This window comes from Clostridium aestuarii, from assembly GCF_026735135.1.
Lineage (GTDB): Bacteria > Bacillota > Clostridia > Clostridiales > Clostridiaceae > Clostridium_H > Clostridium_H aestuarii.
On record NZ_JAPQER010000009.1, the window covers coordinates 1 to 40,767 of the forward strand.

Sequence of the window (40,767 nt, forward strand, 5' to 3'; positions counted from 1 at the left end):
TTATGAATAATGTTCAATTAGCTTCATTAGCAGTAAGCTTAGGAGATACTGAAACATTAATTCAACATCCAGCATCAATGACTCATTCACCATATACTGCAGAAGAAAGAGCAGCAGCAGGAATAAGTGATGGATTAGTTAGATTATCAGTTGGTCTTGAAACTGCAGAAGATATAATTGCTGATTTAAAACAAGCTTTAGATTTAATAGTAAAATAGAAGTTAAAGTATAATTTTAAATTAATTATTAAACAGTATTTATTTAAATTGAATTTCAGAATCAATTGTAAGAAAAAATAGTTCTTACAATTGATTCTATATAAAAATAAAAAACATTTGAATATAGTATTATATGTTTTTGGAGTATATGTTTGTTTTTGGAATATATGTAAACCTTTTCGGGTAGTTTTTATTAAGTATGTAATATATAATTACTTTACAATGGAATTATAAATAAAAAATTTTAATTTATTTAAGGAGGAATTATTCATGGGTGATAACTCAAAAAAGCCAATAGCTAATGGAATGGCACTGATACCATTTGTAGTTTTCGTAGCAATTTATCTTGGAAGTGGACTTATACTACAATCTAAAGGTGTAGAATTAGCATTCTATCAGTTTCCAGCACCTGTAGCATGTTTTATTGGTGTTATTGCAGCGTTTGTAATATTAAAAGGAACAATAAATGAAAAGTTTGACTCTTTTATAAAGGGATGCGGTAATCAAGATATAATTATAATGTGTACAATTTATTTATTAGCTGGAGCTTTTGCAGCTGTATCTAAAGCTATGGGAGGCGTAGATTCAACTGTAAACTTAGGATTAACTTATATACCAGCAAATTATATAATGGTAGGGTTGTTTGTTATAGCAGGATTTATTTCAATATCAACAGGTACATCAGTTGGAGCGATAGCAGCTATTACTCCGATTGCTATAGGACTTGCTGATAAATCAGGACTTTCTCTTCCTCTTACATTAGCAGCTGTATGTGGTGGAGCAATGTTTGGAGATAACCTATCAGTAATATCAGATACTACAATTGCAGCAACTAGGACGCAAGGATGTGAAATGAGAGACAAGTTTAAAGTAAATATATTTATTGCGGCACCAGCAGCAATTATAACAATGGTTTTACTTTTCATCTTTGGTCGTCCAGATACTATACCAGCAATGCAAACTTATGATTTTAATATAATAAAAGTTATACCATATATATTTGTATTAGTTGTAGCTTTAATTGGTGTTAACGTTTTCGTTGTACTTACAGGTGGAATATTCCTTTCAGGTATAATAGGATTAGTATATGGTGATTTGACAGTTTTAACTTTTTCACAAAATGTATTTACTGGATTTACAAATATGATAGAAATATTCCTTCTATCAATGCTGACTGGTGGACTTGCTCATATGGTTACAGAAGCAGGCGGAATACAATTCTTGCTAGAGAAGATACAACTTATGATAAAAGGAAAAAAATCAGCAGAATTTGGTATTGGAGCACTTGTTTCTTTAACAGATGCTGCAGTTGCTAATAATACAGTTGCTATCATAATAAATGGACCTATTGCTAAGGAACTTTGTCATACTTATAAAGTAGATCCTCGTAGAAGTGCAGCTATATTGGATACTTTCTCATGTATATTCCAAGGACTTATTCCTTATGGTGCTCAACTTCTAATATTAACAGGATTCACAAAAGGAGCAATTTCTCCTTTCCAAGTAATACCACTACTATGGTATCAACAACTTCTAGCAGTATCGGTTATAGCTTCAATGTTTATACCTTTTGCAGATGGTTTAATAAGGAAACAGCCTTGGAAATGGGATGATGAGAGTGCATCTGCATAAGTTAAATAAAACAATAGTTGATAATTATATTTAATAATTATATAAATAAAGCCCCAATTTGTATAACCCTCAATAAATTCAGGAGTAAGTTAGATAGCAGGTATCTGACTTACTCCTAATTTATATTTAAAAATGTATTTAGAGAAAAACAGATAAAAGTAGGTGAAAAAATGTTTGTTGATTCACATACTCATTTAGATCATTACCAATGTAATGAGATAGAAAGAGCAATTAATCAAATCAATAAGGAAAAAATAATTACTATAAATAATTCTATGGATGTACCTTCATACATTAAAAATTTAAAAATTAGTAAGAACAGCAAATATATTATACCAACATTTGGGATACATCCATGGAATGCACCTAAGTATGTAGATAAATTACAAGAAATAAAAAAATTCATAGATAAAACATCTATAATAGGTGAAATAGGATTAGACTTTTGTTGGGTACAAGATAAAAATGAATATGAAGCTCAAAGAAAAATTTTAAGATTTTTCTTAGAAAAAGCTAAGCAACAGAATAAAATAATTAATCTTCATACTAAGGGTGCAGAAAAAGAGATTTTAGAGCTATTGAATAAATATGAAATAGAAAAGGCTATAATTCATTGGTATTCAGGGTCAATAGATATTTTGAATAGCATGATTGAAAGAAATTTTTATTTTACTATAGGTGTAGAAGTGACATATTCAGATAAAATAAAAAAAATTGCAGAAAAAATTCCATTAGATAGATTACTTACAGAAACTGATGGACCAGGAGCAGAAGAGTGGCTAACACATAAGAGAGGAATGCCTATATTAATAAAAAACGTTATAAAGGATTTAGCGGATATAAAAAAAATACCTTTAGAAAGTATGAACAACATAGTTATAGAAAATTTTAAAAGAATAATACCAAAGAATATTTTAAATGGTTTATAATATATAGTGAAATAAACTTAGAATATGAAAAAAATTGACATATATATTTTTATTATATAAGATATAAATGTATGTAAAAATTATAATGAAAAGGGGGAGCCAATGTTATTGGTTGAGAGGAAATTTAAAATTTCGACCCTTATAACCTGAACTGGATAATGCCAGCGGAGGGAAGATATCAATCTATATTTGAAATATTTATGATATTAAGTAGATATATCTCTTCATCCAGTTTAAGGATGGAGAGATTTTTTTATTTAAAAATATAATAGAGGGAAAGGAAGTTGTTAAAATGAAAAATGTTAATGTTAGTCTTCAGGTTTTACCTGTAGTAGAAGAAGAAAGAATCTACCCTGTAGTTGATAGAGTTATAGAGTATATTGATTCTTGTGGAGTAAAATATGAAGTTGGTCCTATGGAAACTACTATGGAAGGTGACTTAGATGAGCTTTTAGAAATAGTAAAAAAAGCTCAAGACATATGTGTTAAAGAAGGAGCAGCAAGAGTTGTTTCTGTTATAAAAATAGATTATAAACCTGAAGGCGTGACAATGAATGAAAAAACGTATAAATATAAAAAATAAGGTTATACCAATATTGTTTCAAATAATTTTATTGTTTATATGGCAGTTGGTTGTAGATAGAGGTGTTATTGAAAGATATATCCTTCCATCACCTATAGATGTCATATCAGCATTAATTGATATATTACCCAACATAAAGGTCCATATTTACATTACTCTTAAGGAAGCTATGCTGGGATTTATTATATCTATTATTTTAGCGGTAATATTAGCACTGCTTATGGATAATGTAAAAATTATAAGAAGAAGTATTTATCCTATATTGGTTATATCACAAACAATACCTATTATTGTATTGGCTCCATTGTTTGCAATGTGGTTTGGGTTTGGTATGCAACCTAAGATTATAATTGTAGTTTTAGTATGTTTTTTTCCTATAGTTATAAGCCTCATGGATGGATTAAATTCTGTAGATAAGGATATGATTAATCTTTTAAAATCTATGGGAGCAAATAAACTTCAGATTTTTAAAATTGTAAAATTCCCAGCATCAATAGTTAACTTTTTTTCTGGGCTCAGAATTGCGGCAACCTACAGCATAATGGGAGCGGTAATTGGAGAATGGGTAGGAGCGGATAAAGGTCTTGGTTTCTATATGATAAGAGTTAAGCATTCTTTTGCTATAGATAAGGTTTTTGCTGTTGTTCTAATTATCATAGCTTTAAGTATGGTATTGTTTGGAATATTATATTTGATTCAATATATATTAATGCCTTGGAATAGAAATTCTAATATTGATTCCTAAAATATAATTATGGAGGTAATGAAATGAAAAAGAAGATTATATCATTAATTGCAATGGTTACACTTGCTACTGCGGTATTTGTAGGATGTGGCAACAATGCAGCCGATAAAAAGGATGTAACTAAAAAAACTGAAGAGTTAAAAAAGATAACGGTTGTATTGGACTGGGTTCCTAATACTAATCATACTGGATTATATGTAGCTAAAGATAAAGGGTATTATGCAGAAGAAGGATTAGACGTAAATATAATTCAACCTTCAGAGGGTGGATCAGCAGATTTAATTGCAGCTAAAAAAGGTGAGTTCGGAATAAGTTATCAAGAACAAGTAACGTATGCAAGAACAGCAGAAAATCCATTACCTATTAAAGCTATTGCAGCTGTTATACAACATAATACATCAGGATTTGCTTCGCCAAAAGAAAAAAATATAATTTCACCAAAAGATTTTGAAGGAAAAACTTATGGTGGTTGGGGTTCACCTTCAGAAGAAAAGATATTAAAAGCTATAATGGAAAATAACGGAGCAGATTTTTCTAAACTTAAAATGATAAATTTAGGTTCGGATGATTTCTTTACAGTTACTAAAAAGAATGTAGATTTTGAATGGATTTTTTACGGATGGACAGGAATTGAATCAGAACTTAAAGGTTTCCCAATTAATTATATAGAATTACGTAAATTAGATAAAAGAATGGATTACTATACTCCAGTTATAATAGCAAATGAGGATACACTTAAAAATAATCCAGAATTAGTAAAGAAATTCTTAAAGGCTACAACAAAAGGATATGAATACTGCATGGAAAAGCCAGAAGAAGCAGCTAAAATTTTAGTTAAATCTGTACCTGAAATAGATGAAAAGCTTGCTGTTGCAAGCCAAAAATATTTAGCTGATAAATATAAAGCAGATGCTAACAAATGGGGAGAAATGAAAGAAGAGGTTTGGAATAATTATACTAAATTCCTTTATGAAAAAGGCTTAATTCCTAAAGATATGGATGGAAAAGAGGCTTTTACTAATGAGTATTTACCAGAATAAAAAGTTGAAACAAAAACTTAAGGTAGAAAATATAAAAAAACGTTTTGAGACTGTACAAATAATAGAAGATATAAGTTTTTGTGTAAATCAAAATGAATTTGTAAGTTTACTTGGACCAAGTGGTAGTGGTAAAAGTACTATATTTAATATAGTTTCAGGACTTCTAGAAGCTGATAGTGGAGAGGTTATAATAGATGGCGAAAAGTGTACTGGCAAAACAGGACGTGTAAGTTATATGTATCAAAAGGATTTACTTCTTCCTTGGAAAAAAATAATCGATAATACAGCTATGCCTCTTGTTTTGAAAGGGGAAAAGCTTAGTTTTGCGAGAAAAGAAGCAGCAAAATATTTTAAAACTTTTGGACTTGAAGGTTTTGAAGAAAAATATCCTCATCAATTATCAGGTGGTATGAGACAAAGAGCAGCGCTCCTTAGAACCTATATGTTTTCTAAGGATATAATGCTCCTTGATGAGCCGTTTGGTGCTTTAGATGCTATAACAAGAGGTAAAATGCACTTTTGGCTTTTGAATGTAATGGAAAATTTAAATTCTACAGTAGTATTTATTACTCATGATATCGAAGAAGCTATTTTTTTATCAGATAGGATATATATTTTATCTGATAAACCCGCAAAGATAAAGGAAGAAATAAAAGTTGACCTTCCAAATAGAAAAAGTAAGGATATTGTTACTTCAGAGGCGTTTAATATTATAAAAAGAAAAATATTAAATGCATTATAAAAACATCCTATAGGGTAGAAATTTTTAGCTTCTACCCTATAGGATGAATTTTATTTTATATTTTGAAATAATTTTTTAGCTTACTCCTTTAGTATTGAAAAAATCTTTATATTGAAAATCAGTTTTTAATATATGCTGTTGTATCCATTTCTCAATAAATGTAAGCATATCTAATATAGAGTGTTTTTGTTCAAAATCAATATTTTCCTCGTCGTATTCATTGATTTTATTTATAAATGATTTATGCTCTAATCTATGTAATTTAAATTCTAAAGAATTATACTCATGTTTATTTAATAGTTGCTCTTCACTTTCAAAATGATAAGAGGTGTATTCTTTAAGTTCATCAAGAATAGTCATTATTTCATCATAATGATCATAATCATCATCTAATTGTACAATTTCATATAATTTTCTACCTAAAGCAAACAATTTTTTATGTTGTTTGTTGATTTCTTCAACTCCAACAGAATATTCATCTTTCCATTTAAACATTTTGTATCAGCTCCTTGTTTTTTTATAAATATGATTAATAACATATAATAACCTTTTATATTATTTTCGTTTTTTATATTTAAAAATTAATAACAATGTGATTATTGCTAATGAAAATATAAATAATTTATTATTTACAGTTTTATTAATTATATTTTGGTTTTTAGAAATTTCAAAGACTAAATTTTCTTTTGGAAGTTTTTTAAATTGTCCTTCATAAATATTTTCCTCAGCATTTTTTAGGTCTAATGTACTGTTAGTAAGAGTAAAATCTTTTGGAACTTTAATTGTAATATTTAAATCATTAAAATCTTTCCAATATGATGCTGGTTCTAAAAAATAGTAGTAAATATACTTATTATAAACATGAGGATCACCAGATTCATATCTATCTCTACCACCTTCTTGATAATAGGATACTTTTAGTTTATGCTCTGTATTTGGCTGTAATGTAAGGTTAAATAATATCAATTCTACAATTTCATTATTGTTATCATTTTTTTCATAATCTTTTATGTTAAAATCTGAATTATTCAAAGACTTGTCCATTTCTGCAAGAATATCTTTAAAGGATAAATTACCGCAAGTGTTACTATCAATTTTTTTATACAATCCCTTGCCTTCAAATCCATCGGTACTATCAAAGCTAAGAGTATCTATTTTTTTTATGGTTTTTTCAATTTTATTTCCATCAAAGGTCACAATAATATTTTGAGATTGTTTATCTTTTTCCCATGTATTAAGATGCCCCCCTACAAAGGGAAAAGCTACAGGAATATTTTGAATTTGATTAGTTACATTTTTCATATTATAAATAGCGGTAACTTTAGCTGTGCTATATCTATCTGTATTAATATCGTATATAAGTTTTTCACTTAAGATTTCAATTGAATTACTCTTAAGTGGAACAGCATTAAAACCAGGTGCAGGTTCTTCACGCCAAGGACCGCTATTAGCAAATACAGGAGTACATAAAATACAAAGAAGTGAACAAAGCAATAGTATTAATTTTTTCATTTTGGTTCTCCTTTTAGTGATGAAAAATATTTTTAAATTAAGTATATTTTATCATATAAACCGTATTTTGTAATAGAATCTAAATTTAATAATATTGCTTTGTAATATTATTGGTATATCTTTGTTAGATCGATATTTTTGTAATAGGTATTTAGTATATTTTTAAAATTTTCACCATGTCGACCTAGATACATCGCACCATATTGGCTCATACCTACACCGTGTCCAAAACCGCCTCCATATATGTTGAAAGTATTGTTGACTTTTTCTATTGAAAAGAAGGAAGAAGGTAGAGTAGACCAATTTTCTAAAGTTTTTTCATTTAAGAGTATTATTTTTGATATTTGGTTATTTATATCAGGTGAATTTTTAAAACAGCGTCTAACGAAGGTATCTTTTTTTACATTTATAATAACATTTTCAAATATAAAAGATATTTCTAAAATATTTCCACCAGCACTTCTATTTATAATTTTTATATCTTGTAAATTCTTAAATTCTTTAGGTAAACGTTTGAGTTTTTTAGGATGATTATTATTTTTAAATATAGTTATATATTTTGCTGAGGATTTATATATATTTCTTAAATTTATGTTTAGATTTTTTTCAAGAGAAGTTTTATTAAAATAAACCTTCCATCTAAAATAAGAAGAATTATTATCATAAGTATCTAAAGTTGTATTTTTATAAAATTCAAGCCATTCTTTTTCGTTGGATGGTGTATGTTTAGTATTTATAAGGTAATTATTAGTTTTTAAATAAGGCTTGTTATCACTAGAACCATCACTGTTGAACCAGATGTTTTTATAATTCACACCCATACCACAGGAGGTAGAGTAATATTTTGCATCAATAGGTTTATTATTATAGGTCATTATAAGTCCAGAAGTAGCTTTAACAGCTTTAGTTGAAGCTTCTTGAGAAGGTATATTATTATAAACTTGACTCCTAGTGCTGTCATCTACATAAAAGCCTAAATTTGCAAAACGACTATTCATCATATCGGAAATAGCATAAGTTCTAGCTGCTACTGATTGACATTTTAAAGCTTCAAGGCCACCCCATATTGGCATTTCAGAAGGAACTACCTTACATAAATAATCTTCTAAGTTTATTTCGTTTATTATTGTCATTCCTTTTTTAGTTGGATAAACTTCAACAATTCCACTATAAGTTGGATTAAATACTGGATAACCTCTTGTTATATTAGTTAAGGTTAAAGAATCACCTTTGATGTATAATCTAGTATGAAAGCTTTTGCTAACAGCATTATATGACAATTTTATAGTGTCTTCTTCAAAATTAATCATCAATTTTGAGTTTTTAGGAAGGTTTAACGAAAAATTTTCATCTATGCTATAAATCTTTGTGGGACATTTACACGCTATTTCTATATTTTTATGATATACTGATGCAAAATTAGAAGTAGATATGGCAACTCTGGTGGTAGAATAATCTATAGGATAAATAAAAAACGTTCGTAGCTTGTTATTATATACAAAAGATTTAACATTATTTTTTCCAACTATTATATCTCTGTTTGTTCCTAAACTTATATTGTTGTTTTCATCTATTTTATAAAAAGTAGCTTTTGAGAATAATTTTTTTGAACCTACTTTCTCAAGTTCATAGCAATTATTTTCTTTTATTATTATTCTATTTGATAAAGATTCAGCTAGTTTAAAATCAAAAACATTGAAAGCATTATATTTAAAGCAAATTACACTATATTTAGGGAAAGATAAGTTGGAAACTTTGATTTCTTTTAATTTACCGTTGATATACATAATAGAATAATCAGGGGTGCTTTCAATAAGTACACCATGAATTATCTTTCTAGGAAAAAACAATGTTAAAATAATGGTTATAGAAAAAATAATTAAAATTACTGAACTTTTTTTCATAATAAATTACCTCATTTATAATATAGTGTTATAGTAAAAACATATCCAATTAGTAAAGATTTTATTACTTGTAAATTAACAAAACTATATATTAGTATATAATATATAGTAAAAGGAATTTACATAAGTTCCTTTATTTGCTATAGTTATATTTGGGAAAGAATAATAAAAGATAAAATGAAGAGTTACATAAAATTAATTATATGATATAAATAAATGTTTAAAAGAGTTTAAATTAAGGGAATATAACTTAAAGAAAAAGATAAAAATATTGTTAGTTATAGATTCCATAACTTTTATTATTTTTCAGAAATTATTTAGATAAATAAAACAAACTAAAAATTATAGTAGTTTGTAGGCAATACTAGGAGGAAGAAATGCAGGATGTATATCAAGAAAATATAACTTGTAAAATTAAAGAAGTTACTAAAATAGGAACATTATCACTTACAATACCTGCTGTAAGTATGATATATCCTAAATTAAATCAGCTTACAGGTGAGGAACAAGTTATAACAACTTTTATAGATGATATTATACCTTTTAATAAATATTTTGTACTCCCATATATATCATGGTATGCATATGTAGCCTTTTTTTTGTTTTCATTATGCATATTAGATAAAGAAAGATATTTCAAGTTGTTGATAAGTTTAAATGTGGGGATGATAATTTGCTATGGCATATATTATTTTTATCCAACTTATGTACCAAGACCTTTCGTAGAAGAAGAGGATATATTTGATAAACTAGTTTTGTGGGTATATAAAAGAGATAATCCGTATAATTGTATGCCAAGTATTCATGTGTTAAATTCATTATTAGTTGTTTTGTATGTAGGTTTTTCAAATAAAGTCAAAATGATATCACTAAAAGTAATTTGTATTATAATCGGGTTACTTATAATTTTATCTACTATGTTTATGAAACAACACCATTTTATAGATGTTATTACAGCAATAGCTTTATCTGTAGGATTATATTTTTTCATTAATAAATTATGGAATATAAGAAAAAAACATTAACAAATAATTTGTTAATGTTTTTTATATTTCTCTCAAATCAAAATCAGGTATAAAGCTTTCAGAAGCTGTTCCAAATTCTTGTATAAATGCTTTGGTTATACCTAATTTCATACAATAATTTATCAATGAATCATAGTGTTTAGGGTTAATTTTTTTATTTATTTCAGGATATTTATAGGAATTGTACATTGGAGTATATTGATTCATTAAGCTAATGTATACTGAATTCCCAAAAGTATTATATATATAATCTATTACCTTTTTTGAGTCAAACAAAAGTCCAGGAAGCATAAGATGACGAATAATCATTCCTTTTATCATTAATCCATCTTTATTAAATTTAGGTCTACCAACCTGAGAAAACATTTCAGATATTACCATAGATGCTATTTTAAAGTAATTTGCAGAACTAGAATATTTAATAGAATATTTATCACTAAAATATTTAAAATCTGGTAAGTATATATCTATATATTTATTTAATAATTTTATAGTTTCGATGTTTTCATAACCATTAGAATTATAAACTATAGGAATTATTAGTCCATTATTTTTTGCTATTTTTAAAGCAGAGATTATTTGAGGTACAAAATGAGTAGGAGTAACTAAATTTATGTTATGTGCACCTTTTTGTTGTTGTTCTAAAAAAATATCACTTAATCTTTTTATAGAAATTTCTTTGCCGATTCCACCGTTACTTATAATATGATTTTGACAAAAAACACATTTAAGATTGCAGTTAGAAAAAAATATTGTCCCAGAACCATTAGTTCCAGATATACAAGGTTCTTCCCAAGTGTGAAGTGACACTCTTGCAATTTTTATGTTTTTACCTGAATTGCAAAATCCAACATCTCCTTTTAGTCTATTAATACTGCAGTTGCGTGGGCATAAAGTGCAACTTTTGAGTATGTTCATCAAGTTAAATTTTTTATTCAATTATTTCACGTCCTTTATTTGTCCACTTTTCAAAATTAACTGTAAAGTGTAAATCTATAAATGTCAATCATATTTAATGTGAAAAATTAAAGGTTAATACAGTTAGCTAACTTTTTTTAGGCTTTTTCTGTGTTTAAAATAAAAAACTAGACACTGTATTATAAAAACAAGGCTTATAGCACCAAATGCAGGATAAATATAACTTATTAAGTTTACAAAACCAAATTGTGATATAGGTATTGCTATTAGTAAAACAATAATTACTGAGGATTTGTATGGTATTTTAAATACATGTTCTAATGTTTTACTTATACTATATATATCAGAAACTTCGGTTGAAAACATTTCCATCCACATAATACATAAAAGCATTAATTGAATTAAAAAACCAAAACGATTGGCTACATAAAGCAAAGGTATGTCGTATTTAAATATATTTGGTATATTCATTAACAACATGAAATTTATCATAAAGGATAATGCAGTTAAGATTAATGAGCCTATTGCTACTCCAGATAATAGTTGCTTTTTAGATTTGATTTCAGAGCTTAATGGTACTAAGACTCCACTACATGATATAATATTGAATCCTGCATATAATAAACTAGAGATAAGCCAATTATTACTATAACTTGGAATGCTTTTTATATAAGATACACTAACTATTTCTTTTGATAGTGATATAAATAGTATAAAAATTGTAGTGATTATAGTGATTAAACAAGGAACAATAAACGAATTTATTTCTATAAGACCTTCAGTACCCTTAAGAAGTACAAATAAAGAAACAATAGCCATTAAGATTATTCCAAACCATTTAGAAATATGAAAATATTGAGATAATAAAGCACCACTTCCAGCTAAGATTATTGATGCTCCACTAATTAGAAAGATTCCTGTAAGAAAATCAGTTACTTGACCTAAAAAACCTGGACTTACCATTTTTATAAATTCATTATAAGATTTTAAATTATATTTAATACTTATATGTACAATAATAAAGCCCATAGATATATAAATTATTAAACATATTAATATTCCTATAAAACTTTTGTATCCACATCTAGAAAAAAATAAAGTAATTTCTTCGCCCGAGGCTAGTCCAGCTCCTACAATTGTTCCTATGAAGACTGCAGCTAGTTGAAAGGTTAAAGTTAAATTTTTTTTCAAAATATTCCCTCCATATAAAATTTATAATGGTTTTCTTTATAAATATATAAATATTAATAAAAATAATGATAATAATATAAATTAAATTTTTATTTTAGTGGAAAAATAGATTTATACTTTATATAAAGATAGGTGAGATAAAATATGAAAAAGTTTTTAAGTTATACCTTGGTGGGTCTAATGTTTTTTACTTTAGTAGGGTGTAGTAAGAAAAAAGAGGTTGAGGATGTTAAAAAGAAAGATGATTTTGAGATAAAAATGGCTATTAATACTATAGATAAGTATATGGATAGTATTGAAAAAGAAAAATATGAAGAACTAAATAAACTTTTAACTGAAGACGTAAAAAGTAGCGAAAAGGATTTAAAAATAAATGAGCTAAAAATTAGAGGATATAAATTGGATGAAATTACGGAAACAGATAGAGAAGGAATTTTCAAGATAAATGTTATAAAATCTAATATTAATAAACCAGAAACTTTATTAATTGAAAGTATAATAAACGTTGTAAAAGATGGAACAGATTATAAAATAAGTAAAATTTCAAATTCCATGAAAAAAGAGGTGTTTTATTTATATGGAGAGCTGAGAATTAGAAATGAAAATAAAGTTGATACAAATTTAGTTATAAATATGGAAGGTGTACCTAAATATGCTTATAGCAAGGATGATAAAGCTAAAATGGAGATGCAGTTAGTTCCTAAAAAAAATTTTGGAGCAATAGATTTTAGCTATGAGGGAGATAAATTGGCATTTACAACAGTTGATAATGATGTGTTTATAGCAATTTTAACATTGGATGAAACTATGCAAACGCAAGGGGAAAGTCAAGGGAAAGAAGCTAAAGATGAAAAAGAAGGAAAACTTATAAGAGAAAAACCTATAGGTAAACAAATAGTAGCTTGTGATTTTTTAAGAAATTGTAAAATAGAAGGAATGTTTTTTTCAGAAGATGAACGGTATCTAATAGTACAGTATAAAACAACTGATAATAAAATGTGTATAAGAATTTATAATTGTGATAGTGGAGAACTTGTACCTATAAAATTTGAAGAAGAATATCCTTTAAACAAAGTTGGGGTTAAATTTTTAAAATTAAAAAAAGATAAAATGATATATCAAGTTAATCCTGTAAAGCAAGAATATAAAGATAATGAATATATAGGCATGTGGGAACTGGATTTTAAGGAATTTAAGCCAAAGAGAATTGAAAAGTGATTTTAAGCAAAGGTGTCTTTAGTGTATAATTGCTATGGACACCATTTGGTAAGTGGAAAATTTTAAAAGCGTATAATATTTATATTATAAAAGGGAGAAAAGTATGAGAAAAAAATGGGGAGAAAAAAGATATTATAATTTAAATTATTTTTTGAGAAATAAATTTGGAGAGAAAGTATTTAAAATATCTTTAGATGCAGGATTTTCTTGTCCTAATCGAGATGGTACTATAAGTAGCGGGGGATGTGTTTACTGTAGTGAAAGGGGATCTGGTGATTTTTCAGGTGATAGAAACTTTTCTATAACTCATCAGTTTGAAGATATTAAAAGTATGATGAATAGAAAGTGGAAAACTGGAAAATATATTGCATATTTTCAAGCGTATACAAATACTTATGCTAATGTAGAAGAACTAAGAAAAAAATATGAAGAAGCTGTATCCCAAGAAGGGGTTGTAGCATTGGCTATTGCTACAAGGCCTGATTGTTTGTCAAAAGAGGTTATAAATTTAATAAATGAGTATAATGATAGATTGTATACATGGGTAGAGCTAGGTCTTCAAACAATAAATGAACAAACCGCTAAACTCATAAATAGAGGATATTCTCTTGAAATTTTTGAAGATGCAGTAACGAGACTTAGAGAAAAAAAAATTGATGTTGTAGTGCATACTATTTTTGGATTACCTAGTGAAAGTGGAGAAGATATGCTTAATACTATAAAATACCTTGCACATAAGGATATTCAAGGTATAAAAATACATTTATTGCACCTGCTTAAGGGAACTCCATTAGTTAAATTATATGAACAAGGACAACTACGTTTTTTAGAACAAGATGAATACATAGATTTAATTTGTAAAGCGGTTACTCTAATACCTCAAAATATTGTTATTCATAGATTAACAGGTGATGGACCTCGAAATCTAATGATTGGACCTATGTGGAGTTTGAAAAAATGGGAAGTATTGAATGCTATAGATAGGAAACTAGAGTTGGAGGATTTGTATCAAGGTAAAAAAATTGAATAGTATAAAGAAAAAATATTATTTAGTTTAGATGCTTATGCTAAATTTAGTTGATGATGAACCTAAATGTTTTGTCTGAGTTAAAGAAGTTGAGAGCGGACATGCTCTGAGAGTAAGATAATATAGTATGTCCATTCTCAACTTTTAAACTGTTTTAGCGTGGCGAGAGTATCTAAAATATAAAAAATGTTTTCTGTTTTTTCAATGGTGGTGAAAATATTTATACAACTTCTTCTATAAGCTCTGAATATGTATGTATATATTTATCGGCAATTTTTAATATATCATTTTTTTGATATTCTGAATACTCATCATGTATACCTACTACTTTCATGCCGGCTGCTTTAGCACCTTTTACAGCAGGGAGAATATCTTCAAAAACAATACAGTTGTTAGGAGCGACTCCTAATCGTTTAGCGGTTAACAAATAAATATCTGGGAAATGTTTTCCTCTAGATACTTCGTCAGTTGTAGCAATTACATCAAAATATTCATATATTCCGTTTGCTCTAAGAGCTGTTTCGAGTAGTAAGGAAGTGTTACTAGTAGCTAGTCCTATTTTTATATTCATGGATTTTAATATATCTAAGTAGAGTTTAACACCATTTTTAAGATGTACGTTGTTTTTATATTCTTGGAAAGCCATAGTGTTCCATTCATCCATTATATCTTCTATGCTTTCATTTAAGTTAAATGTTTTTTTAAAATATAGAGCCACTTCTTCAAAACTAAGATGTTCAATCTGAGATTTTAAATTTTTAGGGCAATCTATGTTCCTTTTTTTTAAGAAGTCTATATCGATTTCACTCCAAATCCACATAGAATCAACTAAAGTTCCATCCATATCAAATATTGCACCTTTAATATTAGTTAGCATATATGTCACCTCTTTATATGATAATTAGTTTTATTTTTATATTAAATAAGATAATAGACTGATACAGAAGTAATGGTTCCTAAAAAAGTTCCTGCTAAAACATCAGTAGGGTAGTGTACTCCGAAATACATTCTTGAAATACCAACACAACAAGCTAAGAATATACTTCCTTGAGTCATACTTGGATAAAACAATGAAGTTGTGACAGCCATTGAAAAGGCTGCTGTAGTATGACCAGAAGGAAAAGAATAGTTATCAATTTCTATTTTGTTTATTTTAAGATTACTTATTTTTAAAAAAGGACGAATTCTATTCACAGAAGTTTTAATTAATCTAACTACAGCTGAACTACATACTAATGATATACAAGAATTTATTCCTAGTGAATGTATTGTTTTATTAGGAGTTAAGATAGTAATAATACAAAACAATACTGAAAATAATATAGAACCTAAATAAGTTATAGGAAACATGATATAATCTAATATTTTACAATGAAGAGAAGAATTTATAATTTTTAATAGAGCGATGTCTTTATTTTCAATTTGTTTTAATATATTCAAAATGCACCTCCTAATTGATATCAATACTACTATTTTAGCATATTTTAATTTTATATTATATATATAAAATTATTATAGCTATCTTGATTTTACAATATATTTGTTAATAATATATTCTAGAAAGTTTAAAATTATATTAAAATATTACAAAGTAACCTTATTTATAAGTATTAGGAAATAGAAGTTTTGGTATAGAAACAATCATAAGATTTTACTTTAGAAATGTTTTTGCAAAAAATGAAAAAGAGTTATTTTATAAATAACTCTTTGGTCGGGGTGGCAGGTCTCGAACCCGCGGCCTCATGGTCCCAAACCATGCGCGCTACCATCTGCGCTACACCCCGTCAACAAACAATATTATATAACGTTATTAAAGAAAAGTCAATAAAAAAATTAAATTATTTATTATTCGATGTTTTTTTATTAGAAATAGTGTAAACATTACTACTGTTTATAGAAGTGGAATTAAAGTAGGTTTCCTTTGTTGTAGAAAGATACATAGCGTAGTTTATCCCGTTATCACCATCTTTTAATCCTTTGATTTCGATTTTACCTTTCGTTGGTATTTTTAAAACTTTAGGTTTATGAGTAAGCTCAATTGTATTAGATACAGGTTTATTATCAACTAAAACTTGTATACAATCACTGTCTTCATTAGCATAATCCCATATGAAAATATTCATTTCAGAATCTTTTGTGTTTAATTCTATTTTATAGTTTTTGGCAGAAAGTTGCTGATCAGTTTTTAACATTGGTGTACCTGGAGTAATGTTTTTAACAATACCTTTGTTTACAGCAGCTATACCACTAGGGGGAGTTGTTAATAATAAATAAATATTTAAGCCTATATTAGAAACCCAAGTGATAGAAAAAACTAAGCAAAATATTGAAGTAAGTTTGGTTAGTTTTTTGAGTTTGAATACTTTTATAGCTAAGAATAATAGAAATGTAATGATTGTTCCTGATATACTTATTCCAAATAATATATTTAGTATGGTGTTGATCATGTCTTTGTTAAACATTTACAATTCTCCTTGTTATGATTTTTTATAAATAATTATAAAATAATTTTTAATATGGTTTAATTAGATTATAATTATGATTTAATAACAAAAAAGTAGTTATATATTAAATTATATACCATAAAATAGTACAGCAGTAAATAATTTTGAAAAATAATTAGTATTTCTATATAAAAAAAGAACCTATTATATATTTAGGTTCATTTATCTTTGTCAGTAATTCCTCTTGTTGGAACTATAGATATAGTAAATCCAACTAGTAGTGACACTAAAGCAGGAGCTATTATATTTAAATATACTATAAAACGAGTTTTATAAAGTACAAGAGCAGTAAGTGATGTTATTAATACAGATGCTATAAATATGTATATAACAAATTTTCCAAAAGAACTTAAGTATTTTTCATATATTTTATGTCTAGTAGGTCCACTTATTACAGTTTTAAATAGATAGTATGAAGTTAATATTAGAATAATATCTACTGAACTAGAAATTAAAAAATTTTTCATTAGGACACCTCCTAAAAATATGATATATATATTTTCCCCTATTTAGTTATTTTTATGTTTCAATTTATATAATAAAAAATTTATTTTATGTTTTAAATAGGTATTGTTTGACAAAAATTACAAATGAATATATAATCATAAATAAAATTGCAAATGATATGCATTTTTAATTAGAAAGATATCTATTCATTATAAAAATAAAAGGAGAGTTCTATGAGTAACATAATTGAAATAATTAAGGCTAGTGTTTATTATGATGATGTTTGTGCACTAAAAAATATTAATTTACAAGTTAAAAATAAGGAGTTTTTAGCGGTTTTAGGACCTAACGGAGGGGGAAAAAGTACATTACTAAAAGTTATATTAGGACTTGAAAAACTTAATCAGGGTGAAATAAAAATTTTAGGACAATCTCCTAAAAAAACTAGAAATTCAATTGGATATGTTCCCCAATTTTCTAAGTTTGACAGGAAATTTCCTGTAAGTGTTATTGATGTAGTTTTAATGGGGAAACTAGGTGAAAAAATTAAACCCTTTTATAAATATAATAAAGAAAATGAAGAAAAAATTTTTGAAATAATGAACAAATTAAACATATATCATTTAAAGAATAGACAAATTGGTCAATTGTCTGGAGGTCAACTTCAAAAAGTATTAATCGCGAGAGCACTTGTTATGCAGCCACAAATATTACTTTTGGATGAACCAACGGCTAGTCTTGATGCAAAAACAAAAACTCAAATATACCAAATTTTAAAGAAACTTAATAAAGAAATGACAATTATAATTGTGACACATGATATTGGCGTGATTTCAGCATATGTTAATAGCATAGCTTGTGTAAATAAAGAATTATATTACCATGGAAAAGCAGAATTAAGTAATGAGGTTGTTAAAAAGATTTATGGATGTCCTGTTGATTTGATAACTCATGGAACTATTCCACACCGTGTTTTAAAAACTCATGTGGAGGGATTATATGATTAGAGCGTTTATGGAGTATGCATTTATGAGGCATGCCGTATTTAGTGTAATATTGGCAAGTATTGTGTGTGGCATTATAGGAACTATTATTGTAGAAAAAAAATTAGTAATGATGAGTGGTGGAATTGCACACACTGCTTTTGGTGGTATTGGAATGGGATATTTTTTAGGGATAGAACCTATTATAGGTGCGTTGATATTTGCAGTAATGTCTTCTCTTGGAATAGCAAAGATTAATAGGAGCACTAATACTAATTCAGATACTCTAATAGGCATGTTTTGGTCACTTGGAATGGCATTAGGAATCTTATTTATAGCTTTTACTCCGGGTTATCCACCAGATATGACTTCATACCTTTTTGGTAATATTTTAAGAGTTTCAAAAATGGATATAAAAGTTATGATTGTATTAGATATGATTGTAGTATTCCTAGTTATTATGTTATTTAATTATTTTAAAGCTTACTTATTTGATGCAGAATTTACAAGTATATTAGGAATTAATACAGTTTTTTTAGAGTACTTAATTTATGTTTTAATAGCATGTACTATTGTTGTATTAATTAGGGTAGTGGGTATAATTTTGATTATAGCATTACTTACTGTACCACCAGCTATTGCAAAACAATTTACTTATAATCTTAGTAAAATAATGATTACGTCATCACTACTAGGGGTTATGTTTGGATTTGTTGGCCTTGTGATTTCTTATTATTTCAATATAGCTTCAGGAGCTTCAATAATAATAGTGTCAGTAATAGGATATATGATTATATCTGGAATAAAAAAATACTTCATAAAATAAGAAAAGTGCGATGCACTTTTCTTATTTTATGAAGCGGTATTATTTAAAAACATTTCTCCAACTTTGTATATATCTCCAGCACCAACCGTTAGTAAGACATCGCCTTCTTTTAATTCAGTTCTTAAAAAGTTAGTTATATCATTAAAGGTGTGAAGATTTTTACAGTAAATTCCGTTATCTCTAATTTTATTCCCTAATGTATCAGAACTTACAATACCTGTATCTTTTTCTCTTGCAGCATAAATATCAGCTAGAACCAAAATGTCTGTATTAAAGAATGAGTTTGAGAAATCATCAAATAAGCTTATTGTTCTAGAATAAGTATGGGGTTGAAACACACAAAAAATTCTATTGTGTGGAAAATTTTTAACGGCATTTAAAGTAGCCTTTATTTCAGTAGGATGATGTGCGTAATCATCAATAACTGTTATTCCATGAGTTTTACCTTTTATTTCAAATCTTCTATGAGTTCCGAAAAAACTAGAAAGACCTTTAATGATAGAATCATTTCCTATATTTAAAGCTAAAGCAGCACTTATACTTGCTAGAGAGTTAAGAATATTATGTTCACCAGGAACATTAAGTGATATGGAGAATAATTTTTTCTCATTATTATACACATCAAATGAAGGACAACCATTTGCATTAAATATTATATTCTTTGCTTTTATATCTCCGTTTTTTAATCCAAATGTAATCACATTACAATTAACTTTTTTTGATATGTTTAGTGCTCTGTTATCATCTCCATTAGCTATTAAATATCCATTGCTTGGAATGAGATTTGCGAATTTTAAAAAGGTACTTTCAATATCATTTATGTCTTTATAAAAGTCTAAATGATCTGCTTCTACATTAAGTATAATGCCTATATAAGGGAAAAATTTTAGAAAAGATGCTTTATATTCACAAGCTTCTGTAATAAAATACTCACTGTTTCCTACATGGACATTTCCATTAATTATATCTAAATTTCCGCCAACTAATATAGTAGGGTCTAAGTTAGAGCTTAAAGCTATATGAGAAAACATAGAAGTTGTTGTTGTTTTTCCATGAGTACCTGAAATAGCTACATTATATTTGTGATCTTTCATAATACTTCCGAGAAATTCTGCTCTGTCTAAAGTAGGTATATTTAGTTCCTGAGCTTTTGTAAGCTCGGGGTTATCTTTGGATATTGCAGCTGTATATACTATTAAATCTACTTCGTTTATATTACTAGGATTGTGTCCTATGTAAATTTCAGCGCCTTTTTTAGAAAGTCTTTCTGTAATAGAAGATTCAGATTTATCAGAACCTGAAACTTTATATCCTCTGTATAAAAGTATTTCAGCAAGAGCGCTCATGCTTATACCACCAATACCGATAAAATGTATTTTTTTATTAGTATCTTCTAAAAAATCAAATGCCATATAATCAACTCCTTAAAGTAAATAAAAATAATCCTATTAAATCATTATATACAAAATTACAGAAAAACAACACATCATATTGATAATAAATTTAAAATTTGTATAAAATATATTTTAATAAGGATAATAAATTATTTAAATTATTATTGATAATATAAGATTTTTAGAATAAAATATGAATAATAAGAAGTTTTTTTATAAAAAAATTCGTAAATTTAAGTAGAGGAGATATGTATGCAAAAATTTAATAGAAATCAAAGAATTATGGCTATAACAAAAATACTTATGGAAAATCCAAATAAAATTATTAATTTAAATAAATTCACAGGAATGTTTAATGCAGCAAAATCCACAATAAGTGAAGATATTGTCGTAGTAAGACAAACTCTAAATAGATTATCTATGGGAACTATAGAGACAATTTCAGGAGCTGCTGGTGGAATTAAATATACTTGTGGTATTTCAGATGAAAAAATTAAAGAATTTGCAGAAGAATTATGTATAATTTTACAAGATAAGCAAAGAATAGTACCAGGAGAGTTTATGTATATAAGTGATGTAATGTATAATCCTCAAATAGTATATAAAGCAGCTATTGTTTTAGCTTCTCAATTTAAAGGGTCAAAAATTAATTATATTGTTACAGTACAAACGAAAGGGATTCCATTGGCATATGAAGTAGCTAAAATATTAGGTGTTAACTTAGTTATCGTTAGAAGAGATAGTAAAGTTACAGAAGGACCTACAGTTTCTATTAATTATGTTTCTGGTTCTAACAGAAGAATACAGACAATGTCACTTTCAAAACAAGCCATTAATAAGGGGAGTAAGTGTATATTTATTGATGATTTTATGAAAGCAGGGGGAACTGCTTTGGGTATAATTAATTTGCTAAGAGAATTTGAAAGTGAACTTGTGGGTATCGGTGTACTTATAGACAATATTAATACTGAAAAAAAACTAGTGGATGATTATGTATCTATTGTAAAATTTAGTGGTGTTGATGAAAATCAAAGTCCAATAGTATATCCGGGAATAATTAAATAATGCCCGAATATAATTAAAAAATAAAATTTTCTAAAAATTTATTCAAATAAAGAAGGAAAAATATAAATTATGCAGAATTATAATAATAACATGAATAACATGTAAAGCATCGTGGAGGTGGAGTTGAATGCAAATTACTGATGTAAGAATTAGAAAAATTACTGCTGAAGGAAAGATGAAGGCTATTGTATCAGTGACTTTTGACAATGAATTTGTAGTTCATGATATAAAAGTTATTGAAGGACAAAATGGTCTCTTCATAGCTATGCCTAGCAGAAAAACTCCTACTGGAGAGTTTAAAGATATAGCTCATCCAATTAATACTGAAACAAGACAAAAGATACAAAAAGCAATTTTAGGTGAGTATGAAACAGCAAAAAATGAATCAGATAATGGGGAAGAAATAGCTGTAGAAAGCGAATAATAAAAAGGAGTAAAAACTCCTTTTTATTTTTTTTTGTATTTTTTGTAGTTTTCTGTGTATGTAAATGGTTACAAGGTTGAAAAAAAACATTATATAAAATATAATGTAATAGGTGCTAATACCAAAAGTATAAAATATATTCAAATAAAGTGTTTTTTACCATATAAAGAGGTGTTGAATTTGTATAAATGTGCATTGATCCTTGCTGCAGGAAAAGGTAAAAGGATGAAGTCTAGATTACCTAAAGTTTTGCACAAGGTTTGTGGAAAAGAAATGGTCAATCATGTTATAGACACTTTGAAGAGTTGCGATATGAATGAGATCAATTTAGTAATAGGAAATGGTGCTGAAGAAGTAAAAAAGGCAACGGAAAGTAGAAATATCAGTTATTCTATTCAAAAAGAGCAATTAGGTACAGGGCATGCGCTTATGTGTGCAAAACAATTTTTGCAAGATAAAAATGGATTGATAACTGTATTTACAGGAGATGCGCCCCTAATAACAGAGGAAACTGTAAAAAAACTTATTAATTTTCATATTAATGGACAATATAAAGCAACTATACTTACAGCAATAGTTAAAGATGCAACAGGATATGGAAGGATAATAAGAGATAAATTATCAGAAGTAGAAAAAATTGTTGAACACAAGGATTGTACAGAAGAAGAGTTAACTGTTAAAGAAATAAATTCAGGAATGTATTGCTTTGATATAAAAGAATTAATAGATAATTTAGATGAATTAAGCAACAATAATTCTCAAGGAGAATATTATTTAACAGATGTAATAGAAATTTTAAAAAATAAAGGATGTAAAATAGGGGCAATTGATGTTGATTCTAATGAAATTAGAGGAGTAAATTCAAGAATTCAACTTGCTGAGGTAGAAGAGACATTAAGACAAAAAATAAGCAAAAAACATATGAATAATGGTGTTACAATTATAGATTTTAAAAATACATATATTGGAATTGATGTGAAAATTGAAAGAGATACAATTATATATCCTGGGAATGTGATAGAAGGTAAAACTATTATTAAAGAGGGATGTATGCTTTATCCTAACTCTAGAATTAAAGATAGTATAATTGAAAATAATGTAACAATTCAGAATTCAGTTATATTAGAAAGTCATATAGGTAATAATACTACGGTTGGACCATTTGCTTATATAAGACCACAAAGCGAGATAGGAAATGATGCTAGAGTTGGTGACTTTGTAGAAATAAAAAAATCTAAAATAGGTAACAACACAAAAATTTCTCATCTAACTTATATAGGAGATGCTGAAGTTGGTAGTGGATGTAATTTTGGATGTGGAACTGTTGTAGTTAATTATGATGGTAAAAGTAAAAACAAGACAATTATTGGAGATAATGCATTTATAGGATGTAATGCTAATTTAGTAGCACCAATAGAAATTGAGAGTAATACATATATAGCGGCTGGATCTACTATTACAAAAAAAGTACCAAGTGGTGCTCTAGCAGTTTCTAGAGCAAAGCAAATGAATAAAGAAGGTTGGGTAGATAGAAAAGGCTTAAAAAAATAGCAAGTAATAATTTTGATATGATAATAAATCAAGGAGGTTTACATATGATAACCCATGGTAAAAATATTAAAATCTTTACAGGAAATTCACATCCTGCTTTAGCTAAAGACATTGCTGATACTTTAGGTGTAGAAGTAGGTGATTCAAAAGTAGCAAAATTCAGTGATGGAGAAATATCTGTAACTACTAATGAAACTGTTAGAGGAACAGACGTGTTTGTTATTCAACCTACAAATGCTCCAGTAAATGATAATTTAATGGAACTTTTAATTATGATAGATGCATTTAAAAGAGCATCAGCTGGAAGAATAACAGCAGTAATACCTTATTATGGATATGCAAGACAGGATAGGAAGGCAAAGGCTAGAGATCCAATTACAGCTAAATTAGTAGCAGATTTAATAACTACTGCAGGAGCAGATAGAGTTCTTACTATGGACTTACATGCTGCACAAATTCAAGGGTATTTTAATATACCAGTTGATAATCTAATGGGAGCTCCACTGCTTGCAAAATATTTCATAGAAAATGGCTTTAAAGATAGAAATGATGTTGTTGTTGTATCTCCGGACCTTGGAAGTGTAACAAGAGCTAGAAATTTTGCAGATAGATTAAATTGTCCAATAGCTATAATTGATAAAAGAAGACCTAAAGCTAATGTATGTGAAGTAATGAACATAATAGGAGATATAAAAGATAAAACAGTTATATTAATAGATGATATGATAGATACTGCAGGAACAATTACAAATGGTGCAAATGCATTAGTTGAAAGAGGAGCAAAAGAAGTGTATGCTTGTTGTTCTCATGGAGTTTTATCAGGTCCAGCTTTTGAAAGAATAGAAAATAGTGCTATAAAGAAACTAGTAGTGCTTAATACTATTGATTTACCAAAAGAAAATATAACTGATAAATTTGAAATATTATCAATAGCACCACTATTTGCAGAAGGAATAAAGAGAATATATGAAGACACTTCTATAAGTAAGTTATTCGTATAAAAATTAATATATATTGAGAATATAAAGCATATGAGATTGTATAATCTTATATGCTTTTTTATGATGTTCTAGTTTATGTATAACTTGTATTGTATAAGATATATTATGTTAAATTATACAAAGTAGATTTAGAACTATTTAATGGGTTGAAATGTATTTTTGATATTACATGTTTTTAGTTTTTTATAAATTAATTAATAGTATAAGAAGAGTAGGTAACAATATTTTTAAATTGTTACATTTTATTTAAATTTATATTTTGCGTATAAAAAAAAACTAAAAATATGATAGAGTATAACTATAAGGATAGGGGGTAGTATTATGAATGGAATGTTAGGAAAAATACTAATTGTAGATGATGATGAAAATATATGTGAAGTAATAAAAATGTATTTAGAAAATGCAGGATATGATACAAAGGTTTGCTATGATGGGAAAATGGTGCATGGAGTTTTTATGGAATATATACCTGATTTAGTTTTACTTGATATTATGCTTCCACATATAGATGGAATAGATGTTTTAAAATGTATAAGAAAAGAGCATGAAACTCCTGTTATTATGTTGACTGCTAAAGGAGAAACTTTTGACAAGGTATTGGCTTTAGAATTAGGAGCTGATGATTATATTGTAAAACCATTCGAACCAAAGGAGCTAATAGCTAGAGTTAAAGCTGTACTTAGAAGATATAATGTTGAAAATGAAGAAAAAGAAATTTTAAAATTTCAAGATCTTTTAATAAATATAAATTCTTATAATGCAGTATATGAAGAAAAAGAAATTAAAATGCCGCCTAAAGAATTCGAACTCTTATATTATCTTGCAAATAATAAAAATAAAGTTTTTACAAGAGAACAGTTGCTTTGTGAGGTATGGGGGTATGATTACCCAGGTGATTCTAGAACTGTAGATGTTCACATAAAAAGACTAAGGGAAAAACTTAAAGGAGGCCCTAATTGGCAGATAGAGACTGTCTGGGGGGTTGGATATAAGTTTGAGGTGAAATAGATGCAAAAAAAAAGTCTGTTTTCAAAAATGATGGCAACTTATACTTTGATAATTATAATAAGTTTTGTTATAGTAGCAGCAGTGTTATCTTTTTGGTTTCAAGGATATAATTTTAGGCAGAGGGAAACTCAACTTTCTAGTGTGTCCAATATAGTTGCTAATGGAGCAGTACAATATTTTCACGGAGATCTTTCAGTGGGTAATATAAGTAAAATTTTAGAACATGTGTCTGAATACTCATCCTCGGATATATTATTATTTGATAATTATGGATATGTATGTGCTGTATCAAAAAAAGAACACAAGGATTTTATAGGTTATCAGTTATTAACTAAGGATTTAGAAAATTTAAGATTAGGAAACAGTATAGAAAAAAAGGAGTTTCAAGAAAAAATTTTTGATATACCTGTATATTCTTATATAGTGCCTATATTTAATAGAGGAATGTTTCAAGGAGCTATTTTATTTAATACAGCTATGTATGAAATAAAGGAACCATTAAAAGAAGTGTATCAAATTATTTGGATATCAGCAGTTTTAGCTATGGTTCTTTCCAGTATAGTTATCTATTATTTTTCACAAAAAATAATAGTGAGACCTCTATCTAAAATAAATAATGTATCAGATAAGATAGCCAAAGGAGATGTAGGTAAAAGGGTAGATATTAATTCTAATGATGAGATTGGCGAATTAGCTAAAGCTTTTAATTCTATGGCAGATTCATTGGAACAGGTTGAAAATAATAGAAGAACTTTTATATCGAATGTTTCCCATGAGTTAAGATCACCTATTACATCTATAAAAGGGTTTATAGGTGGAATAATAGATGGGATTATTCCTAAAGAAAAAGAAAATTATTATTTATCTATTGCGTATGAGGAAATTCAAAGACTTACAAGGCTTATAAACGATCTTTTAGATTTGTCTGCCATTGAAGCGGGTAAATTTACCCTAAACATACAAAAATATGATATTAATGAGATTATACGACTTTCAGTGATAAAGTTTGAAACAAAAATAAAATCTAAAAAACTGAATGTAAATGTTTGGTTAGATGACAAGAGTGTATATGTATTGGTTGATAGAGATAAAATAATACAAGTTATAACTAATCTTATAGATAATGCTGTAAAATATGTTGAGTTTGGAGGGAATATAGAAATAAGGACTAAAGTTAGAGGGCAGAAAGTGTTTGTTTCAATATATAATGATGGACAATGTATTCCTGAAGAAGATGCAAAGTATTTATGGGAAAGATTTTATAAGAGTGATAAATCAAGGACTTCAAAAGTTAGCACAGGGCTTGGACTTGCTATAGTAAGAAGTATAATTGTTCAACATGGAGAAGAAATTTGGTTTAAAAACAAGCAAAGTAAAGGTGTTGAATTTATTTTTACATTAAAAAGAAATATTAAATAATTTATTAAAAACTAATAAAAAGTTCATAGATAGTTAAAAACTTTTTATTATAATTTATTATATGAAATATATTATAGGAATTGGAGGTGATATATTATGTATGGAAATAATGAGGATATACAGGATGCAATGTGGGAAAGCGTAAAGGATAAAGAACATGGGGAGATAAACTTCAGAAAACAAAAAAATAAGATTAAAATTTTTTTTAGAATATTTATATTTATTTTAGTAGCTGTAATAGCTGGAACGGTATCTTCACTTTATATAGTAAACAAAAAATATTACGAAATATGTAAAATGAAAGATGATTTTTTAAATAGCCAAATTCCTAATAAAAATTCAATAGTAGAAATTTATGATGATTCAATATCTACAGCAGCAGATGTGGTTGGACCTTCCATTGTAGGAATAACTAACAAAACACAAAAAGAATTAGATTTTACTAGTGAAAGCAGTGCTTCAGGAATAATATTTGATTCAGGCGGGTATATAGTTACTAATTATCATGTGATTAAAGGAGCTAATGAAATTATTGTAAAATTATCCAATAATGGTAAAAGCTTAAAAGCTAAGCTTGTTGGTTCAGATATTCAATCGGATTTAGCAATAATAAAGATAGATGCAAAAAATCTTCCTGTAGCAAAATTTGGAAATTCAAATAAAGTTAAAGTAGGAGAGACGGCAATTGCGATAGGAAACTCTTTAGGTAAAGAATCTACAATAATTATTACAACGGGAAGAATCAGTGCTATAAATAGAAAAATACAATATGATAATTCTACATATAAGGTTATTCAAACTGATGCTGCTATAAATTCGAGTAATAGCGGTGGAGCTTTATGTAATATAGAAGGAGAAATTATAGGAATAAATAATTTAAAAATAGGGGAATTACAAGGGCGAAATACAGAAGGAATAGGATTTGCTATACCAGCAAATGAAGTTAGTACTATAGTAGATCAAATAATGAAATTTGGAAGAGTTAAAAGACTTGACTTGGGTATATATGGGAAAGATGCAGTTTCAGCGAAAGGTGCAGATGTTAAAGGAATATATGTTCAAGATGTTATACAAGGGAGTGGTGCAGCAGCGGCAGGTATTAAACCAACAGATATTATAATAGGACTAGATAATAAGAATATTTCAAAATTTAATGAGTTATCTCAAATTATAGAAGAGCATAAAGTAGGAGATACTATAAAGTGTAAGATTTGGAGAAAAGGTACAATAATTGAAATTGATATTGTTCTTTTAGAGGGAAAAGAAAATGAATAAAAATATAAGGATAAGAATAAAAAATTGAACCTGTGGGAAAGTATTCTCATGGGTTTAATGGTTTACAATGCTTTATAAAATATATTTTTTGATGTATTATATTTTTATGCACTAAAGCTAAAATTAAATATGGAGGTAAGACAGAATGTTTTTAATAGTGGGATTAGGTAACCCTGGTAAACAATATGATCATACAAGACATAATGTTGGGTTTGATGTAATAGATTTATTATCTAAAAGGTATAATATTGACATGAACAGGAAACAATTTAAAGGTATGTATGGAAGTGGTAATATAGCAGGGAAAAAAGTAGTTTTTTTAAAACCTTTAACTTATATGAACTTAAGTGGAGAAAGTGTTAAAGAAGTTATAGATTTTTATAAAATTCCTAATGATAATATTTTAATTATGTACGATGATATAAGCTTAGATATAGGAAGAATAAGAATTAGAAAAAAAGGAAGTGCAGGAGGGCATAATGGAATTAAAAATATTATTGCTCATTTGGGAAGTGATGTGTTTCCAAGGGTTAAAATTGGAGTTGGACAGCCTATTACAGAAAACTTAGTTTCTCATGTTTTAGGAAAATTTTCACAAGAAGATAGACAAAAATTAGACCAAACCTTTGAAGTGCTAGAAAAAACAGTTGAGACGGTTATAGAAGAAGGGGTTGATGAAGCCATGAATAGATTTAATGGTTTCAAGGCAGAGTAATATGAGAGGTGTATATTTATGAGGTTAAAGGGATTAGTACAACCCTTAATAGAAAATGTTCAATTTAAAAATATAATTAATACAATAAAACAAAATAAATTTCCGATAGAAATTGTAGGAATTTCTGATTCAGCAAGAAGTTATTTAATTAGTAGTTTATATGAAAAAAAGGATAATGATTTTCTAATATTTACCAATAGTGACATTGAAGCAAAAATTCTTTACGAAGATTTATCTTTATATTTACCTAATGTACATTATTTTCCTACTAAAGAAGTAGCTTTCTATAATATATATGCTATTTCAGGAGATTTAAGGTGGGAAAGATTAAAAGTAATTAGAGAAATGTTAATAAATAAAAAGAAAATAATAGTTACATCTATTGAATCTTTAGCTATAAAATATATTTCCCCGGAATTATATAAAAAGTATACATTTAATTTTTCAGTAGGAGATGTGGTTAGTTTAGAAAAATTAAGTGAAAAACTTATACAAAGCGGATATGAAAGAGTTAAAATCGTAGAAGGTAAAGGCGAATTCTCAATAAGAGGAGGAATATTGGATATTTATTCTCCTATTTCCTTAAATGCTTATAGAATTGAACTTTTTGGAGATGAAGTAGATTCTATTAGAAATTTTAATATTGAATCACAAAGAAGTATTGAAAAAATAGATTCAATAGAAATTTTCCCTGCTAAAGAGATGATTCTTGCTAAAGAAAATATTGATAAAGGTTATGAAAATATAAAAAAGGATTTACAAGACTCAAATAAAAGTTCAAAGAAGGATAAAGAAATAAAAGAAAAATTACAGAACAGTGTAATGGCAAATTTAGAATTATTAAAAGAAAATTGGAGTTTTGAAAATATAAATAGTTATTTACCGTATTTTTATGATGATACTTCAAATATTTTAAATTATATGGAAGATGCCTTTGTTATCATAACTGATGTTCAAAGGTGTGTAGGAAAATTGGAAAGTGTTTATTTTGAATTTGAAGATAAATATAAGGATTTTCTTGAAAAAGGTAATGTGCTTTTAAAGCAAGTAGAACTTTTATTAAATAAGAATGAAATTTATGAAAAACTTGAAGAAAGTAAAGTTATAACAATGAATATCATTTCTAAGACAACCGATATTTTTTGTCCAAAGATTAAGGAAACTTTTTCACAGGTTAATCTTAGTGGGTATAATGGAAATTTAGAATTATTAATTGATGACATAAAAGATAAAAAGGCTAAGGGGTATAAAACACTTATACTTTGCGGAACTAAACCAAGAGGTGAAAGACTAGTAAAAACTTTACAAGAAAGAGAAATTGAAAGTGTATATAAGGATATTGTAGATGATATACACTTTGGTGAAGTTGTTATAACTTTTGGAAATCAAATAAAAGGATTTGAATACCCTGATTTAAAATTATGTGTTATATCAGACAAAGAAGTGTTTGGTAAATCAAAAAGAAAAAGTAAAAGAGTTAATAAAAAAGGTATAGGCAAAATAAAGAGTTTTGCTGAATTAAAACCTGGAGATTATGTAGTTCATACAAATCATGGTATTGGTGTGTACAAGGGAATAAAGCAACTTGAAGTTCAAGGACATAAAAAAGATTATTTAGAACTTACTTATAATTCAGGAGATAAATTATATGTTCCAGTTGAACAGTTAGATTTAGTTCAAAAATATATAGGAGCAGAAGGTAAAATACCTAAGGTAACTAAACTTGGTGGAAGCGAATGGACAAAGGCTAAGAAAAAAGTAAGAAAAGCTATAAATGAGATAGCAGAGGATTTAGTTAAATTATATGCAATAAGATCTAAATTAAGAGGATATAAATTTTCAAATGATACTGTTTGGCAAAAACAGTTTGAAGATGAATTTCCTTATGAAGAGACTGTAGATCAAATTTCAGCAATTGAAGAAATAAAGAATGATATGGAATCTGATAAAGTTATGGATAGATTGCTTTGTGGAGACGTTGGATATGGAAAAACAGAAGTTGCTGTAAGAGCTGCTTTTAAAGCAGTAATGGAGGGTAAACAGGTAGCTATATTAGTACCAACTACAGTGCTTGCAGAACAACATTATAATAATTTAAAACAAAGATTTTCTGATTTTCCTATAAAAATAGATATGGTAAGTAGATTTAGAACATCAGCACAGCAAAAAACAACGTTAAAAGAAGTGAAGAATGGAAATATAGAAATACTTATAGGAACTCATAGAATTCTTCAAAAAGATGTAGAGTTTAAAGAGTTAGGTTTACTTGTGGTAGATGAAGAACAGCGATTTGGAGTTAGACATAAAGAGAAAATAAAAAATTTAAAAAAGAATGTAGATGTGTTAACATTAACAGCTACACCTATTCCTAGAACATTACATATGTCACTTACTGGAATCAGAGATATAAGTGTTATTGAAACTCCGCCAGAAGAAAGATACCCTGTTCAAACCTATGTTATAGAATATAATGACCAGCTTATTGCTGATGCAATAATGAGAGAAATAAATCGTGGTGGGCAGGTATATTTTGTATATAACAGAGTAGGCTCAATAAAAGAAATGGCATCATATATTACAAAACTAATTCCAGAGGCTAAAGTTGCTATAGCAAATGGTCAAATGCCTGAAAGAGAACTTGAAAAAGTAATGCTTGATTTTATGAATAATGAATATAACATATTAGTTTGTACTACAATCATAGAAACAGGATTGGATATACAAAATGCTAATACTATCATAATATATGATGCAGATAAATTTGGGTTATCACAGTTATATCAACTTAGAGGAAGAGTGGGGCGAACAAATAGGATTGCATATGCGTATTTAACTTATAGAAAAGATAAAATATTAACAGAAGTTGCAGAAAAAAGATTAAAAGCTATAAAAGATTTTACTGAATTAGGATCGGGTTTTAAAATTGCTATGAGAGATTTAGAAATAAGAGGAGCAGGAAATATAATAGGGTCAGCTCAACATGGTCATATGTCTTCTGTTGGATATGATTTGTACTGCAGGATGTTAGAAGATACTATAAAAATGGTAAAAGGTGAAATAGATAAGGAACCTATAGAAACTACAGTGGAACTTAAGGTGGATGCATATATACCAGATAAATATATATATGATGAAGTTCAAAAAATTGAAGTGTATAAGAAAATTGCTAATATTGATTCTAAAGAAAGTATGATGGATATTCAGGAAGAACTAGAAGATAGATTCTCTAATATACCACTATCAGTTGATAATCTTATAAATATAGCTTATATAAAAAGTGTTGCTAATAAAATAGGAATAGAGGGAATTAAAGAGAAAAATTCAGAAATAGTAATAAATTTTGAAAATAGTTATTCGATGAATCAAAAGTTGATAAAAGCTATAATGAATAAGTATAATAGAAAAATTATATTTAAAATGGGTGAGGAACCTGCAATAGGTTATCAGTTAACAAATGTGAAAAAAGATGATAAAATAAATAATTTAAAAGAACTTGTAGAATATATTAGAACCACAGTTGAAACAAATTAATTTTATGATAAAATTAATTTATTACAAAATAAATATACGAAAAGAGAGGTAATAAGTGTGAAAAAGATAACAAAAATTGTTACAGTGGTATTAATATCCATGTTTGCAATGTCTATAAGTGGATGTAGTATGATAGAAAAAACACCAGAAGCTATAGCTAAAGAAGTAGTTGCTAAAGTAAATGGGAAAAAGATAACAAGAAAAGAGTTTAACGAAGAATGGGATAGAGAAAAGAAAGCAAATTATCAAATAATGAGTATCGTTAAACAAATGGAATCTAATTATGGAGAAAATTATGAACAAAATGAACAAGTAAAACCATATTTAAAACAATTAAAAATTAGTGTGTTAAATAATATGGCATTTGAGCAAGCTATTTTGCAAGAGGCTGAAAAATTAAAGTTAGTGCCTAATGAGGAAGAATTGAATAAGGAAGTTGATAATAAAATAACTGATTTTAGAAAAGAACAAAAACTTGAAGACGATAAAAAATATGAAGAAACTTTAAAGTCAGAAGGATTTACAAAAGAAGAATATAAAGAAGCTATAAGAAATAATACAATTATAGAAAAGTTTAGAGATGAAATAATAAAAGATGTAAAGGTTGAGGACAATCAAATAAAAGAGTATTATGACAAATTTAAAGATAAATATCCAATTAAAGAAGAGGAATCAACAAAATTACAGTTAGCACATATTTTAGTTAAAGATGAAGCTGTAGCAAAAGATATAAAAGGAAAACTTGATAAAGGTGAAGATTTTGCAAAACTTGCAAAAGAATATGGAACAGATGGTACTAAAGATAAAGGCGGAGATTTAGGAACAGTTACTGTTGTGAATTCTGGCTTTGATCAAGAGTTTATGAATGGTGCTATGCAGCTTAAAAATGGAGAAATATCAGAACCGGTAAAAACTCAATTTGGATATCATATAATAAAATGCATAAAAAGAGAAGAAAAACCTGTAAAATCATTTGAAGCAGTAAAAGAGCAAATAAAATCTGATTTATTAAATAAAAATAAAAATGATGCTTGGAGTAATAAATTAAATGAAATAAAAGAAGGGTCAAAAATAAAAGTATATGAAGAAGAAATAGTTTAATTTTCAAAAAAAAGATGATACATAGTGTATCATCTTTTTTTAGTATTAGAATTAAAGCTATACATTTGTGCATAAAATTTCATATTTGGACAGATAATAATATTGAAAATAGATTTTCTTATAAATGAGGAGGTTAAATACGATGAAAGCAACAGGCATTGTTAGACGTATAGACGACTTAGGAAGAGTAGTAATTCCAAAAGAAATCAGAAGAACTTTAAGAATTAGAGAAGGAGATCCACTAGAAATTTTTACTGATAGAGAGGGTGGAGTAATACTTAAAAAATATTCACCTATAGAAGAATTGGGTAATTTCTCAAAAGAATATGCTGATTCATTACAAAATACAATTGGCAACATAGTACTTATTTGTGATAAAGATAATATAATATCGGTAAGTGGATGTCCTAAAAAAGGATATATGGATAAAAAAATTAACACAGAAATAGAGAAAATTATGGAAGAAAGAAGAAGCGTTATTTTAGGAGAAGGAACTAATGCTCCTGTTCCTTTAATTGATGACGAAGATATAGAGGGAGTATATTCTGCACAAGTTATTTCACCTATAATTGCAGAAGGAGATGCAATTGGGGCTGTAATGATAATTTCTAAAGAAGCGGGAAGCAAATTTGGAGAAGTTGAAGCAAAACTATCCGAAACAGCAGCTTCATTTTTAGGAAAACAAATGGAATAGTAAAATGGCAGCATGTCTGCCATTTGATTTTTCAGTAATAATATCTCTATTTATTAAATATAAATATTTATACAAAACAAGCAATTTTGGAGGTATTATTTTGAAAAAACAATCTCTAGTAAAAGGTACTTTTATTTTAGGATTTGCAGGGATATTTTCAAAAGCTATTGGAATTTTTTTTAGAATACCATTAGCTATTCTTATTGGAGATGAAGGATTAGGATATTATCAAATGGCATATCCACTTTATATGTTATTTATAGCAAGTGCATCAGGAGTTCCTCTTGCTATGTCAAAAATGATATCCGAAAAAAATGTACAAGGTGATCAAAAAGGTGTAATACAAGTGCTGAAACAAGCACTGTTTTTAATGGGAATACTAGGGATAGGAACTAGTATGTTTATGATTATATTTGCAAAATGGCTTATACAGCTTTTTAGATGGGATAACAGTGCTTATTACTCTTTACTAGCACTTGGGGTTGCACCGGTGTTTATATCACTTATGAGTGCTTTAAGAGGCTTCTTTCAAGGGCTTCAAAATATGACGCCTACAGCGGTATCTCAAATATTAGAGCAGATAGGTAGAATAGTAATTGGAATTGGACTTGCTATTATGTTTCTACCAAAGGGAATAGAATATGCAGCTGGTGGAGCTACTTTAGGAGCAGCAGCAGGTGGAATTCTAGGAGGAACTTATTTATTAAGTAAATATAGAAAGATAAGAAAAGAATTTAATGTTAGTAATATAAAATTAGAGCCTAGAGTTATGGATAATTTGCTTAGGATATCTATACCAATTTCTTTAGGTGCAGCAGTAGGTACTATAATGAATGTAATAGACTCCATAATAGTGCCTCAAGGGCTTCTAGATGTAGGATTTACATCTAGACAAGCAGCAATATTATATGGGCAACTAACAGGAAAAGCTGCTGTGCTTGTAAATGTTCCGCTTACTATATCTGTAGCTTTATGTGCTTCAATTGTACCTATTATTTCTGAAACATATACGTTAAATAAAAAAGGTATGATGAATAAAAATATTATATCTGCAATGAAGATATCTGCAATTATAGCTTTACCATCTATGTGTGGATTATATTTTTTAGCTTCTCCTATTTTAAATTTAGTTTTTAGAGGAAATGTAGAAGGGTATTTAATATTGAAATATTCTTCAATAGAGATTCCTTTTATTATACTGACACAAACTACTACAGTTATACTGCAATCAACTACTTCAAAAAAAATGCCTATATTTCATTTGTTAATAGGATGCATTGTTAAAATAATTATGACTAATTTTTTCATTTCTATACCTGAAATAAATGTTTATGGTGCTGTTATAGGAACTATATCAGCTTATATTACGGTAGTAATATTAAACATGATACTTTTAAAAATAAAATTAGGTATAACTCCAAACTTATATCAAATATTTATAAAACCTGCCTATGCATCAACGATAATGACAATATGTGTTGTGTTTATTTATACAAAGATGTATGATAATACAATAAATCAATCAATTTCTTGTTTAGTAGCTATAGTTATAGGTATAATTATGTATATAATACTAATTTTGGTATTCAAGATAGTAGACTATCAAAAAGTCAAAAATAAAGTTATCAAAAAATAGTTATGTAAAAGGAGAATGGGAATGATTAGGGTTATAGGGTTAGGACCAGGAAGTAAACAAGCTCTTACATTGGGTGCTGTAGATTTATTAAAAAACAGTGAAAACATTTACTTTAGAACTGAAAATTATCCTAATGTAGAATATTTAAAGAGTTTAGGGGTTAAATTTAAATCATATGATTATTTATACCAAAGACTGAATAATTTAGATGAAATAAGTGAAAATATAGCTAAGGATTTGGTTGATAAACATTCAGAGTTTAAAGAAATTATTTATGTAGTACCAGGACACCCTCTTGAAGGGGATAAAACAGTAAAAATTTTAATTGATTCTTGCAAAGAAAAAAATATTGATATTGAAATACTCCCAACTATAAGTTTTATAGATACTTTAGTAAAAAATTTAAAAATAGATGTTTCATATGGAATTAAAATAATAGATTCATTTGATGTGAAAGATTCAATGTTGGACAAGAAAATTGAGACAATAATAGTAGGATTATATAATAAAGACATAATATCTGTAATAAAGACTAAATTATGTGGATATTATAATGATAATACTGATATATATTTTATAAAAATTTCAGATGAAAAAAAACTAGAAAAAGTAAAGAGTTCTATTGGTGAAATAGATAAACAACAAGATGATAAGTATATATCAGTAATTTATATACCTAGATGCGTAGATACTATAAATGATTTTCAAGATTTATTAGATATAATGAATACTTTAAGATCAGAAAATGGATGTCCTTGGGATAGAGAGCAAACTCATAAGTCATTAAAAAGATGTCTAATTGAAGAGTGTTATGAAGTTTTAGAAGCTATAGATGAAATGAATTATGATAAGATAACAGAAGAATTAGGAGATGTATTACTTCAGGTCGTTTTTCATGCTCAAATAGGTAAAGAAGAAAACCATTTTAATATAAATGATGTTATTAAAAGAATTTGTAATAAGCTCATAGAAAGACATCCACATGTTTTTGCAAAAATGAATGTAAGTAATGCGAAAGAGGTTTTAGTTAATTGGGATAAAATAAAGAAAAAAGAAAAAGGATTTAAGACATATACTGACGAATTAAAACATGTGGCTAAAAATTTACCAGCTTTGATAAGAGCAGATAAAGTTCAAAATAAAGCTGCTAAGGTAGGATTTGATTGGGATGATGTTATGCCGGCAATAAATAAAGTGCTTGAAGAGGCAGACGAAGTTAAAGAGGTATATAAATCCCAAAACAAGGAAAAAATAATAGAAGAAGTGGGGGATTTAATATTTAGTACAGTAAATATAGCAAGATTGCTTGACATTGACCCTGAGCATGCATTAAATTATACTATAGATAAGTTTATTAGACGTTTTCAATACATAGAAAGAAAAGGTAGTGAAAAAGGTAAAAATCTTAAACAAATGTCTTTAAAAGAAATGGATGAACTATGGGAAAAGTCTAAATTACAATAGTTTTTAGTTTTAAAATTAAAAGTTCTTATAAAAGAGGATTTTTAATATAAATGAAGAATAAATTTTTATATCATTTTATTGATAATAATATTAAGGAGGTAACAAAAGTGAATAAAGCAGAATTAATCGCAAGTATGGCAGAAAAAAGTCAATTAACAAAAAAAGAAACAGAGGTAGCTTTAAAATCATTTATAGAAAGTGTTGAAGAAGCTTTAGAAACAGGTGATAAAGTTCAATTAATAGGATTTGGTACTTTTGAAACTCGTGCAAGAGCAGAAAGAAAAGGAAGAAATCCAAGAACTAAAGAAGAAATAACTATACCTGCATCAACAGTTCCAGTATTTAAAGCTGGTAAAGAATTCAAAGAGAGAGTTAATAAATAATTTAATATAAAAAACCTGGGTGTAAATCTAGGTTTTTTATTTTTTAAGAAAAATATATCTAATAAGTTTTTCGTTTTTGGGGACTCAACGAAGCACACAGACTAAGTGCTAGTGCCTAAACTAAACAAAGTGGTTAAATTCAGTGTAAGCGACTAAAATATAATAACATTGTTTAGCAATATTATTATATTAAGTGATAGGAGGGATACTATGAGATTAGATAAATATCTTAAAGTATCAAGAATAATAAAAAGAAGAACTGTAGCTAAAGAAGCTTGTTCTAGTGGTAGAGTGTTTATTAATGAAAAAGTTGCAAAACCGAGTACAGAAGTTAATGAAGGTGATATCATAGAGGTTAAATTTGCTAAAGGTTCATTAAAAGCTAAAATAGTTAATATATCTCATCATGTTTCAAAAGCAGATGCAAAGCTTATGTATGAAATAATAAATGCAGCTGAAGAAGACGAAGAGTAAATAAGTTGTTATAATTTACAAAGTGTCTTCTCCCTACAGAGTGAATATTGATAATAAAATTGGCATATATATTTACAAGTAGGGAGGGGTATTTATGGAAGTTAAAAAAGAGAATGTACAAAATAAAGAAAGTAATTTAAAAATTGAAAATAGAAAAAAATTAATTTTAACAGGAGTAGTTGAAGTAATATCTTTTGATGATACAAATATTGTGCTTGATACGACACTAGGAAAACTAACAATCAAAGGAAAAGAACTTAAAATGAATAAATTAGATGTACAAAATGGTGATGTTATAATATTAGGTCAGGTAGATTCTTGCATATATACTACTATTGAAAGCAAAAAAGATAGAGAAAGCATTATAGCTAAGTTATTTAGGTAATTAGAGATGATTATACCAATAAATACTCAAATTAATTTAATATTTTATAGTATAGTAGCAGGAATACTGACAGGAATATTATTTGATATTTATAGAATTATTAGAGGATTTGAAAATCCTGATGTAATTATAACATTTATTGAAGATATACTATTTTGGATTTTTTCAGGTATTTTAGTTTTTATTTTTTTACTTTATAATGGTTATGCATATATAGGATTTTATTTGTACTTGTATATTACTATAGGTTTATACAGTTATTTTAGATTATTGAGCAAACAGTTTTTAAAATTTCAATTTAAAGTTATAAAAATTATATCTAAATTTTTTAGAATAGTGAAAAATTTACTAGTTTATCCTATTCAATTAATGATTTATAATATATTTAATAAAAATAAATAAAAATTACTTGAATAAAGGATGAAACAAAACTAAAATATAGTTATAATTTAAATTTTTTGAGGTAAATATAATATGAAGAAAAAATCAAAGTTCAAAAATTTAATTATAGCTTTTATAGGACTCTATGTTTGCTACATATTGGTAAGTCAACAAATAACTATAAGAAATAAAAGAGTACAATTAGAACAATGTAAAAAAGAACTACAAGAAGTAAATGAAAATCAACAAAAGTTATTAGATGAAACAGAGATGTCTAAGACTTACAGATATGTGGAAAAATTGGCAAGAGAAAGACTAGGCTTTATAAAGCAAGGAGAAAATGTAGTAGTACAGAAACAGGACAAATAGTTTTAATTAATTAGGTTGGTAAATTAATTAACATATAAACATATCAAGGAGGAATTTTATTAACATGGCCTTAAATTTAGGAACTATCTTAGAAGGTACAGTGGTAAACATTACAAAATTTGGAGTATTCGTAGAAGTGGAGGGAAAAACAGGATTAGTACACATATCTGAAGTAGCAGATACATATGTGAAAGATATAAGAGATTACTTAAAAGAAAAAGATAAAGTTAAAGTTAAAGTAATTTCTATTGATGATAATGGAAAAATGAGTTTGTCTATCAAACAAGCTGGAATCCCCAAAAAATCATCAAAACCTGTAGAAATTGATTGGGAAAAGGAAAAAAGCAAGACTAAGAAAAATAACATTAATTTTGAAGATGCAATGTCTAAATTTTTGAAAGAAAGCGAAGAAAGATTTCAAACATTAAAAAAACATCAAAACACAAGAGGCAATAGATGTGTTAAAAAAGGTTAATTAAGAGATAAAAGGACTATAAATTTAGTCCTTTTAATTTTTAAAAATAGTTTTAAAAAAAATGTTGACAACTATAGGTTATTAATATATAATAATCATTGTTCTCAAAAAAACAAGTCGAGAATAAGAATGATAAATAAAAGAAATGCCGAAGTGGCGGAATTGGCAGACGCACAGGACTTAAAATCCTGCGAAGCTAACACTTCGTACCGGTTCAAGTCCGGTCTTCGGCACCAAATAACGCGGAGTGGAGCAGTTGGCAGCTCGTCGGGCTCATAACCCGAAGGTCGTAGGTTCAAGTCCTGCCTCCGCAACCATTATTTTTTATGTGGCGGGATAGCTCAGTTGGCTAGAGCATTCGGTTCATACCCGAAGTGTCGGAGGTTCAAGTCCTCTTTCCGCTACCATTTTAAAAAATAAAATTTTAATATTAAATAAGTGATTATAATATGCCGAAGTGGCGGAATTGGCAGACGCACAGGACTTAAAATCCTGCGAAGCTAACACTTCGTACCGGTTCAAGTCCGGTCTTCGGCACCAAATAACGCGGAGTGGAGCAGTTGGCAGCTCGTCGGGCT

General features: G+C 27.5%; 41 protein-coding genes, 5 tRNA genes and 1 riboswitch. Of the genes, 35 read left to right on the plus strand and 11 right to left on the minus strand.

All coding sequences use genetic code 11. From position 1 onward, the window contains the following. From OW763_RS15215 to OW763_RS15245, 7 genes are all read left to right on the plus strand, one after another. Nucleotides 1-218, plus strand: a 218-nt coding sequence (locus OW763_RS15215) for a PLP-dependent transferase (RefSeq protein WP_268042221.1), incomplete at its 5' end; no start/stop codon positions are given. A gap of 270 nt (nt 219-488) precedes the next feature. Then, nucleotides 489-1,850, plus strand: coding sequence for a Na+/H+ antiporter NhaC family protein (locus OW763_RS15220; protein ID WP_268042223.1), 1,362 nt, complete (start codon nt 489-491; stop codon nt 1,848-1,850). Between the two features lie 170 nt (nt 1,851-2,020). Continuing rightward, on the plus strand, nt 2,021-2,779 hold the full coding sequence (locus OW763_RS15225; protein ID WP_268042224.1) for a TatD family hydrolase: 759 nt from the start codon (nt 2,021-2,023) through the stop codon (nt 2,777-2,779). 82 nt (nt 2,780-2,861) lie between these two features. Further along, a riboswitch (TPP riboswitch) is annotated at nt 2,862-2,971 on the plus strand. 100 nt (nt 2,972-3,071) lie between these two features. Further along, the gene (locus tag OW763_RS15230; protein WP_268042226.1) at nt 3,072-3,362 is read left to right on the plus strand and encodes a thiamine-binding protein; all 291 of its coding nucleotides are present in this window, start codon (nt 3,072-3,074) and stop codon (nt 3,360-3,362) included. Next, a complete protein-coding gene (locus tag OW763_RS15235) occupies nt 3,334-4,107 on the plus strand; it encodes an ABC transporter permease (RefSeq protein WP_268042227.1) in 774 nt (257 codons plus the stop codon). Before OW763_RS15230 ends, OW763_RS15235 begins: the two co-directional genes overlap by 29 nt. Before the next feature lie 23 nt (nt 4,108-4,130). Next, nucleotides 4,131-5,147, plus strand: coding sequence for an ABC transporter substrate-binding protein (locus tag OW763_RS15240; protein ID WP_268042229.1), 1,017 nt, complete (start codon nt 4,131-4,133; stop codon nt 5,145-5,147). Then, complete coding sequence (locus OW763_RS15245; RefSeq protein ID WP_268042230.1) at nt 5,128-5,889, plus strand: ABC transporter ATP-binding protein; 762 nt, start codon at nt 5,128-5,130, stop codon at nt 5,887-5,889. The genes OW763_RS15240 and OW763_RS15245 overlap by 20 nt, the downstream gene beginning before the upstream one ends. Nucleotides 5,890-5,964: 75 nt before the next feature. Here OW763_RS15245 and OW763_RS15250 read toward each other — a convergent pair whose 3' ends face one another. From OW763_RS15250 to OW763_RS15260, 3 genes are all read right to left on the minus strand, one after another. Beyond that, nucleotides 5,965-6,384 (minus strand): bacteriohemerythrin, encoded by a 420-nt coding sequence (locus OW763_RS15250; protein WP_268042231.1) that lies wholly within the window; start codon nt 6,382-6,384, stop codon nt 5,965-5,967. Nucleotides 6,385-6,444: 60 nt separating this feature from the next. Then, nucleotides 6,445-7,401 (minus strand): hypothetical protein, encoded by a 957-nt coding sequence (locus OW763_RS15255; RefSeq protein WP_268042232.1) that lies wholly within the window; start codon nt 7,399-7,401, stop codon nt 6,445-6,447. A gap of 107 nt (nt 7,402-7,508) precedes the next feature. Further along, a complete protein-coding gene (locus tag OW763_RS15260) occupies nt 7,509-9,305 on the minus strand; it encodes a SpoIID/LytB domain-containing protein (protein ID WP_268042234.1) in 1,797 nt (598 codons plus the stop codon). 377 nt (nt 9,306-9,682) lie between these two features. Between OW763_RS15260 and OW763_RS15265 the strand changes: the two genes are divergently transcribed. Then, complete coding sequence (locus tag OW763_RS15265) at nt 9,683-10,330, plus strand: phosphatase PAP2 family protein (protein ID WP_268042235.1); 648 nt, start codon at nt 9,683-9,685, stop codon at nt 10,328-10,330. A 21-nt stretch (nt 10,331-10,351) separates the two neighbouring features. Here OW763_RS15265 and OW763_RS15270 read toward each other — a convergent pair whose 3' ends face one another. Next, nucleotides 10,352-11,248 (minus strand): radical SAM protein, encoded by an 897-nt coding sequence (locus OW763_RS15270; RefSeq protein ID WP_268042329.1) that lies wholly within the window; start codon nt 11,246-11,248, stop codon nt 10,352-10,354. A 123-nt stretch (nt 11,249-11,371) separates the two neighbouring features. Next, a complete protein-coding gene (locus tag OW763_RS15275; protein WP_418921805.1) occupies nt 11,372-12,442 on the minus strand; it encodes a YkvI family membrane protein in 1,071 nt (356 codons plus the stop codon). Between the two features lie 141 nt (nt 12,443-12,583). On the opposite strand from OW763_RS15275, the gene OW763_RS15280 reads away from it, so the two are divergent. Next, nucleotides 12,584-13,657 carry a hypothetical protein gene (locus OW763_RS15280; protein WP_268042239.1) on the plus strand — a complete coding sequence of 358 codons (1,074 nt, stop codon included), beginning with the start codon at nt 12,584-12,586 and terminating at the stop codon, nt 13,655-13,657. Nucleotides 13,658-13,760: 103 nt separating this feature from the next. After that, nucleotides 13,761-14,687 carry a tRNA modification radical SAM protein MnmL/YtqA gene (gene mnmL, locus OW763_RS15285; RefSeq protein ID WP_268042241.1) on the plus strand — a complete coding sequence of 309 codons (927 nt, stop codon included), beginning with the start codon at nt 13,761-13,763 and terminating at the stop codon, nt 14,685-14,687. A 217-nt stretch (nt 14,688-14,904) separates the two neighbouring features. Here mnmL and OW763_RS15290 read toward each other — a convergent pair whose 3' ends face one another. The 5 genes from OW763_RS15290 to OW763_RS15310 all read right to left on the minus strand — a co-directional run bounded on the left by OW763_RS15290 (nt 14,905) and on the right by OW763_RS15310 (nt 17,655). Continuing rightward, on the minus strand, nt 14,905-15,561 hold the full coding sequence (locus OW763_RS15290) for an HAD family hydrolase (protein ID WP_268042243.1): 657 nt from the start codon (nt 15,559-15,561) through the stop codon (nt 14,905-14,907). A 41-nt stretch (nt 15,562-15,602) separates the two neighbouring features. Then, nucleotides 15,603-16,124, minus strand: a complete 522-nt coding sequence (locus OW763_RS15295; protein WP_268042245.1) for a phosphatase PAP2 family protein — start codon at nt 16,122-16,124, stop codon at nt 15,603-15,605. A gap of 268 nt (nt 16,125-16,392) precedes the next feature. Beyond that, a tRNA-Pro gene (locus OW763_RS15300) sits at nt 16,393-16,468 on the minus strand. Between the two features lie 54 nt (nt 16,469-16,522). Then, complete coding sequence (locus OW763_RS15305; protein ID WP_268042247.1) at nt 16,523-17,146, minus strand: hypothetical protein; 624 nt, start codon at nt 17,144-17,146, stop codon at nt 16,523-16,525. 200 nt (nt 17,147-17,346) lie between these two features. Next, the gene (locus OW763_RS15310; protein ID WP_268042249.1) at nt 17,347-17,655 is read right to left on the minus strand and encodes a hypothetical protein; all 309 of its coding nucleotides are present in this window, start codon (nt 17,653-17,655) and stop codon (nt 17,347-17,349) included. Between the two features lie 213 nt (nt 17,656-17,868). Here OW763_RS15310 and OW763_RS15315 point away from each other — a divergent pair, with 213 nt between their 5' ends. Both OW763_RS15315 and OW763_RS15320 read left to right on the plus strand, forming a co-directional pair. Beyond that, a complete protein-coding gene (locus tag OW763_RS15315) occupies nt 17,869-18,642 on the plus strand; it encodes a metal ABC transporter ATP-binding protein (protein WP_268042251.1) in 774 nt (257 codons plus the stop codon). Further along, nucleotides 18,635-19,444, plus strand: a complete 810-nt coding sequence (locus tag OW763_RS15320) for a metal ABC transporter permease (protein ID WP_268042253.1) — start codon at nt 18,635-18,637, stop codon at nt 19,442-19,444. Before OW763_RS15315 ends, OW763_RS15320 begins: the two co-directional genes overlap by 8 nt. 26 nt (nt 19,445-19,470) lie before the next feature. On the opposite strand, the gene murC is transcribed toward OW763_RS15320, so the two are convergent. Continuing rightward, a complete protein-coding gene (gene murC / locus OW763_RS15325) occupies nt 19,471-20,856 on the minus strand; it encodes a UDP-N-acetylmuramate--L-alanine ligase (protein WP_268042255.1) in 1,386 nt (461 codons plus the stop codon). Between the two features lie 234 nt (nt 20,857-21,090). Between murC and purR the strand changes: the two genes are divergently transcribed. From purR to OW763_RS15440, 23 genes are all read left to right on the plus strand, one after another. Then, nucleotides 21,091-21,903 carry a pur operon repressor gene (gene purR / locus OW763_RS15330; protein ID WP_268042257.1) on the plus strand — a complete coding sequence of 271 codons (813 nt, stop codon included), beginning with the start codon at nt 21,091-21,093 and terminating at the stop codon, nt 21,901-21,903. 127 nt (nt 21,904-22,030) lie between these two features. Next, nucleotides 22,031-22,327, plus strand: coding sequence for a septation regulator SpoVG (gene spoVG / locus OW763_RS15335; protein WP_268042259.1), 297 nt, complete (start codon nt 22,031-22,033; stop codon nt 22,325-22,327). Nucleotides 22,328-22,507: 180 nt separating this feature from the next. Beyond that, a complete protein-coding gene (glmU, locus tag OW763_RS15340; protein ID WP_268042261.1) occupies nt 22,508-23,878 on the plus strand; it encodes a bifunctional UDP-N-acetylglucosamine diphosphorylase/glucosamine-1-phosphate N-acetyltransferase GlmU in 1,371 nt (456 codons plus the stop codon). A gap of 44 nt (nt 23,879-23,922) precedes the next feature. Beyond that, nucleotides 23,923-24,879 (plus strand): ribose-phosphate diphosphokinase, encoded by a 957-nt coding sequence (locus OW763_RS15345; RefSeq protein WP_268042263.1) that lies wholly within the window; start codon nt 23,923-23,925, stop codon nt 24,877-24,879. Between the two features lie 321 nt (nt 24,880-25,200). Continuing rightward, nucleotides 25,201-25,887: a response regulator transcription factor gene (locus tag OW763_RS15350; protein ID WP_268042265.1), complete on the plus strand. Its 687-nt coding sequence runs from the start codon at nt 25,201-25,203 to the stop codon at nt 25,885-25,887. Next, nucleotides 25,888-27,306 (plus strand): HAMP domain-containing sensor histidine kinase, encoded by a 1,419-nt coding sequence (locus OW763_RS15355; protein ID WP_268042267.1) that lies wholly within the window; start codon nt 25,888-25,890, stop codon nt 27,304-27,306. 96 nt (nt 27,307-27,402) lie between these two features. After that, nucleotides 27,403-28,581 carry a S1C family serine protease gene (locus OW763_RS15360; RefSeq protein ID WP_268042269.1) on the plus strand — a complete coding sequence of 393 codons (1,179 nt, stop codon included), beginning with the start codon at nt 27,403-27,405 and terminating at the stop codon, nt 28,579-28,581. A gap of 145 nt (nt 28,582-28,726) precedes the next feature. Next, nucleotides 28,727-29,296, plus strand: coding sequence for an aminoacyl-tRNA hydrolase (pth, locus tag OW763_RS15365; protein ID WP_268042271.1), 570 nt, complete (start codon nt 28,727-28,729; stop codon nt 29,294-29,296). An 18-nt stretch (nt 29,297-29,314) separates the two neighbouring features. Beyond that, nucleotides 29,315-32,827 (plus strand): transcription-repair coupling factor, encoded by a 3,513-nt coding sequence (gene mfd / locus OW763_RS15370; protein ID WP_268042273.1) that lies wholly within the window; start codon nt 29,315-29,317, stop codon nt 32,825-32,827. A 57-nt stretch (nt 32,828-32,884) separates the two neighbouring features. After that, complete coding sequence (locus OW763_RS15375) at nt 32,885-33,928, plus strand: peptidylprolyl isomerase (RefSeq protein WP_268042275.1); 1,044 nt, start codon at nt 32,885-32,887, stop codon at nt 33,926-33,928. A 142-nt stretch (nt 33,929-34,070) separates the two neighbouring features. Next, nucleotides 34,071-34,622: a stage V sporulation protein T gene (gene spoVT / locus OW763_RS15380; RefSeq protein WP_268042277.1), complete on the plus strand. Its 552-nt coding sequence runs from the start codon at nt 34,071-34,073 to the stop codon at nt 34,620-34,622. Between the two features lie 100 nt (nt 34,623-34,722). Beyond that, nucleotides 34,723-36,258 (plus strand): putative polysaccharide biosynthesis protein, encoded by a 1,536-nt coding sequence (locus OW763_RS15385; protein ID WP_268042279.1) that lies wholly within the window; start codon nt 34,723-34,725, stop codon nt 36,256-36,258. Between the two features lie 21 nt (nt 36,259-36,279). Beyond that, a complete protein-coding gene (gene yabN / locus OW763_RS15390) occupies nt 36,280-37,722 on the plus strand; it encodes a bifunctional methyltransferase/pyrophosphohydrolase YabN (protein ID WP_268042281.1) in 1,443 nt (480 codons plus the stop codon). Between the two features lie 50 nt (nt 37,723-37,772). Then, nucleotides 37,773-38,105, plus strand: coding sequence for an HU family DNA-binding protein (locus OW763_RS15395; protein WP_272507514.1), 333 nt, complete (start codon nt 37,773-37,775; stop codon nt 38,103-38,105). A 210-nt stretch (nt 38,106-38,315) separates the two neighbouring features. Then, on the plus strand, nt 38,316-38,579 hold the full coding sequence (locus tag OW763_RS15400; RefSeq protein WP_268042285.1) for an RNA-binding S4 domain-containing protein: 264 nt from the start codon (nt 38,316-38,318) through the stop codon (nt 38,577-38,579). A 94-nt stretch (nt 38,580-38,673) separates the two neighbouring features. Beyond that, nucleotides 38,674-38,964, plus strand: a complete 291-nt coding sequence (gene yabP / locus OW763_RS15405) for a sporulation protein YabP (RefSeq protein ID WP_268042287.1) — start codon at nt 38,674-38,676, stop codon at nt 38,962-38,964. Nucleotides 38,965-38,970: 6 nt separating this feature from the next. After that, nucleotides 38,971-39,366, plus strand: coding sequence for a spore cortex biosynthesis protein YabQ (yabQ, locus tag OW763_RS15410; protein ID WP_268042289.1), 396 nt, complete (start codon nt 38,971-38,973; stop codon nt 39,364-39,366). 72 nt (nt 39,367-39,438) lie between these two features. Then, nucleotides 39,439-39,714, plus strand: a complete 276-nt coding sequence (locus tag OW763_RS15415; RefSeq protein ID WP_268042291.1) for an FtsB family cell division protein — start codon at nt 39,439-39,441, stop codon at nt 39,712-39,714. A 64-nt stretch (nt 39,715-39,778) separates the two neighbouring features. Then, complete coding sequence (locus OW763_RS15420) at nt 39,779-40,189, plus strand: S1 domain-containing RNA-binding protein (RefSeq protein WP_268042293.1); 411 nt, start codon at nt 39,779-39,781, stop codon at nt 40,187-40,189. Nucleotides 40,190-40,336: 147 nt separating this feature from the next. Beyond that, nucleotides 40,337-40,425, plus strand: a tRNA-Leu gene (locus OW763_RS15425). Between the two features lie 5 nt (nt 40,426-40,430). Further along, nucleotides 40,431-40,506: transfer RNA gene (locus OW763_RS15430), tRNA-Met, on the plus strand. 13 nt (nt 40,507-40,519) lie between these two features. Next, nucleotides 40,520-40,596, plus strand: a tRNA-Met gene (locus OW763_RS15435). A 44-nt stretch (nt 40,597-40,640) separates the two neighbouring features. After that, nucleotides 40,641-40,729: transfer RNA gene (locus OW763_RS15440), tRNA-Leu, on the plus strand. Nucleotides 40,730-40,767 lie beyond the last annotated feature (38 nt).

What these genes read in the sequence shown, in the direction of transcription:
- OW763_RS15360 (WP_268042269.1), top strand. Translation starts at nt 27,403, where the DNA reads ATGTATGGAAATAATGAGGATATACAGGATGCAATGTGGGAAAGCGTA.
- OW763_RS15270 (WP_268042329.1), bottom strand. Translation starts at nt 11,248, where the DNA reads ATGAACATACTCAAAAGTTGCACTTTATGCCCACGCAACTGCAGTATT.
- OW763_RS15280 (WP_268042239.1), top strand. Translation starts at nt 12,584, where the DNA reads ATGAAAAAGTTTTTAAGTTATACCTTGGTGGGTCTAATGTTTTTTACT.
- mnmL (WP_268042241.1), top strand. Translation starts at nt 13,761, where the DNA reads ATGAGAAAAAAATGGGGAGAAAAAAGATATTATAATTTAAATTATTTT.
- OW763_RS15240 (WP_268042229.1), top strand. Translation starts at nt 4,131, where the DNA reads ATGAAAAAGAAGATTATATCATTAATTGCAATGGTTACACTTGCTACT.
- OW763_RS15220 (WP_268042223.1), top strand. Translation starts at nt 489, where the DNA reads ATGGGTGATAACTCAAAAAAGCCAATAGCTAATGGAATGGCACTGATA.
- OW763_RS15315 (WP_268042251.1), top strand. Translation starts at nt 17,869, where the DNA reads ATGAGTAACATAATTGAAATAATTAAGGCTAGTGTTTATTATGATGAT.
- OW763_RS15345 (WP_268042263.1), top strand. Translation starts at nt 23,923, where the DNA reads ATGATAACCCATGGTAAAAATATTAAAATCTTTACAGGAAATTCACAT.
- OW763_RS15245 (WP_268042230.1), top strand. Translation starts at nt 5,128, where the DNA reads ATGAGTATTTACCAGAATAAAAAGTTGAAACAAAAACTTAAGGTAGAA.
- OW763_RS15230 (WP_268042226.1), top strand. Translation starts at nt 3,072, where the DNA reads ATGAAAAATGTTAATGTTAGTCTTCAGGTTTTACCTGTAGTAGAAGAA.
- OW763_RS15235 (WP_268042227.1), top strand. Translation starts at nt 3,334, where the DNA reads ATGAAAAAACGTATAAATATAAAAAATAAGGTTATACCAATATTGTTT.
- OW763_RS15250 (WP_268042231.1), bottom strand. Translation starts at nt 6,384, where the DNA reads ATGTTTAAATGGAAAGATGAATATTCTGTTGGAGTTGAAGAAATCAAC.
- yabN (WP_268042281.1), top strand. Translation starts at nt 36,280, where the DNA reads ATGATTAGGGTTATAGGGTTAGGACCAGGAAGTAAACAAGCTCTTACA.
- OW763_RS15395 (WP_272507514.1), top strand. Translation starts at nt 37,773, where the DNA reads ATGAAGAATAAATTTTTATATCATTTTATTGATAATAATATTAAGGAG.
- purR (WP_268042257.1), top strand. Translation starts at nt 21,091, where the DNA reads ATGCAAAAATTTAATAGAAATCAAAGAATTATGGCTATAACAAAAATA.
- OW763_RS15310 (WP_268042249.1), bottom strand. Translation starts at nt 17,655, where the DNA reads ATGAAAAATTTTTTAATTTCTAGTTCAGTAGATATTATTCTAATATTA.
- pth (WP_268042271.1), top strand. Translation starts at nt 28,727, where the DNA reads ATGTTTTTAATAGTGGGATTAGGTAACCCTGGTAAACAATATGATCAT.
- OW763_RS15290 (WP_268042243.1), bottom strand. Translation starts at nt 15,561, where the DNA reads ATGCTAACTAATATTAAAGGTGCAATATTTGATATGGATGGAACTTTA.
- mfd (WP_268042273.1), top strand. Translation starts at nt 29,315, where the DNA reads ATGAGGTTAAAGGGATTAGTACAACCCTTAATAGAAAATGTTCAATTT.
- OW763_RS15415 (WP_268042291.1), top strand. Translation starts at nt 39,439, where the DNA reads ATGAAGAAAAAATCAAAGTTCAAAAATTTAATTATAGCTTTTATAGGA.
- yabQ (WP_268042289.1), top strand. Translation starts at nt 38,971, where the DNA reads ATGATTATACCAATAAATACTCAAATTAATTTAATATTTTATAGTATA.
- spoVG (WP_268042259.1), top strand. Translation starts at nt 22,031, where the DNA reads ATGCAAATTACTGATGTAAGAATTAGAAAAATTACTGCTGAAGGAAAG.
- OW763_RS15225 (WP_268042224.1), top strand. Translation starts at nt 2,021, where the DNA reads ATGTTTGTTGATTCACATACTCATTTAGATCATTACCAATGTAATGAG.
- OW763_RS15400 (WP_268042285.1), top strand. Translation starts at nt 38,316, where the DNA reads ATGAGATTAGATAAATATCTTAAAGTATCAAGAATAATAAAAAGAAGA.
- yabP (WP_268042287.1), top strand. Translation starts at nt 38,674, where the DNA reads ATGGAAGTTAAAAAAGAGAATGTACAAAATAAAGAAAGTAATTTAAAA.
- OW763_RS15265 (WP_268042235.1), top strand. Translation starts at nt 9,683, where the DNA reads ATGCAGGATGTATATCAAGAAAATATAACTTGTAAAATTAAAGAAGTT.
- OW763_RS15355 (WP_268042267.1), top strand. Translation starts at nt 25,888, where the DNA reads ATGCAAAAAAAAAGTCTGTTTTCAAAAATGATGGCAACTTATACTTTG.
- OW763_RS15305 (WP_268042247.1), bottom strand. Translation starts at nt 17,146, where the DNA reads ATGTTTAACAAAGACATGATCAACACCATACTAAATATATTATTTGGA.
- spoVT (WP_268042277.1), top strand. Translation starts at nt 34,071, where the DNA reads ATGAAAGCAACAGGCATTGTTAGACGTATAGACGACTTAGGAAGAGTA.
- OW763_RS15320 (WP_268042253.1), top strand. Translation starts at nt 18,635, where the DNA reads ATGATTAGAGCGTTTATGGAGTATGCATTTATGAGGCATGCCGTATTT.
- OW763_RS15260 (WP_268042234.1), bottom strand. Translation starts at nt 9,305, where the DNA reads ATGAAAAAAAGTTCAGTAATTTTAATTATTTTTTCTATAACCATTATT.
- OW763_RS15350 (WP_268042265.1), top strand. Translation starts at nt 25,201, where the DNA reads ATGAATGGAATGTTAGGAAAAATACTAATTGTAGATGATGATGAAAAT.
- murC (WP_268042255.1), bottom strand. Translation starts at nt 20,856, where the DNA reads ATGGCATTTGATTTTTTAGAAGATACTAATAAAAAAATACATTTTATC.
- OW763_RS15255 (WP_268042232.1), bottom strand. Translation starts at nt 7,401, where the DNA reads ATGAAAAAATTAATACTATTGCTTTGTTCACTTCTTTGTATTTTATGT.
- OW763_RS15420 (WP_268042293.1), top strand. Translation starts at nt 39,779, where the DNA reads ATGGCCTTAAATTTAGGAACTATCTTAGAAGGTACAGTGGTAAACATT.